Source organism: Kineothrix sp. MSJ-39 (assembly GCF_018917935.1).
Taxonomy (GTDB): domain Bacteria; phylum Bacillota; class Clostridia; order Lachnospirales; family Lachnospiraceae; genus CAG-194.
Genome location: NZ_JAHLPN010000017.1, coordinates 1 through 57671, shown reverse-complemented (window position 1 = coordinate 57671; position 57671 = coordinate 1). Strand labels below are relative to the sequence as shown.

Below are 57671 nucleotides of genomic sequence, written 5' to 3'. Positions count from 1 at the left end.
CAGTATTCCAAAGTGCCTGTCTGGAACGGACTGACAAATGAATTCCATCCGACCCAGATGCTGGCAGATATTCTGACGATCCGTGAAAAACTGGGCAGGATCAAAGGCGTAAAACTTGCATATATGGGAGATGCCCGTTATAATATGGGAAATTCCTGGATGGTAACCTGCGCAAAGCTTGGTATGGATTTCAGAGCCTGCGCACCAAAGGCTTACTTCCCGGATCAGGAACTGATCAAAACCTGTGAAGAGATCGCAAAAGAAACAGGTGCAAAGCTGACCTTTACGGAAGATCCGATGGAAGGTACAAAGGACGCAGATGTTATTTACACAGATGTATGGGTTTCCATGGGAGAACCTGATGCAGTCTGGGCAGAAAGGATCAGAGATCTTTCCCCTTATCAGGTCAACAAAAAGCTGATGGACAATGCGGCTGAAGGAGCCATTTTTATGCATTGTCTGCCTGCATTCCATGACCTGAAGACGAAGATCGGAAAAGAAAAAGGCGAGCAGTTCGGCGTAACTGAAATGGAAGTAACGGATGAAGTGTTTGAATCAGAGCAGTCTGTTGTATTTGACGAAGCAGAAAACCGTATGCATACGATCAAGGCCGTGATGGCAGCAACACTTGGCGCATAAGGACAGGATAATGAAAACGGAAATATTAAAATTACTCAGAGAACAGGACGGATATCTGTCCGGACAGCAGATCTGTGAAACACTTGGTGTTTCCCGGACAGCAGTCTGGAAGGTGATGAACCAGTTGAAGGAGGAAGGCTATCAGATCGAAGCGGTTCCGAATAAAGGCTATCATCTTCTGCAGACACCGGATATCCTTTCTGTCAGTGAAATAGAGAGCAGACTGACCACAGACTATATGGCAAGAAAGCTTTATTACTATGATGTGACGGATTCGACCAATACGGACTGCAAGCGGTATATGGAAGAAGAGGGTGTGCAGGGTACACTTGTGGTGGCGGATATGCAGCGTGCAGGCAAAGGACGCAGAGGCAGAAGCTGGGAATCTCCAAGCGGACATGCCATTTTTATGTCTCTTGGCCTAAAACCGGAGATCTCACCGAATAAGGCTTCCATGCTGACACTTGTCATGGCACTTGCGGTCTGTGACGGTATTGCAGAGGTGACAGGACAGGAAACAGGGATCAAGTGGCCGAACGATGTTGTATTGCATCAGAAAAAGATCTGTGGCATTCTGACGGAAATGAGTGCGGAGCTGGATTACATCAATCATGTGATCATTGGTGTCGGTATTAATGTCAATCAGACAGAGTTCCCGGAGGAGATTGCAAAAACAGCAACCTCTCTCTGTATTGAAATGGGACATCCTGTGCAGAGGGCATCTGTGATCGCTGCGGTGATGTCATATTTTGAAAACTATTATGAGAAGTTTATACAGGCTGGCGATCTTTCCGCCATTCTGGAAGAATACAATGACAGACTGGTGAACCGGAATGCGCAGGTACGTGTTCTGGATCCGAAGGGTGAGTTTTCGGGAACAGCGCTTGGTATCAACAAGAGCGGTGAGCTTTTAGTAAAAAAGGAAGACGGAAGCGTGACGGAGGTATATGCCGGTGAAGTTTCCGTAAGAGGAATATATGGCTATGTCTGATCTGCAAATGAAAGACCGTATGGCAGACGGCAGAATTGTTCTGTGCGGTTCCAATGCATACGAAAAAAAATACTATTTCAATCCACTGTTTGATTCCGTACCGGAATCGGTTAAGGAAGAATTGCATATCATCTGTGTGTTGTTTACAGAAGAAGCAGGTGGCGTTTTCCTGATCGTGTTTGAACCGGATGGCAGCATTTCCATGGAGACAGAGGCTGCGGAAGAGGATATTTTATATGATGATATCACAGCAGGACTGCTGGTGAGTGAGATCCGCAGGCACAGACAGACGCTGTTTGAGGAGCTGCAGCTTTTCTACAGAGTATTTGTACTGAAAGAAGATATTACACTGGAGGATGAAACGTAAGATGATATTAGTACTGGATGTGGGAAACACAAATATTACGTTTGGCGCATATGAAGAAGAAAAACTTGTGACAACATTCCGTATGACGACAAAGGTACAGCGTACCTCGGATGAATACGGGATCGTGATCCGTGATCTGCTGCATATGAACGGGGTAAAGCGGACTGATATTGAAGGCAGCATTGTGGCAAGTGTTGTACCAAACGTGATGCATTCGCTGACAAGTGCCATGATCCGTTATATCGGAACGAATCCGATCGTAGTCGGACCGGGGACAAAATCAGGGATCCAGGTAAAGACGAAGAATCCGCGGGAGCTTGGTGCAGACCGTGTGGTAGATGCGGTCGCTGCCTATGAGAAATACGGCGGACCGATCCTGGTGCTGGATTTCGGTACGGCGACAACTTACGATTATGTATCGGAGGATGGCTGTTTGATGGCAGGGGTAACTGCGCCCGGAATCCGTATTTCCGCTGCGGCACTTTCTGAAAATGCAGCAAAACTGCCGGCATTTGAGATCAAAAAACCGGACAGTATTTTAGCGGGCGATACGGTAACGAGCATGCAGGCAGGTATCATGTACGGACAGATCGGACAGACGGAATATATCATCCGCCAGATGAAAAAGGAAACGGGCTGTGATAATATGAAGGTTGTTGCAACAGGCGGTCTGGGAAGAGCGATTTCCAAAGAAACTGCGCTGATTGATTATTATGATTCGACGCTGACACTGGACGGACTGCGGATCATTTACCAGAAAAACAGACAGGAAAAGAAGCATGAATAAAAAGCTGAAAATAGGAAATGTCAGCCTTGAAAATCCGGTTGTACTGGCTCCGATGGCAGGTGTAACAGACCTGCCATTTCGTTTGCTCTGCAAAGAGTACGGGGCAGGACTTCTCTGTATGGAGATGGTATCGGCAAAGGCGATCTATTATAACAATAAAAATACAGAGCTGCTGATGGAGATCCATCCGGAGGAAAAGCCGGTTTCGCTGCAGTTGTTTGGCTCAGATCCTGATATTATCAGTGAAATGGCGAAAAAGATCGAGGAAAAGCCGTTTGATATTCTGGACATCAATATGGGCTGTCCGGTGCCAAAGGTAGTCAATAACGGAGAAGGCTCCGCACTGATGAAAAATCCGAAGCTGGTGGAAGAGATCCTGACCAAAACCGTAAAGGCGATTCAAAAGCCGGTAACGGTCAAGATCCGCAAGGGCTTTGATGATGCACATGTCAACGCGGTAGAGATCGCAAAGATCGCAGAAGCCAGCGGCGTTTCCGCGATCGCTGTGCATGGACGGACCAGAGAGCAGTATTATGCGGGCAAGGCAGACTGGGAGATCATCAGACAGGTCAAAGAGGCAGTTTCTGTTCCGGTCATCGGAAACGGTGATATCACAGACTGCGCTTCGGCGGCTACGATGTTGAAACAGACAGGCTGTGACGGTATTATGATCGGGCGTGCGGCGCGGGGAAATCCGTTTATTTTCGGACAGATCGCGTCTTTTCTGGAAACAGGGAAACAGCCGGATAAGCCGTCGCTAACACTGATCAGAGATACAATACTCAGACATGCGGACCTGCAGGTCAAGTACAAAGGAGAATATACCGCAGTGCGTGAAATGCGTAAGCATATCGCATGGTATTCGGCGGGACTCAAAAATTCTGCCAGACTGCGGGGCGAGATCAACGAGATCGAAAGCATGGAAGAACTGCGTGAAAGAGTCATACAGCTTTTCTCTCCGGCATAAGCTGTGATATGGACGACTATTTTTATTACCTGACGGGGGAAAAACCGGAGAAAGCACCTTCTTATGTGGATATCGAAGACTACCGCATCTGGGGCGTGTGGATAAAGGAAGAAAAATTGCTGCAGCATCTGACGGACAGGACGATCAGGCATAAAAAAGCGGAGAAGAAAAGCAACCGGATCCTGCATACATTGCTGCGCCATCTGTGGAAAAGAAAATTTGAAAAAAATAAAAAAGAAGAAATACCGCAAGCGGCGTGTGTGGATTTTCTGGATCCCATGCACAAAGTAGCCAGTGAAGCACTGGAAAAGAGATTGCCGGGAGAAGACCTGCTTAAGTGGGATTTTCCCGGCAAACTTTATCTTGCCTTTGGCAGGGCGATGCTGCGAAAACTGTTTGAGGAGCAGGGACAGATCACACTTTTCTGCCTGCTTTCGGAGGAAACGGATCATGAACTGCCGCAGTTTCTGGCGGAGCATGCACTCTGTCTGCGAGAACTTGTCTTTTTTGCTCCTGCATACGGAACGGACAGGGCAGAAGACATGCTGGAGGAGATCTATGAGGAAACGGGACTTGTGGGAAGCTGCAGCGGCTATGGGAAGCTGCCTCTGTATCTGGCAGCCATACAACAGTATGAGTCTGGTGATGCAGGAAGAGGGGAACAACTGGTCATTCTGGACGAAAACGGCGAGATTCCGGTGGCATTTTCCGGAGCAGTATATATTGCCGCACATTCTTCCTGTGCAAAAAGGAAAATCCGAGGGATGCAGGAGTGCGGAATGCACTGTAAAACCTTGCGAAAGTACCTTGACAGTACCTTTTTGAGTGGGCTATAATGTCTAAGTTAAAGTGGCGGCAGATGCCCGCTGTATCAAAGCAAAGAAAGGATGAAAGTCGTGGAAGCAAAGAAAAATATCTTAACCTATGAAGGTCTCAAGAAATACGAAGATGAATTGGAAAATTTAAAGGTCGTTAAGCGTCAGGAAGTTGCGCAGAAGATCAAAGAAGCAAGAGCACAGGGTGACTTATCCGAAAATGCTGAGTATGATGCAGCAAAAGATGAGCAGCGTGACATCGAAGCACGAATTGATGAGCTGGAAAAAATCTTAAAAAATGCCGAAGTTATCGTAGAAGATGAAGTAGATCTCGACAAGATTAACGTTGGCTGTCAGGTCAAGATTTTAGATATCGAAATGAATCAGGAGCTTGATTACAAGATCGTAGGTTCTACAGAGGCAAACAGCTTAAAGGGAAAGATCTCCAATGAATCTCCTGTAGGACGTGCACTGATCGGTGCCAAAACAGGCGATATCGTAAAGGTAGAAACACCTGGTGGAGAATTGGAATATCAGGTACTTGAAATTCAGAGAGCAGGAGTATAAGAACGTGGGAGATAAGAATCAGAATCAGACACAGGATGTCAACCAGCTGCTGCAGGTTCGTCGTGAAAAGCTGGCGAACCTGCAGCAGGCAGGAAAGGATCCTTTTCAGATAACAAAGTTTAATCAGACACACCATTCCATGGAAGTAAAGAAGCTTTATGAAGCACATGAAGCAGAGCTTTTGAAGGACCATAAAGAGCCGGATGTATCCGGAATGGATGAAGAACAGGCAAAGGAAGCACTGAAGGCAGATTATGAAGCAAAACGTGCCATTATGGACGCTCATCCTCTGCATGTAGCGATTGCCGGCCGTATGATGTTCAAGCGTGTCATGGGAAAAGCATCTTTCTGTAACATTCAGGATTTACAGGGAAGCATTCAGGTTTATGTAGCAAGAGATTCCATCGGAGAAGACTCTTATGCAGACTTCAAGAAAGCAGATATCGGTGATATCTATGGACTGGAAGGCTTTGTATTCCGTACAAGAACAGGCGAGATCTCTATTCATGCAGAGAAGATGACACTTCTCTCCAAGAGCTTACAGATCCTGCCGGAGAAGTTCCACGGACTGACAGATACCGATACCCGTTATCGTCAGAGATATGTGGATCTGATCATGAATCAGGACAGCAAGGAAGTTTTCATCAAGCGCTCCCAGATCATCAAGGAGATCCGTAATTTCCTCGCAGGACGCGATTTCATGGAAGTGGAAACACCGATGCTGGTTGCCAACGCAGGTGGTGCAGCAGCAAGACCGTTCGAAACGCATTACAATGCACTGAATGAAGATGTAAAGCTTCGTATTTCTCTGGAGCTTTATCTGAAGAGGCTGATCGTAGGCGGTCTTGAGCGGGTTTACGAGATAGGTCGTGTATTCCGTAATGAAGGTGTGGACACAAGACACAATCCGGAATTTACACTGATGGAATTATATCAGGCATATACAGATTATGAAGGCATGATGGAACTGACAGAGAGCATGTTCCGTTATCTGGCAGAAAAGGTATGCGGCAGCACAAAGTTCACGTACAACGGAATCGAGCTTGACTTTGGTAAGCCGTTTGCACGCCTGACCATGAACGATGCCATCAAGAAATATGCAGGCATTGATTTTGATGCTGTAGAAAGCGATGAAGCTGCCAAGGCACTTGCCAAGGAGCACAACATCGAATTTGAAGAACGCCATACAAAGGGCGATATCATCAATCTCTTCTTTGAGGAATATTGTGAGAAAGAGCTGATCCGGCCAACGTTTATTATGGATCATCCGGTTGCTATTTCTCCGCTGACAAAGAAGAAACCTTCTGATCCAAGCAAGGTAGAGCGTTTCGAGCTTTTCATCAATACATGGGAAATGTGTAACGCTTATTCCGAGCTGAACGATCCGATCGATCAGAGAGAGCGCTTCGCAGCACAGGATGCAGCTTTTGAAGCCGGCGATGAAGAAGCCAACCATACAGATGAGGACTTCTTAAATGCACTGGAGATCGGTATGCCACCGACAGGCGGTATCGGATACGGTATCGACAGACTTGTCATGCTGCTGACCGATTCACCGGCGATCCGTGATGTCCTGCTGTTCCCGACCATGAAGTCACTGGACTCCGATAAGAAGTATGCAAAAGCCGGTGATGCACAGGCAGACGGCGAAGCTGTTGAAGGACAGGCAGCAGGCGCAAATGACAACAATGGTTTCTTTACACCGAATGACAAGATCGATTTCAGCAATGTCAAGGTAGAGCCGTTATTCGAAGATGCAGTAGATTTCGATACATTCAGCAAATCTGATTTCAGAGCTGTTAAGGTAAAAGAGTGTGTTGCAGTACCGAAGAGCAAAAAGCTGTTACAGTTTACGCTTGACGATGGTACAGGCACAGACAGAACGATCCTTTCCGGAATTCATGCATATTATGAGCCGGAAGAGCTGGTTGGCAAGACGCTGATCGCGATTACCAACCTGCCACCGAGAGCCATGATGGGCATTGAGTCCTGTGGTATGCTGCTTTCCGCAGTAAACAACCTCAAGGATTCAGAGGAAGAAGAACTCCATCTGATCATGGTAGACAACCATATCCCGGCGGGCGCAAAGTTATACTAGAATAGTAAATATTTTATTTTATGATAAAGTTACGACAATAGTGAGCCAGGATGTAATAAAAGACTACTTCTAAACATGAAAATAGGTTGATTATTCCAAAGATGCTGTATCTACTAATGATAGAAGTAAATGTTCCCCATCAGTGATTGCTGATGGGGAATTTTATCGCAAAAGAAAGATTGTCTATGGAGATATGACAGAGATATTCTTACCATATCAAAGATGAATTTTTTGACTTGGTTCAGGATAAATATCTGATGAGTAATAAGGAACAGGGAAATTATCGTCCTCATTATTATTGGATTTCAATACATTCTGCAAATCTAATGATAGAAGTATATAAATGAATAGAACGGAGGATGAGTGCGTATAATTATTGACAGTCAATCATAATAAAAGTATAATCGTATTAGTTCCTAAAAAGGGAAGAAATGGCATAAGGAGTGAAAGAAATGATTTTGATGAACTTAAAGCTAAATAATTACATGGCTTTTAATGATTTTGAAATTAATATGTCATATCCAAAGAAGATTGTTGGAAATCAGATGGTAGAAAATCTGCAGAACCATCCTAATTTTAGATATAGGAAACTTAATATATTGATGGGATCAAATGCATCTGGAAAAACATCTATTGGAAGAATGCTTATGTCTATTTTCAATTTTATTGATAGAAAAGAATTTACTAATCTTATAACATATATCAATGATACCCAAAAGGATGCTACATTCGAAATTCAGATTGTTGTCAGGGATAATTTTTACAGAATTACTTCTATTATAAAAGGAAAAAGAGAAGAATGTGATTATACTAGTGAAAATTTTTTGACGAAAGTTGAAAAGATTGAAATTAATAAGACTGAGACTTATGAGAGATGTTTGGAAAGATTGCAGGCGAAGTCAACAAGCGAATATAATCATGATTTTTTGCGGGAACTTGAAAAAGTTGAAAAATTATCGTGGGCGTTTGAGTTCCCAAGAGACAGTAGAAGAGTAACATCAAGATATATTCCTGAAAATGAGAAGAGGTATCTTAGTATCTTAAAAAATACACTTCAGGCTCTGGATCCATTAATTACGGAAGTAGAAAAGGTAAGTGAGGTAAAAGACACCTATGTTATACATTTAGGGAATGAACCAATTATGATTAAGAATGGAATAATTGTTGGAGACGATAAACTTTCCAGTGGCACAAAAGAAGGTATTAGTCTTGCCAATATGTTTGCTGCATTGGTATGTGGAGGATATAGTTTTTTTTACTGTGATGAAAAATTTTCATACATCCATTCAGATATAGAAAAAGCTTTTCTATCTCTTATGGTTCAAAAACTTGAGGGAGATAGTCAGTTGTTTTTTACAACGCATAATACAGATATTTTAGACATGGATTTTCCTAAACACAGTTATAATTTTTTGAGAAAAGAGATATTCGGTGACAACTGTTATATTTCAGTTGTAAATGCAGGAGAGTATGTAAAGAAAAATAGAGATTCAGTTAAGATCGCCGTTCAAAATGATCTTTTTTCTTCAGCACCTATGTTGGAAAAAGTGTTTGCTTTGGCAGACATTTAAGGAGGGTGTAAGGATGAAAGATATTTATCAGTATTTTGTAGAGGGTGACGATGAGAAGCGATTAATTGAGGTATTAAAAACGGATATGAGATTGATTCAGCCGGGTAAGATTCAAGTTTTGAATGTTGTTCAGGAAAAATTGACGGATTTAAAGCTGAGAGTGTTATCGGAAGGTACAATTCTTATTTTTGTTTTTGATACAGATGCTGGTAATATTGATATACTTAACGAAAATATCAGGAAGGCAAAGAAATCCTCAAGAGTAAAGAATGTATATTGCATTACTCAGGTAAAAAATATAGAGGATGAACTTATCAGAAGTACGGATATTAAGCACATTGAAGAACTTCTCGACTCAAAAAGCAAATCGGATTTTAAAAGGGATTTTATTAGAGAAAAGAAACTGAAGCAGAAATTGGCAGCTCATTCATTTGATTTGAATATGCTATGGTGTAGGGAACCACAGCCCCCATATGACAAGATTCGTAATGATTCAAGTATAGTGAAAAATAAAGAATAAATTACATATGTATCGTTAAGCTATAATTTAACCACAAGTTAATACCACATTTCCCCAATTATGTGTTATGATATTGCCATGCGGTATTTTTGTAGGACAAATCGATGAGTTTTCCAAAAGGAGGCGCGACATGGAACGACCACATTTCGATATTGTGGCCAGCGGTGAGCGGATGAGACAGATCCGCAGACAGAGAAATATTTCTGTGAAGCAGGTCATGGAGTACATGGGGTTTGAATCAACCCAGGCTGTGTATAAGTGGGAAGCAGGAAAGTGTTATCCTCAGGCCGATAATCTGGTAGCCTTAGCAATTTTGTATCATGTAAGCCCAATGGAGCTTTTAGTGGAAGAGGACCTTGTGTCCTCTTCTACTTGTTTAGGATGTTCTATAGCTGCGTAGCCTGAACCACCGGTTGCTCGACAACAACTACTCTGAAAGATATGATGCTTTTATGGAGGTTGTAGAAATGTTACATAAAAAGGTATCGGTTGAGAAACAAAATGAATTTGCACGTCAGGCGTTTAAGAGGTGGAATGAAATACCAAAGAAGCTGAAGCTATCAAAAAGATTTTTGGAAAAACTGCTTCGTCATTATTTCTGCGAATCTGCAGTTGAAAAATTTTATGACAGCGAGCCTGATTTTGATGATGAAGAGTACAATATGTATCTGGATTATCAAAATAAGTTCCGGATAACCGGAAGATCCTTTTGGGAGCTTGTCACGAATATGGATGAAAACGGTGAAATAGCCGATAAAAAGTTTTCAAAAGAAGAGCATACACCGGAGGAATGCAAGCGCGCATATGAAAAAGTGAAGCAGATGTATGAGGCGTATGAAGAGCGGCGGATGAGCTTTAATAACTGGCAGGAATTATACGAAGAAGGAAACTGGGGGATGACACAGAACTATGTGGATAAATTTGCCGGATCTGTTCTCAACAGGGTCAGAAAAAGCTCGTACAGTAAGGCAGGAAGGATCTATTATGCAGAAGATAAGCAGGAAGGGCTTATAACAATCTATGTCTGCCTCAGAGATATAAAAAGTGTAGATTATTTCTTTGATTTCAGGAAAAAACAACAAAATAAACGCAAAAAAAGGTGAGATTGATGGTTCATACAATTTTATTCCCCTCAAGCTTTTTTGATGGGAAAAAGATAGACGAAGATATACAAAATGAATACGAAGCGGCGATAGATACAGGGCTATGGGAGGTTGTTTTATTCAGTTATGAAAAGTGGTTTCACGATGGCGTACTTGTATTATCCAAAGAAATCCCATCCCCTGTCACTGCAGTATATCGCGGCTGGATGATGAAAGAAGAGCAGTATGCTTCTTTCTACCACAAACTGCAGGAGAAAGGAATCACACTGGTTACGGATCCCAAGGCGTATCAATATTTTCATTATTTTCCACAGGTGTATGAGGCGATCAAAGAAGATACGCCAAAGATGCTTGCGGTTCCGTCCGGTAACGCATACTCGTTGGCGGATATACAAAAGAAGTTTGATCGCTTTATGGTGAAGGATTATGTGAAATCGGTAAAAGGCACAAATTTCCCGACCTATTTTACGAAAGATACAACGGAGGAAGCCTTCCGGAATGCCATGGAGCTTTTCTATCAATACCGCGGGGAGCTGCTCTCCGGCGGGTTATGTTTTAAGGAATATGTGGATCTGGCAAGATACGGAAAAGCAACAAATGAGTACCGCGTGTTCTACATCGAAAATGAGATTGCGTCTGTATCGAGAAATTCCCTGCAGGGGAATTTCACGCCTCAGCCGCCGAAAAACTTACTGGAAAGATATCGATCCCTTCCTTCTCCGTTTTATACGCTGGATTATGCAGAGCTGGCGGATGGAAGCTGGAAAATCCTTGAGGCGGGTGACGGAAGTGTGTCAGGACCGTCGGAGGGGCAGAATTTGTATGCATTTTACAGAGCATTGTATCAATGTCTGAACCACCGGTTGCTCGACAACTGACACCGTGAAATATAAGATAGTTTTATCAATGATACAGACACTTACAGCAGATGATTTGATTAGGTAAATGATGAGAATATACAAGCAGCGGGACCTGACGTCCTGTTTTCTATGTGTCTGGTGTTTCACGGAAAAGGAGGAACCTATGAAAAGAGCATTTTGGTTTGATGGCGCATATATGGATCAGCAGATTGCGGAAACGGATATCACCGGATCCCGTGCGGTTCAGTTTGTCAAAGGCTATCATAACAGATCAGTAACCGAAAACGGTGCTGTCGGATACAGAACAACCACAAAACCGTTACTGGATCTGAATTTTCAGGTTTCTTCCCTCAGAGCAAGAGAGGAAGCATATATCGTACAGGAATTTACGAAAGTTTTTCATGATTCTCCGGGGTATGCAGTAAAGTGGCTTTTCTTTGTGCGGGATATTCTGGAAGGATTGGGAGAAAGAAGAACCTTTCGGGTGTGTCTGAAATATCTTGCAATTTCCCGATCGGAGATAGCACGGGCTGTCCTTAATTATGTACCCCAATACGGCAGATATGATGATGCGCTTATCCTTCTGGATACGCCGCTGGCGGGCGATGTGGCGGGAATGTACAAAAAGCAGCTTGATCGGGATCTGGCAGCCATGGAAGCGGGAAAACAGGTATCTCTTCTTGGGAAATGGCTCCCCAGCTGTAATACATCTTCTAAAAAGACAAGAGCGTATGCGGGAAAGCTTTGCAGGTACTTTAAGATGTCGCAGAAAGAATATCGTAAGACACTGGCAAAGCTGCGGGCATATGCAAATGTTATAGAAACAAAAATGTCTGCTGGAGCATGGGCAGATATTGCATATGAAACGGTTCCGGCAAAAGCCAATATACTGTACGACAAAGCATTTGAAAGACATGACCGGGACAGAAGGATCGAGTATCTGGAAAAGGTATTGTTAGGCGAAGGTAACCTGAATACCAAGGGGCTGATGCCCTATGAGATCGTACACCGGATCACAGGCAAAAGCAGCTATTACCGAGTTTTGCAGGGAGATCTTCTTTCAGAACTCATGTGGAAGAAGATTGTGCGGGAAGGTTTTCAGAATGATTGGGGCTTTGAAGATGCCATTGTGGTGGCGGATGGTTCAGGCAGCATGTTTCAGATGGCATCCGGAAGCAGCTCTGTTATGGCAATCGAGATCTGTAATTCACTGGCAATTTATTTTGCCGAGCAGCTTCGTGGTGTCTTTCATAACAAAGCCATTACGTTCAGCGATCATCCGCAGTTTATTGATCTGAAAGAACATACAAGTCTTAAGGATAAGCTGGAGATCATGTTTGCACATAATGAAATGTCAAATACGAATATTGAGGCTGTATTTGACCTGCTTCTTGCAATGGCAGAGTGCGAGAATGTGCCACGGGAGGAGCTCCCCAAGCAGGTGCTCATTATTTCGGATATGGAATTTGATGAGGCAACTGCATCTTATTTTTTGGGAAAAAAGAGAAAACCTGTCAATGATACGCTGTTTGCCCGGATCGCAGGAAAGTATAAAGCTGCGGGATATCGGATGCCACGGCTGATCTTTTGGAACGTGTGTGGAAGAACGGATACCATTCCTATGGTAGATAACGAGGAAGGACTGTGCCTGCTTTCCGGTTTTTCACAAAATGCAATGAAGGTTGCCGCTGATCAAACCCAAAAAGATCCTTACAAGGCTTTGCTGCAGGTGTTGGATTCGCCACGGTATCAGGCGATCGAGGATGCGATCCTGCCATGGATCGCGTAGGGCTGCTGGAGAAGCCATGCAGATTGCACAGAACTGCTGGAGGAAGCATGCTGATCGCACGGAATTGCAGAAGACGATCTGAATTGGCTGGCATAAATGGCAGGTCTAGTCATGGGTTTCCATAAAAATATTTGCATAATAAGAAAAATGTGGTAAAATAGCGCTGGTTAGAAAGGACTAACCCGTGCTGTTTCTTTTTACAGAAAGTAAATAGGGACAGGAGAATAAGAAAAGGAAGGTATTAAAAATGCTGCTGTTATTACAAAACATATTATATTGTATTCTGTTTATCTTGCCGGTAAAATTAGCGGTAAAAAACGATGGAATGAATTGTCTGTATTTTTATCCGAAGGCATACATAGAGGAAGCCCAGAGACGGGGACTTGCGGATAAAGATGCAACAATGAAAAGAGGAAAACGTTTTATGGTACCGTTTTGCATCTTCATCTTTGTTGCCTTGATCCTGATCATCGCGCTGTGGAATCAGGTAACTGATTTCAAGACAGCTTTCTGGCAGGCATATCTGTTCCTGGTGGTTATGAACTGGTTTGATGGCATCCTGCTTGACAGAGTATGGGTGGCACACAGCAAGATCTGGGTCATCGAGGGTATGGAAGGAATTCCTTACATCAAGCCGTGGAAGGATGTTCTGGTAAAACGTGGTCTGGCTACCATCCTGTATCTTGTTATTGCACTGATCGTGGCAGGGATCGTGGTATTGATCGGCAAAATTTAATTGAAAGGTTTTGATGATTTTGATGTTGAATGGAGCACTTCTTGGGAAATCTGAGAAGTGCTTTTTTATGCAGAGTATGTTATACTGAGTAGCAGAAAAATAAAAATACAGGCAATGACGAAAGAGAAGAAAACGAAGGAGGCGGACATGAAAACGGAAATTGAGTCAGAACAGACAAATCTCCGGCTGGAGATCCCGGAAGCATATGAGCTTTCGGAAAATGAGGATGGCGACCGGACTTTTGCATGCTTTGAACGATCTGGCAGCAGTGACATGGTATTCAGCTTCCTTTTAGAAGCGGAGGAAGAAGATTTTCAGGATGCGGAGGACTATATCAGACGGGAATTTGCAGATGACTGCGCTGAAAATAAATGCAAAACAAAGATCTGCGAGCAGGCATACCTGCAGGGCAGAATGTATTACTATTATATTGTAAGCTTTAAAGATATGCATGCACGCTTCCAGAAGCTGGTAGCGGCGTGTGATATCAGACCGGGAGAAATTTATACTGTCGATACGGACTGGGTGGATAAAAAGGAAGTATTGACGATCGATGCAGTCAGTCCGTTTCTGGAGATTGCTGTTTCAGATAAAGAGTAGAAGCGACACTTTATGGGGGATGAAGCGGTTGCCAAGAAGGTACAGGGTATGGAAAATTTACAAAAGCACATAATGAACATAACGGATAAACTGGAAAACAGCTGTGTGGTCGGTGCAATCAGACAGGGCATGATTATGATGATCCCCCTTCTGGTGGTTGGTTATATGGCAGCTATGCTGATCAATCTTCCCATTCCGGCATTTCAGAAATTTCTGTCAGAGCTGTGGGGCGGATGTGTCAGAACTTTTTTAGAGAGTATTTATATCAGTGTGAATGATTTTTTTGCTGTCTATCTGACCATTGCGACAAGCGTCAGTTATTCGATGATGAAGCGCAGGAAAAAGGGTATTTACGAAAGTACCGGAAATGTTGTTATTCTGGTAATCATTACACTGGCAGCTTTCGCAGCCTATGCAGGCATCCAGTATGAGACGTTTTCCATTGCAAGGTTCAGCAATATGTACGCATTCAGTGCACTGGTGGTATCACTGATCTCGGGCAGTATTTATTATGCCCTGAAAGAAAGCCATTTCCTGCAGGCAAAGCGGCAGAGGACCAATACGGACAATGTGTATATCGGTGCGGTAGAGGGAATTCTGCCTGCAGTTATTATTATTGGTTTTTTTGTGCTGCTCAGACAGATATTATATGTGGCATTTGGTGTAAACGGGTTACAGGAACTTTTGGAAATGTTGTTTAATTTCCTGTTAAAACCACTGAAAAACGGGCTGGGAGCAGGTCTGATCGTAATCCTGCTGACACATGGTCTGTGGTTTTTCGGAATCCACGGACATAATATGCTGGACGCTGTGATCAAACAGAACTTTACGGATGTCACAGCAGGTATTTTCAGCAAGACAATGCAGGATGTATTTGTACTTTTGGGCGGTGCGGGTGCTATGTTGTGTCTGCTCATTGCCATTCTGCTGTTTGCAAAGAAAAAGGGCGTCCGCCATCTGGCGGGCATGGCAGCACCGAGCGTGCTGTTTAATATTAGTGAGATCGCACTCTTTGGTATTCCTGTCATTTTGAATCCAATCTTTCTGATCCCGTTTTTACTAGTACCGGTTTCCAATTTCCTGCTCTCATATGCAGCCATTTATTTTGGACTGGTACCTCATGTGATCCGGGAGATAGACTGGACAACGCCGATCTTTCTGAGCGGTTATAAAGCAACCGGTTCGTGGGCGGGTGTGATCCTGCAGGTTGTCTGTCTGGTGGTCGGTGTGCTGATCTATAAGCCGTTTGTCCGTTTATATGAAGAGCAGAATGAACGGCGTATGCGCCGGGATGTGAAACGTCTGGTTGAGGAAATGCAGCGGGAAGAAGAAAACAATGCGATTTCCTATCTGACGAAACGGGAAGATGATCTCGGACATACAGCACGTATTCTGGCAGCAGATCTGGTCGATGCAGTACAGAAAAAAGAACTGTTTCTGGTATACCAGCCACAGGTAAACTGTGAGGAAGTCTGTGTCGGTGTGGAAGCACTGATCCGCTGGAAGCATCCGGAGCTCGGCTTTATCTATCCGCCGCTGATCATTCAGCTTGCCAAGGAGAAAAAGGTACTGCACAAGCTGGAAGAATATATCATTGATGAGGCCGCAAATGTACTTTCCGGACTGGAACCGCTGACATCGGCAGAATTTAAAGTATCCGTAAATATTACCAATGAATCTCTGGCATGGGAGGATCTGGAAAAACATATTGCGGAAGCTGTGGAAAAATATAAAATTCCAAGTAAATATCTGTGTCTGGAGATCACAGAACAGGATGCGCTTTCTTCTTCAGTGGATGTAGCGGATAAGATCAGAAAACTGAAGGCGAGAGGACATCGTTTCCTGATCGATGACTTTGGAATGGGACATACCTCTCTTATGTATCTGCAGACCAATTATTTTGATGTGGTGAAGCTGGACGGCGCACTGACGAGAGATGTACTGACCAATGAGAGAAACAGTGATATCATTGCATCCATTGTATACCTGGGAAAATCGCTCCACTTTAAGATTATTGCGGAATATGTAGAGACAGAGGAGCAGAGAGATAAATTGAAAGAGCTGGGTTGTGATGCGTTCCAGGGATATCTGTACAGTAAACCGTTGGAACTGGATGAACTGATCGGCTGGCTGAAGCAATATAAATAGCAGTAAAACAAACTGGTATGGTAAAAATAACATAAATTGGCTGTTTTGACAGAACCACGTGCGTGTATAATAGCCTTCAAAGAATATATTGTTTATGAGGAGGACTATTATGAATAAGAAACTTACGCTCAGTGTAACAGCAGCGATGCTTGCAGCCCTTACCTGTATTGCCACAATGGTGATCAAGGTTCCGACGATCGGAACGAATGGGTATGTCAATATCGGTGATTCTGTGGTATTATTGTCAATGTGGATTTTAGGAAATCCTTATGGTGCACTTGCAGCAGGTATCGGTTCCGGTCTCGCGGATCTGATCTCAGGCTATGGCAGCTATGTACCGGGAACGGCAGTGATCAAATTTGCGATGGCATTTGTAGGCTATCTGGTATATAAGGCAATGACAAGCGGTAAGATCCCGAAAACAGCAGCTTATATTGTCAGCAGTCTTGTAGCGGAAGCAATCATGGTAGTCGGCTACTTCTTATATGAAGCAACATTCCTGGGATACGGCGTAGCAGCCGCAGCATCTATTCCAAGTAATATGGTACAGGGCATTACCTGTCTGGTACTTGGTAATCTGCTGATTCAGGCACTGTCAAGGGTTCCTTACATAAAAGGATTGATGGTTGAAAAGAGGTAATTATCATGTATGAGGAAATTACAGCACAGGCTGAAAAGGTAACGGAGGAGATCATTGAGATATCCGGGATCAAAAAGGGTCAGATCCTCGTGGTCGGATGCTCAACAAGTGAGATCTGTGGAGATAAGATAGGAACAAACTCCAATCTGGATGTTGCAAAAGCCGCATTTAAGGGCATTTATGAGGTAGCCTGTAAAAAGGGCATTTACGTTGCAACGCAGTGCTGTGAACACCTGAACAGAGCGATCATTGTAGAACGGGAAGCAGTTCCGTTTGCGGAGATTGTCAATGTCGTACCGCAGCCCAAGGCGGGTGGTTCGCTTTCGACAACTGCTTATGAGACATTTCAGGATCCTGTGGCAGTGGAAGAGATCAAGGCGGATGCAGGGATTGATATCGGCGGAACGCTGATCGGTATGCATCTGAAAAAGGTGGCGGTTCCGGTAAGACTGGTCAACAATCATATCGGACAGGCTTATGTCTCCGCAGCGCGGACAAGACCGAAATTTATTGGTGGACAAAGAGCCCATTATGATGATACATTAAAATAAGCAATTCAGAAGACGGTGGCTTCCTGCGAAGCCACCGTTTCGTTTATGGAGAAGGGAAATCGGAGGATAATTTTTATGAAATTTTTACATACATCCGACTGGCATTTGGGGATAACCTGGAGAGGCGGTATTTCTTATCGGAAGGATCAGGAATTTATGATCCGGCAGATCTGCAGGATCGCAGCAGAGGAGCAGGTTGACGGGATTCTTCTGGCAGGAGATATTTTTGACAAAAGCATAGCATCACAGGAAGCGCTGGAATTATATGACGAGGCGATGACTGAGATCTGCAACGGGCTTCAGATCCCTGTTTATCTGATCGCGGGGAACCATGACGGCGCCCAGCGGATCGCGCAGTGCAGCGCCCTGCTTGAAAGAAGCGGGCTTTATATTGCTGGTGTACTCACCGAAGAACCGCAGAAGGTGCGAAAGGGTGATGTCGATATTTATCTGCTTCCCTGGATTTCTACGGACAAGGTGCGGTCTGTTTTTCCGGAGCAGGCAGAACAGGTGCAGTCCATGGAGGATGCCTATAAGGTTGTGCTGGACAGATATCGTGCTGATTTTACACCCGGACAGAAAAATATATTGGTTGCGCATGCATTTATTGTGAATGCACAGACCTCGGAAAGTGACAGAGCTGCGGAGGTCGGGCGTGCAACCATGGTAAGCGCGGCGGTCTTTGACGATTTTGACTATGTGGCACTGGGACATCTGCATGGGCCGCAGCAGATCGGTGAACGGATCCGTTACAGCGGAACGCCGATGGCATATTCCTTTGGCAAAGAAGAAAAGCAGGAGAAGAGTGTGACGATCCTGGATACGGATACGATGCAGCAGAAAACAGTCAGTATGCCGCAGCTGCATAAAAGAGTGACACTGACAGGAACCTTTGACGAACTGGCGAATGGTGCTTATGCAGAAGAAATCCTGCAGGGCTATGTGCGGCTGGATGTGACAGACCGTTATGTGGGGCTGGAGTCTGTGGCACTACTGCGCGAGCGTTACAGCAATCTGCTTGAGGTAACGGGCAGGGATTTTGAGCGGGAAGATGCCAGAATTACTATGTCGGTCGATGAGCTGGAAAAGGCGGATAAAGATCCGGATACAATCTTTGCAAGATACTGCGAAGATATTTTGGAGCAGGAGCCGGATGCCCACTTGAAAGCACTGTTTGACAAGGCATGCAGGACTTATGAAAAGGAGGCGGAGAGCAGATGAAACCATGTAAAGTGGAATTTCAGGCATTTGGCCCTTATGCGGGCTATGAGCTGGTGGATTTTGAAAAACTCGCCGCCAAAGGTCTGTTTCTGATCTGCGGAAAAACAGGAACGGGCAAAACAATGATACTGGATGCCATCACCCTTGCATTGTACGGAAAGAGCAGCGGCCATGGCAGGGACGATTTTGAAGCGATGCGCTGCACCAATGCGGCTTTTGATGCGACGACCTTTGTCCGGTTTGAATTTGAAAATAACGGAAATTATTACCGGTTTGAGCGCAGGCTGGAACGCAAACGGAAAAATCTGTCCGCTTCCTATATGGTCTGGCAGAAGGACGATAACGGAACGTGGACTGCACTGTTTGAAAATGCGAAGGAAAAGATGCTCAATGAGAAAGCGGAGGAGATCATCGGGCTTTCTTACGAGCAGTTTCGTCAGGTCATCGTATTGCCGCAGGGACAGTTTGAAAAGCTGCTCACTTCCGATTCGGCGGATAAGGAAAAGATCCTGACCAGTATTTTCGGGGAAGAAAAATGGCAGGCAATCGCGCAGCTTATGTTCGAGGAAGCAACGGAGCGCAGACAGCAGCTGAAAAACCTGCAGGAGCAGATCAGGAACAGTCTGCAGGAGGAAGCCTGTGAAACGCTGGAGGAACTGGAAGGCAGGATCAAAGAGAAAAGGGAAAGTCTTGCCGCGATGGAAACAGCGTATCAGGAAAGTGCCTACGAGAAGCAGAGCAAAGAGCTTCGAGACAAACTGGCACTTGTCAGCAGATTTCAGGATCTGCAAAAGGAAAAAGCCCGTGTCAGAGCATACGAAGAAAAACTGCCGGAGCGGGCAGCGCAGGAAAAACGGAGCAGCGATGCACGCCGGGCAGAAAAAGTGAGGGCATTGCTTGCCGAGCTGCATACAGCAGAGACTGCATGGACACAACGAAAGACGGCGGCACAGGCGGCAGAGCAGGAAGCCATGCTTGCAAAGCAGAATGCGGAGCAGGTACTTGCTCAGGTAACAGCGCAGCAGGAGAAAAACGCTGAGATCGAGGAAAAGAAAGCCCGGAAAATACAGTATGAGGCAAAAACGGCGGATTATGAAAGTATCGCAGTCTTAGAGCAGGCATATCAGAAGCAGCAGAAAGAGGCTGAAATGGCTTTACAGGAGGCGAAGCGTGCAGAGCAGAGTTACGAAAGCTATGCACCGAAGCTGGTCGCACTCCATAAAGCGTATGAAACCGATATGAAAGAACATCAGAATCTGCTTGCAGCATACCTGGCAGGTATTACCGGGGAACTCGCAGCTTCTCTTGTCGAAGGACAGCCATGCCCGGTCTGTGGCAGCAGACAGCATCCACAGAAGGCAGTGCGGACAGAGGCAGATACGTCCAAAGAGCGCGTAGAAGAAAAAAGAGCCGAAGCGGATGCGGTCTATCAGAAACTGCAGCAGACGATGCAAAAGCAGGAGCAGGCAAAAAAGCAGTATGAAGAAAAACAGCGGCTGGCACAGGAACTGCAGCTTGCAAAAGAAACCGCCTATACAAGACTGGCGGAAATGAAAAACAATCTGATCCCGGAGATCGGATCGCTTGCAGAGCTGCAAAAGAAATTGCAGCAGCTGACCGATGAGATCAGCAAGGACACGGAGAAGCTGCAAAGCCTGACAAAGAAGCTGGAACAGGCAAACAATACAGTTGCGGAAACAGAGGCAAAAGCGGAGCTTGCGCGTCAGGAGGAGGAGCTTGCGAAGAAGAAGCAGGAAGCAGCTATGCAGGCAGTGACAAAGGGGCTTTCGGAACATGGCTTTTCTGACGCGAAAGAAGCGGAGCGGCTGCTGCTTTCAGAAAAAGAACTGGAGGAGCTGCAACAGCAGATCGCGGATTTTGATGCGGGCAAAAAGGCGGCAGAGGAACAGGTAAAACACTTGCAGGAGGAGCTTGGCAGGCAGCAGGAGCCGGATGCGGAAGCCTGTAAAACAGAGCTGGCACGGCTGGAGAAGCAGCAGGAAACTTATGCCAAGGAAACGGCGGTTCTTGCCGAGACGATCAGGAGACTGTCGCAGAAGGCGGAAAAACTTGCGCTGGCAGGCGAAGGGCTTGAAGAAAAGCTGTTAGAGGCGGAGCAGGATCTGGCATTTGCCAAAAAACTGCGCGGAGACGCCGGAACGGGGCTGCAGAGATATGTGCTTGGCGTTTTGTTCTCCTCTGTGATAGCAGCGGCTAACCGAATGCTCTCCATGGTGCACGGCGGCAGATACCGGTTGTTCCGGTCGGATGAAAAGGCGCAGGGCAGCAATAAGAGAGGCCTCGAACTGAAAGTATACGATAAGAACAGCGAGGAGCATGAAGGGCGGTTTGTCAGTACATTATCCGGCGGAGAGAAATTTCTGGCATCGCTTGCTTTGTCGATCGGGATGTCAACGATTGCACAAAAGAGCGGGATCCGGATAGAAGCCCTGTTCATCGATGAGGGCTTTGGATCGCTCGATGAGGATTCCATTACGGATGCCATGCAGATCCTTGACAGCATCCAGCAGGCAAACGGGCTTGTGGGGATCATCTCCCATGTGCAGCTTTTGCAGGAGCGTATTCCGACAAAGCTGTGTGTGGAAGAGACGGAAAAAGGCAGTCATATCATACAGACGATTGGATAGAAACAATAGTGGCTATAGGTTGTACCTATAAGCCACTATAATTTATTTTGATTATACAAACAGGACGTAAGTATGGTAGTATTGGTTCATGATAAGAAAGTCTATTAAGATAATAGGAATTATAGGAAAGAAAAACAGAGAGAAAAGGAGAACAGCAATGATCCAGTACATACCAAGAGTTTTTAAACAATTTACAGATGAGGATTATTTAAGAGGAGCGATTGAAACCGCAAACTGGCTGAAGACGCTGGAAATTAAAACAGAGCATGGAAAGATCTGGAAGAATTTCCCGGACGGACAGAACGGCTTCGGCAGAGATATCATGTTGTTCGGACCGACCAATATTTACTCCGGTTCAGCCGGTATCGGTATTTTCTATCTGCGTTTATATGAAGCAACCGGGGACGAACAGTATCTGGAGGAAGCAAAGGCAGCAGCCAATCATATCATTTCCGTTGAGACGGATGCGGGCTGGTATGAAAAGACACTGACCTCCGATATCGGGGGTGTCATTCCGGTACCGGGCTGGGCAATCGGCTATTCTAACGGTCCGATGGGACAGGCACTGTTTTTAGATGATATTTATCAGGTGACAAAAGAAGAAAAATATAAAGCCTATGTACTGAAGGTAGCGGATGATCTGCTGGAAGCAGGCAAGTATACAGAGGACGGGCTGCACTGGAGTAATGAAGAAGATGTTGTGGCAGATGGCGGTTTTGTATTCTTCCTGGTGCAGGTATATGAGCATTTCGGCGGTCAGAAATATCTGGATGCAGCGTCCAAAGCGGCAGATTATATTGCAAAGGACGCACTGGATGCGCCAAACGGCGGTAAGTTCTGGAAACTGCTGGACCTGACGCTGATTGGCTTTGAAAAAGACACGACATTCCCGGGCTTTTCACATGGAACAGCCGGAACTGCATGGATGTTTGCAGTCATCTATAAAGCAACGAAAAATGAAAAATATCTGGAGCTGGCAAAAGAGGGTGCCAAGTATCTGCAGGGCATTGCAGTCGGGGACGAAAATGCAGTCCTGATCCCTTATCAGGATCATCCTGTTACAGGCCCGACCAATGATAAATTCTATTTAAGCAGCTGCCATGGTCCGGCGGGACATACACTTTTGTTCCGTATCCTGTATGAAATCACGGGAGAACAGGAATACCTTGACTGGTTCAAACGGATCTCCAGAGGTACGATCCGGGCAGGTGCGCCGGAAAGATTTTCCTGGGGCTTCTGGAACGCGCAGTGCCAGTGCTGCGGAACAGCCGGCATCTTGGAGCATTTTGTACATGCATATGAATTTACAAAAGATGAAGAATTTTTAGAATATGCGAAACGGACAGCCAAGGTGCTGCTTTCCGATTCCTCCGTCAGCGATGAGGCACCGGATCAGAGAAAATGGTTTGGCGCATGGACAAGAACAATTCCGGATAAGGTTGTCAGCTATGCAGGACTGTATGTCGGATCCGCAGGCTGCGCATCCGCACTGCTGAGCTTATATGCAGTAGATCACAGGATCAAGCTGACACAGTTGTTTGAATATGCACACTTCAATGATTAAGTACGGAAAGAAGGCAGAAAAATGAGTGAACGTAAAATATACAGCTCCATTGCAGAGCTGGTCGGCAATACACCGCTCGTAGAGCTTGGAAATTATGAAAAGCAGCATGACCTGCATGCCAGAGTGCTGGCAAAGCTGGAATATTTTAATCCATCCGGTTCCGTTAAGGATCGTGCAGCACTTTCCATGATCCTGGATGCGGAGAAGAAGGGGAAGATCAAGCCGGGCGATACAATCATTGATTTTACAAGTGGAAATACGGGAATCGCGCTGGCTGCTTATGCCAATGCACTCGGCTACAAATTTGCCGTTGTCCTGCAGCCCGGCGTTTCTGCAGAACGGACACAGATCCTGAAGGCATATGGCTGCACGTTTTTGGAATTTAAGGATATTCCGGGTGTTGTGGAGCTGATCAAAGAAGAGGGGCTTGTATTTGAGAAGTTTTATAACCTGATCCAGCAGTATGCGGATGCCCATGGCTATTACTATATCAACCAGGGCAGAAATCCGGAAAATCCGCTGGCACATTACCGTACGACAGGGCCTGAGATCTGGGAGGCAACAGAAGGAAAAGTGGATTATCTGGTACTTCTGGCAGGAACCGGTGGATCAATCGTCGGTATCGGCAAATATCTGAAAGAGAAAAATCCGGATCTGAAGATCATTGGCGTACAGCCTGCAAAGGATTCCTTAAAGGATCCGAATTTTCCGGAACGCAATACGATCGATGGCGTTTTAGTATTTGACAACGTACCGAAGGAAAAAGAAATCCTTTATTTCAAAGAATTCGGTGTCAGCTATGATGAGTGTCTGGAAGTCAGTGCAGATGATGCTTACGAAACGGGCAGACAGCTTGTAAAATCCGACGGTATCTTTTTAGGACAGTCCGCTGCAGCAGCTGTTTATGCTTCTTCTCTGGTGGCAAAACGACCGGAGGCAGAAGGCAAAACGATCGTAGCGATCTGTGCGGATAATGCATTCAAATATTTATCCACCAATATATATCGATAAAACAGCCAACTTAAAAAAAGATTGTGAAAACAGAAAGGAGCGCTATCTATCATGAGCAAGACAGCAAAGACACAGGTCATTGATGAAAACAGCAGAGACTATGACCTGAAAGACATTGAAAATGATCCGCGGATCACACAGACAACGAAAGAATTCTGGATCACGATGGTCTGTTACATTTGTTTTGCAGCACTGATGATAGCCAACCTGCTTCTGCTTTCGGGCAGCAGCGCTACCGTGCTTGGGTTTCCACTTTGGATCTTTCTGGAGATTCTGATCATCATTGGTTTTGTGGTCATGGTTATCATTCTGGCAACATTTGTTTATCAGGATATGGACATCACACCGGATGGTAAACTTCATAAAAAACAGGATCGGTAGGAGGAAAGCAAAATGGATCTGAGTACAAAACAAAGAACGATCATTATCGTGGTATTTGCCCTGTATACAGCAGCACTTCTTTTATACAGCATTGTGACCAGGAAGGCAATGCAGAAAGGAAAGGGCGATTACTTGTCTAAATTTTATACAGGCGGCAGAAGCGGCGGTATTATCATTACTGCGATGATGGTGTCCGCGGGTGTCGCAGGCGCAGGTGTATTCATGGGTGTTCCGGGCTTTACCTATACATATGGTGCAACCTGGATGGTCTGCTGCTTTTTCTCCATCGGATCCAATCTGATGGTACTCGGCCTTCTGGGAAAACGTGTCGGTATCGTAGCCAGAAGGACAAATTCCCAGACCTTTATCGAGCTGTTCATGAACCGCTATAATAACAGTAAGGTGGTTGGCATTTTATGCGGCGTTTCGACGCTATTCTTTCTGGGCGGTTTTGCTGTTTCCACGATCACAGGCGGCGGGCGGATCTTCCAGATCCTGACTGGTCAGGACTATCGGATCGGACTTGCGATCTTTACCGCACTGGTCATCATTGCAGCATTGACAGGCGGTATCAAAGGTGTGGCAAGTGCTATGGTCATTCAGGGAATCGTCATGACGATATCTGTCCTGCTGTTATTCATCATGGGTGTAAACAGCACAGGACTGTCCTATACACAGACAATCCAGTCGCTGATGCAGACAAATCCGGACTGGTTCAAGCCGGACGCCAATGCCCTGCAGACGACGATATCCTATGCAATCCTCTGGGGCATCACAACCTTTACACTGCCGCATGTGACAATGACAGCGCTGACCTATAAGGATACCAAAACACTGCACAGAGCACTGAAGATCGGAACCGCTGTTGTGGCGATCTGGCTGCTTGGCTTAAACGGGCTCTGCTTTATCACGAAATACAGTTTCGCAGAAGGCACACTTGCAACCGCAGACCTCGCGATCCCGACACTGGCTGTCAAGGTCATGCCTGCATGGGCAGCGGGACTGGTGCTGGCGGGCGTGAGCGGCGCAGTACAGTCCTCTATGGGTGGTATGGTCGTATCGCTTGCGGGAACAGTTGTCAGTGATCTTTATAAAAATATTTTTGATAAAGATGCAAAGCCGGAAACGATCAAGAAATTGAATGTGGCGGCAATCCTTGTCGTATCCATTGTGATCTTCCTCTTGGCAAGTAATCCGCCACAGCTTCTGGCACAGCTTATTACCTACGCCACGGGCGGTCTGACTGTCGTATTCTTCCATGTCGTCCTTCTTGGGCTTTTCTGGAAGCGGGCAAATGAATATGGCGCGGTTGCGGGAATCGTGAGTGGTATATTGTTATATTTCCTGATCGATAAAGGAATTCTGGCGATCTCGTTTGGTTTTAATGCCTGCATTATGGCAACACTGCTTTCAACGCTGATTGCAGTGATCGTAAGCTTACTGACACCGAAGACACCGTACGGTATTATCCGGACATGGTTTGGACGTGCAACAGAATAGATAATAGTTGATTTTGCGATTTCCCACATGGAATTTACCAAAACTATCCTTTTGGTTAGTTCCATGTGGGAATATTTTTTGTTACAATGAATAAAATTATGTATCGGTGAGGACAGTCGTACATAGTTTTATTGTGTGAAAGGGGTTGAGACTGCGTATGTCAGAAGAACGAGATGGGTTTTATGTCTTTCCCGAACGGGCAAAGGCAAAGCTGCGAAAAGCATATACGGAAAAACAGCCGGTTTACATTTACGGAATGGTCGGCTACGGGAAAACTGCACTTGTGGAGCAGTTTCTCGGGAAAAAGAAATACATATACTTTGATGCGGCAACATCACCCCTAGCCTGTCTGGAAGCTCTGCATACGCAGTCGATACTGGTGGTGGACAATCTGCAGTTTCTGGAGGATGAGTTTGTCAAAGACCGTCTGCTGGAGCTGATCAGACAGCCTGATCTGTGGCTTATCTTTATTTCCAGATCCAAATGTCCGAGCTGGCTGATCAGTGCTTATCTGAAATATCGGAGCTTCTGCACGATCACCGAGACAGATCTGGAGCTTTCCGAAGAAGAAATACGAAATTACATAAAAGGAAGAGGAATAGAAGTTAGCGGTGCAAACGATATCCGGTTTGTACAGTCTTATTGCAGAGGGCATGGACTTGCCATCCGTCTTCTGTGCGATCAGGCACTGATCGAAGGAAGACCGGAAGCGGGACAGGATGTATTTGATCTCGATCTGTTTGAACGTTCCAGACTGGTATTCTGGGACTATGTGGACAGAGAGGTCTATCAGAAATGGGATGACGAGCTGATCGATTTTATTATGAAGGTCAGTATTGTACAGGAGTTTACACTGGAACTTGCCACAGCGATCTCCGGCAGTGCAAGAGCACGCTATTATCTGGAGGCGGCAGTCGGTGTTGGCAATTTTGTGAAAGTGGAAAAAGGAATATACCGTTTTGAAGAAAATGTAGTACAGAGTATGGAACGCAGACGTTATCTAAAGCTAACACAGGAGCAGGTCTATGAGCTGTATTATAATGCCGGTCTGTACTATCGAAAGCACGGGCAGGTCATGCAGGCACTGGAGATGTTTCAAAAGTGCCACCATGTCGGGCAGATCAGCGAGATACTGATTGAGAATGCAAAATATAATCCATCGATCACGTACATATACGAACTCAGGAAATACTATCTGGAAATGGATGAGAAGGCTGTGCAAGACAAGGTGGAGCTGATCGCGGGACTGTGCATGATTCAGTCATTACGTCTGAATGTAGAACAGAGTGAATACTGGTACAGCGTTTTGCGGGAAAAGGAACGACAGTCAGAAGGAAAGACAAAGAGGCTTGCCAAAAGCTATCTGGCATATCTGGATATTGCGCTTCCGCATCGCGGAAGCAGTAATATTGCAGAGCTGATCAAAAAGTCAGCGACTCTGCTTATGAACCGTGAAATTTCACTGCCTGAGTTTTCCGTTACGTCCAATGCTCCAACGATGATGAATGGCGGTAAAGATTTCTGCGAATGGAGCAGACGTGATAAAGAGCTGGCAATTACACTTGGGAAGATCGTTCCGTTTGTACTTGGAAAAGCCGGAGAGGGTCTGGTGGAACTGGCACTGGCAGAAAGCAGCTTTGAAAAGGGATTGGACGATTATGAGGTTATGCGGCTGATCGCAAAAGGACAAATGAAAGCAGATGCAGCAGGCAGACTGGAGCAGAGTTATGTAGGAGCGGGGCTGATGGCAAGGCTGCATTTATATAACGGACATCCGGAAGATGCAAGAGAATTGCTGGTGTCCTTTCGGGAACGGGCGATCGCAGAGGAAAAACAAAAGATTGTATGGAATATTGAAAATATGCTCTGTCAGATTGCTATGTATACAGAGCAGAAAACAGAGGTAGATAACTGGCTTTTGCAGGCTCCGGATGAGAATCAGGAATTTTATTGCATGGAGCGGTACCGTTATCTGACAAAGGTACATATTTATCTGGCGATGAAACGATATGATGCGGCAAATGCACTGCTGCAGAAACTGCTGTATTATGCCCAGATGTATGGCAGGACATATATTCAGATGGAATGTGAGCTCCTGGATGTGCTCCTGCAAAAGGAACTGGGACTGCCGTGGGAAGATCATTTTCAGAAACTGCTCAGTCAGGCAGAAAGCTATGGATTTACCAGAGTCATTTCACAGGAAGCAGGTATGGTATACAGGCTGTTGAAGGTTAAAAACTGGACATTCCGGGATAACAGCTATAAAAAGCGGCTGTTTATGGAGTCGGAGAAGATGGCAAAGCAGTATCCCGGCTATATGAGTTTTCAGGGAAAGCTGGAGGAGCCGATTGAGGATAAGGCGCTTCAAATCCTGAAACTGCAGGCACTGGGATGTTCCAATGAAATGATTGCGGAAGAACTGCATATCAGCGTCAGCACAGTCAAATATCATTGCAGGGAGAATTACAGGAAACTTGGTGTCAACGGAAAGGCAGCGGCGATTGCCGAAGCAAGAAAGCGGCGGCTTATATAAAAGGGTAAAAAAATTCAGATAGAAAAAGTGTAAAGGAGAAAAAGAATGAAAGGAAATGGGAGAATCAGGAAACAACTGCAGGCATATTTATGTATGCTGGTTTTGTCGGTTCAGTCACTGACACCGGTCATGCAGGTATCCGCAGAAGAAGTGACAACAGTGGATGTGTCTGCACAGACAGCACAAGCAGACGAGACGGAACCGAAAAATGGAGGGGATGCTGCGACTGTATCAGAGCCGGGAATCACGCAGGGGATACCAACTTGTGATATCACAACGGGAACGCCGGATGAAGCAGACGGATGGTCTTTCAGCAATGCTGCGGATCAAGGTTATCAGCAGGTAACCATTCACAAGAATGGTACATATCGTCTGACAGGAAGCAATGCAGAAACAGGATATAATTTTTATATCAAAGTAGAAAGTGGGCTGGATGATGTAAAACTTATTTTTGATGATGTAGTGATCTGTAATACATATAATGGATCCCCTGCTCCGGCGCAGACAACGGAAGCGCCGGCGGTAACATCGGCAGCACCAGTACGGACAACAGAGGCACCGTCGCAGACAACAGAAGCGCCGGTAGGGACAACAGAAGCGCCGGTAGAGACAACGGAAGCACCGGCATCGGTAGAGACAACAGAGGCACCGGCATCGGTAGAGACAACAGAGGCACCATCGCCGGTACAGACAACAGAGAATCCGCCGCCGGTACAGGCAGAAGAAGTACAGACACAGGCAGATGCTGCCGGTATGGTACCAAGCGTACAGGCGTCAGGAACATCGCAAGCGACGCCTGTGTATGGCCCTGACTATGTAAATATACAGGCTGAGCAAACCCCTCTGATCATTGGCAGTGATACAAAGGTAATTCTGCAGGGAAAAGCAACATTACAGGGAAAAAAATATACTTTGCATTCGGTCTGGGGGGATGAAGGCAGCTGTATTACATTTGAAGAAGGAATTTTCAATATATCGTGGGTATCCACAACAGTTATAAAATTTGAGAATGCGCTTGTATTTAATTGTACTTTGTTGCAACAGGACTATTCGGAAAAAGAATGGGAACAGATGGGCTTTACAATGTTTTCAGAGAATCTGGATCTGGAAAGTGTATGGATCAGTGGGCAAAAATATGATGTAAGCGGACTGGGTATACAGGGAAGACCTGGCTGGATATCTGTGGCGATGAATCTCCAAAAGGCAAAAACGATCGAGTTTTTGTTTGATGGCGGAATTTTATACAGTTATCGTTATTCCATAGCAAAGCTGCAATATCAGCAGGTTGCCCCTATGCAGGAGCATTGTACGGTTATTTATGAGGAGGAAGGCTATGAAGTGGGCAGGTGCTATTGTGTGCCGGGCGGAAACGTGGAACTTTGGCCTTCCAATCGGGAAGCGCAGATGCAGTATATGGTAAAAGAAACCGGAGAGAACTTTGATGGCAGAAATGTGACACAGGATATGACAGTACAGCTTCTGCCGGATACTGCATATGGGATTGATGTGACGATCAATGGGGAGGTAAAACAATTTCCGAAGGGATCTTCTCTGCCGGAAGGTTATTGCTATATTGAGACAGATAATGATGGCAAGTATAAAGATACCTATGACTGCAGAGTGGGAAAAGAAAAGGTTGTGATTAACGAGCCTATGACTTTGTTGGCTTTGCAGTATGGAGACAATGCAGATCATCCGGAATATCTGATTGATTCGGCAGAAAGTCTGAAGACCTATGTATTCTTATCAAAATATGGTCACATAGAGGGAGAGAATGTACGTGCAGCAGACCTGAAGCTGACACAGGATATCACAGTAGACTTTATGCTGGAGTATTTTGAGGGAAGTCTGGATGGGCAAAACCACACGATCACACTTGCACTGACAGAGGATAAAACGCATGAGGATTCTATAGTCGGTCTGTTTCAGAATCTGAACGGAACAGTCAAAAATCTGACTGTCGATGGCAGTATGGAGGTAGAAGATGAAAGTATCACGGTCGGTGGTCTTGCCGGTTATGTAGGAGAACAGCTCTTGATCAGCAACTGCAGATCTGATGTGAATATCCGTGTGTCAGGAAAAAATATATATGCAGGTGGATTAGTTGGACGGACTGATGGAAGTGTGCAGATCAGTGATAGTAGTATGAATGGTACAGTGACTGCAGAGGGCGGCGGCTCTCAAATGAGTTATATAGGAGGTATGATTGGATGTATAGATTGGGGCAGAGGTGTGATTGAACGCAGTCATGTAACAGGTTTTATAGATGTAGGATCGATATATACGATTGCATCTTCAATAGCCAATGAATCACATAATGCGGATGGGATGGAGATACGTAACAGTTATGCCAGTGGAGAGATCAGACGCGGTAGAACCGGCGATAGTAGAATTCTGATATATGGCCTTGCCTTTGCGGAGGTGCGGGAAGCAGGTGCAGGCGGAACAGGAAATAAAAAAGGAACATTGACCAACTGTTATGATTACAGCGTAGTGAGAGATTCAACCGATGGAACTCTTGATGATCATATAACAGCCGGAGGTCCATTACAGACGGATAACTGCTATTATGCGACAGAGCAGTGTGCAGAACAGACGGGAATGACGGGCGTGACAGAAGAACAGATTAAAAATGGCGCGTTATGTTATATGTTAAATCAGGGTAAGACGAAGGAGTCGGTCTGGTATCAGACAATCGGTGCAGATCTATATCCTGTAACGGAATCGGAAGGGCACGCAGTTGTATATGGGAAAACGGACAGCGAAACGGAAGAGATGCATTATGGAAATGCAGAAGGAACGGTTGTCCCTGCGGAACAACACAAATATCAATATGTTAAAATGTACTGGGAGCGGGAAGAAGAACCTGTAAAAGCTTGTGGCATTTTCCGCTGTGAAAACTGCAAGAAGCAGGATGAAAAAGATGCAGAGGTAACAGTGGAAAATATCGAACCTGACTGTGAAAATACCGGAAAGATCATTTATACGGCAACGGTGATCAGGGATGGTAAAACCTATACAGACAAAACAGAAGAAGTTGTTCCTGCAACCGGCCACAAGTATGGAAAATGGGAACTGAATATATCCGGAAAAGGAGTGAGAGTTTGTCAAAATCCGGGCTGTGGTAAGAAGGAATTATGCGATCATGGGATCACCATAACGGCGCTGGATGGTACACCCGCTAATGCTTCAGCAGAGAACGCTAAAGAAAATTATAATAATCTGTTTGATCATAATATGACCACAAAATGGTGTCTGCATGATTGTAAAGATGCTTATGTGATCTTTGAAACATCGGTAAGCATTGCACCGGAAGAATATATTCTGACTACAGCAAATGATAATAGTAATAATCCGGGCAGAAATCCGAAATCATGGAAATTATATGCTATGAATGCAGATACCGCACCTTCCAGATATGCAGCCGGATGGACGGAACTTGCTTCTGTTGAAAACGATGCGAAGATGGAGGATAGGAACTACACAGAATATAGGTTTTATATGACAAAACCTGCAGAAAAATACCGCTATTTTAAACTGGAAATCGAGGGACCGCATGAGAACGGTGATGGTATCATGCAGTTATCCGAGATCAGGTTATTGCCGGAAGTTGATACGCGCAAAGAGTCCGTATCAGCAAATGACTGTATTTTGACAGATTATGAAGCAACCATTTGTAATATATGCGGATGTAATCTTTCAGATAAGCAGGAAACGGAAAAGCATGATTATGTAAATGATGTGATCGTACCGGATATTCAGCTGGAAAGTGAAGCAACCTGTACGAAAAAAGCAGCTTATTATGCAATCTGTTCAAAATGTCATAAACTGAACCTGAATACTGTATTTGAATACGGAGAAACGAAGGCACACAGCATCGGCAGTGTGGAAGGATATCGCTGGAATACAGATAACAGCTGCGATCTGCGGTATACGTGTGAGGAATGTGGTAAGTTATTCTCCGAGAAAATGGACGTTACAAAAGAAGTATTGCAGGAGCGTACCTGTATGCAGAATGGAAAATTGATTTACAGGGCTGTTTTGGAAGAAAACGGAAAAGAAATCGGAAAAACCGAAAAGTCGGTTAAAATTCCCGCATATGGTCATGCGCTTGCAGGCGATAAAATAGAATTTGCCGAAACAACAGGAACAGATGGTAAGCGGACAGTAACTGCTAAGCTGCCAATCCATTGCAGCAATGATAACTGTACTTATGAGCAGCTTATTCCTGCTACGGTAGAGGAGGGTAAGAATACAGCAACCTGCACAGCAGACGGTGTGATTCCATATACGGCAAAGGTAATCTGGAATGCACAGACTTATACGGATATTTATCAGGTAAAGACGACAAAGCAGGGACATAAGCTGAAGAATCATGTGCCACAGAAGGAGGCAACACAGACTGCTGAAGGTGTGAAGGAATACTATACCTGTGTCGGCTGTGATCAGAAATTTGCAGACAGGACACTGACAAAGCCTGTAACAGATGCAGAGCTTGTTATCCCGAAGCTGACACCTGCGCCAAGCAAAAAACCGGTGCCAAGCCCGCAGCCGAGCTCCCAGCCGAGTCAGAAGCCAAGCCCGCAGCCGAGCAAGTCTCCACAGCCGGAAGTGATCAGGCAGAAGGACGGTTCCGGTATTACGATTATCAATAAGAAGAAAAAAGAAGTCAGTTATACAGGGGCAAAGAAAACAAAAACATCACTGACAGTCCCTTCAAAAGTAAAGATCGGTAAGAAGACTTATCAAGTAACAAAGATTGTCGACGGTGCATTCAAAGGAAACAAGAAACTGAAAAAGCTTACTATTCCGAAAAACTGCAGCTATATCGGAGCAGAAGCATTTGCCGGCTGTACGAAACTTAAAACATTGACGATCAAGTCTAAAAAGCTGACAGAGAAAACAGTGGCTGACCATGCATTTAAAGGAATCAGTAAAAAAACAGTTATTAAAGTGCCAAAGAGTAAGGTGGATACATACAGAAAACTGTTCAGAGAAAAAGGATTAAACAAAAAGGTTAAGATCAAGGCAATCTGATAATGCCCTTTACCACATAATGCAGGAAAGACCGGGTCATAGGATGATCCGGTCTTTTCTGATGACTGATTTTAACTTCTCTTTAAGTAGCTGTTTTAAAGTAAAAAAGAATGTGCTAACATAAAGCCTTGGGAGGCGGAAAATGAGATTATTACTTGCAGAAGACGAAAAGGAACTGGCAAGGGCACTTGTGACGGTTCTGACATATAATCATTACTCTGTAGATGAAGTGTATGATGGTGAGCAGGCGCTGGCTTTTCTGGAAAATGGCAGCTATGATGGTGTGATTTTGGATATTATGATGCCAAAACTGGATGGGATCTCTGTCCTGAAAAAGATCAGGGCACAGGGAAATCAGGTTCCTGTTTTGATCCTGTCTGCCAGATCTGCACTGGAGGATAAGGTAAATGGCTTGGATTGCGGCGCAGATGATTATCTGACAAAGCCTTTTGCAACAAAGGAACTTCTTGCACGCGTACGGGCGATGACAAGGCGCAGAGGAGATACACTGGAGCCTAATTTATCGTTTGGGGATCTGGAGCTTTCCGCAACTTCCTTTCAGCTTGGCCGCAAGGGGAAATGGGTATATCTTGCCAACAAAGAATATCAGATGATGGAGATGCTGTTGAAAAACCCAAAATGTGTGCTTTCCGCAGAACAGTTTATAGAAGCAATCTGGGGTTATGAAAGCAATGTGGAATATAATGTGGTCTGGACGTATATTTCCAGATTGCGCAGGATCTTAAAGCAGCTTGATTCCCATACGGTTATCCGAACTGCAAAGGGAATCGGGTTTGCATTGGAGAAAGATGATGATTAAGCAGTTACAGAGACGGTTTATTAATATTGCAATGCTCTCCTTCTGTATTGTGGTTTTTTTGATCGTAGGTCTTACGAATGTGTTGAATTACGTGCGGGCGAAAAAAGAAATTGAGGAAAATCTGTCAGTTGTACTCGAAAATCTGGATGTGATCCAGCAGACGGAAAAGAACTGGAAATGGAGCTACGGACGAAAGGATACAGAGGATAATTATATCTATGCGGAGGATGCGGATACAAAGGAAGATATCGATGCCATTTTAAGCGGTGTCCGTTTTTTTACAGTAACACTGGATGCGGATGGAAATGTAATCAAAACGAACACGCGAAATACCAATACGGTAGATGCTGAGCGTGCCTCGGAGATTGCACTTGATCTTTATCAGAAGGGGAAAAAAGACGGGTACGGAAAGTATAGCCGGTATAAGGCAATTTCATCGGGAGACAATCTGATCTATGTTTTTGTAAATTGTAAGCGGAAACTGCGGGAATGCAATAATTTCCTGAAAACCAGTCTGATCAGCGCGATCATAGAGCTGATCGCGGTATTTTTTCCGGTATATTTTTTCTCCAGGTCTGTCGTCAGACCACTGCAGGAAAGTGTGGATAAACAAAAAGCATTTATTACAAATGCGGGGCATGAGCTGAAAACGCCGTTGACGATCATAGATGCAAATACGGATGTGATCGAATTGACAAGTGGGGAGACAGAATGGACGAAAAGCATCAGGAATCAGGTATTGCGGCTGACAAAGCTGACGGAGGAAATGGTCAGCCTGACAAAGCTGCAGGAAGTAGATCAACTTACCAGTCCACAGAAAATACAGCTGTCCGCTCTTTTGCAGGAAGCCTGTGAACAGTTTGAAACAGTTGCCAAAACACATGGAAAAGAACTGGTGTGGGAGCAGCAGGAAACTCTCTGGGTGTATGGAGATGAGGCAATGCTGGAACGACTTTTTTCCATACTGCTGGATAATGCCATCAAATATGCAGATGAAAAATCTGTGATCCGTGTTACTGTAAGGAAAAACGGCAAATATACACTGGTGGAAGTCAGAAACCAGGCAGAAAATATGAAAAAGGGTAAACATATGGATCTGTTTGAACGGTTCTACAGAGCAGATATTTCCCATAATTCCGCAACCGGCGGGCACGGGATCGGATTATCCAATGCACAGGCTATCGTAGAACTGCATAGAGGGAAAATAACTGCCTACAGCCCGTCTGACGGTGAGATCTGTTTTCAGATTCGTCTGTAAGCAGGTTGAAAGCAGAAAATGTACCGGGATTTAAGTTGTGTTTAAGTTAGATATTTATACTTGTTTAAGTTTAAACATGTATATGTAAGGGATATCATAAATTACGAGTTGGAGGAAAGATACAGATGTCTGTTGTATCGTATTCATTTTTACTGTTTTTATTGATTGTATGTCTGGTCTATTATATCATACCGAAAAAATGGCAGTGGGTCGTTCTGCTGGCTGCGGGTATTGTATTTTATGCGGCTGCGGGTGTATCCTATCTGGCGGTAGTGGGGCTGACAGCACTGGTTGTGTACGGTTGTTCGCTTCTGATGCAGAAAAATCTGGATCAGCAGGCGCTTTTGCTGCAGGATGTTGATCGTAAAGCTGCCAGAAAGATCAAAAATGAAATGAAACAAAAGAGAAAGAGAGTGCTTGTATGCGGACTGATTGTCGTCATCGGTATTCTGGTGCTTTTCAAGGGCAGCGATTTCCTGATCGAGAATGTGAATGTTCTGCTTTCTCATACCGTACATAGACAGATCAGTGCATGGAAGCTGATTGCACCTCTCGGTATTTCTTTTTACTCTTTTATGATGATCGCCTATCTGGTTGATTTGTATCATGGCAAGATCAATGCACAAAAGAATTTTCTGAAATATCTGACCTATGTATTGTATTTTCCGCATATCACACAGGGACCGATCGGCAGATATGATCCGCTCGGGACAGAAATGTTTGCAGAGCACCGGTTTGATTATGATATGTTTCGGAAAGGCATATGGCTGATGATCTGGGGCTATTTCAAAAAACTCGTGATCGCAGACCGCATTGCGCCTTTTGTATCAACGGTGATCAAAAATGCGCCGGACTATTCCGGTCCGATCTTTCTGGTTATCGGTATTGTCTATTCCATCCAGATCTACTGTGATTTTTCCGGTTGTATGGATATTGTGCGCGGCTCTTCCGAATGTCTGGGAATCCGTTTAAAGGAAAACTTCCGCCGTCCGTATTTTTCACGCAATATGCCTGAGTTCTGGCGCCGTTGGCATATTTCACTCGGTGAATTTTTCCGGGAAAATGTATTTTATCCGGTTTCAACTTCTGCGTTGTTTCTGAAATTGAATACGGCAGGCAGAAAACGGTTTGGAAATGAATGGGGCAGAAACATTGCTTCCTGCCTGCCTATTTTGTGTGTCTGGATCTTGACCGGTGTCTGGCATGGGGCAAACTGGAATTATATCGGATGGGGTGTTTATCATGGTATTTTAATCTGTTTATCTGCCATGTTTGAACAACCGATCAAAAAGCTGATGGAGAAGGCAAAGATCAATACGGATCATATGGCATTTCAGGTATTCCAGATGCTCAGAACTTTTTTCCTGTGTCTGATCGGAAGACTGATCTTCCTCGGAAACGGACTTTCCGATTCCTTTTATATGATTGGTTCTGCTTTCAGCAGACCGCAGGCTGCTTATACAATGAAATTGTTTGTGCTGCGCAGGAAGGAGTGGGCCTTTGCGCTTGTCTGTATGCTGCTCCTGCTTGCAGTTTCGATCGCGCAGGAAATATTGGAACGCCGCGGGATCAATATGACGATCCGTGACTGGCTGGGAAACAGGAATGTGATCTTCAGAGGTGCTGTGCTTCTTGCAGGTATTCTGCTGATCCTCTGCTTTGGTATTTACGGAGCAGGCGCAGGTGCGACATTTATTTATGAACAGTTTTAAATGAGCTGACAGGATTTTTGAGTATAGATAGAGAGGAACAAAATGAGTACGACAAGAAAAAAAGTGCTGAAGACAGTGGCAGGTATTCTGATTTTTCTGTTTCTGCTGACAACGATCATCAATCTGCTTGGACCGCTTTTAAGACCGGAAGGACAGGATTTTGATGGCTGGCATTATTTTTATGCAGAAGATAATAATACGATCAATGCGGCAATGATCGGGTCGAGTGCTATGTACAGATACTGGATTCCGGCGCAGGCATATGAAGAGCAGGGCTTTACATCGGTGATGCTTTCACAGTCCTGTCAGAATATCAGAGCGGTTCCTTATATTATGGAGGAAACACTGAAAAGTCAGGATGTGGATCTGTTTGTGGTAGAGGTCAGACAGGTAGTGGTAGATCTGGCATATGACGATGAAATGACAGAGGAAGAAAAGGAAAAAGAAAATTATTATCTGAGTATTCTGGCTTCCGGTATGAAACAATCTCCGACCAGAATCAGGATGATCCATAATCTGTTACTGAAAACTGAAACCGACAATGAACTGGAATGGCAGATCCCGCTTTTGAAATATCATGAGAATTTTTTTGAAATCGCAAGAGAGGACTGGATCAACAGATTATCTGAGGGAAAGAGCCTGTATAAGGGACTGCGTGTCAGGACGACGGTAGATCCACAGGTAAAACCGTCGAGATTTCCGGACGTGGAAAATGCCACCTTTGAACTGCCGGATAAAGGAAAGCAGTACATAGAGGATATTGTAAAGACTGCTGAAAAGTATGGGAAACAGGTACTTTTTGTAGCAACACCATATATGTATTCCGAGGCACGTTTCCCTTATCAGTGTGCGCTTAATGCTTATATGGAGGAAAAGGGATATCCATATCTGAATCTGGATGATAAGCAGACAAGACAGATCATCAATCTGGATTACGGTGTTGATTTTTATAATCCGCGCCATGTCAATTATGTCGGTGCGGAAAAGATCACCTCTTATCTGGCAGCTTATATGAAAGAGCATTATCAGTTTTCGGATAAATTGAATGAAAAACAGAAAAAGGAATGGGATCATGCAGTGTCTGCATGGGATAAGAAGGAACTCCAGTACAGGCAGGAATGGGAAGAAAACTGTAAGCAGGCATCTGCAGTCGGTACTTCTGAAGAATAGGAGAGGATATATTGAAAGCAAAACGTGATTTATCGATTATAAACAGAATCATCGGTCCGGTTCTGTTCGGACTCTGCATCTGGCTATTGCCGGAAAGTATCTTTGATACTTTCCAGTCACGGGCGGCAATCGGAACAGTGCTCTGGATGGCATACTGGTGGATTACTGAGGCGCTGGATTATGCAGTGACGGCATTTCTGCCGATTGCAGTGAATGCATTGTTTAATCTGGTTGATATGAAGGATGTCATTGCAAATTATGCATCGGAGACGATCCTGCTGCTGCTTGGTGCTTCCATCCTGACTGTATCGTGGGAGATCGTGGGGCTGGATAAACGAGTGGCATGTGCCTTCTTAAGCATTGTAGGAACTTCGCTGACTACGCAGATCCTGTTCTGGTTTCTGCTTTCCACAGCACTTTCCACAATCCTGCCAAATGCGGTTGTGACAGCAACGATCACGCCGATCGCAGTTTCCATGCTGCGTTATCTGGGAATCAATAAGGTTTCGGAGAGTGAGCCTGCATCGATCATCCTGATGTCGATCGCCTGGGGTGCGGGCATCGGCGGACTGGCTTCTCCGTTGGGCGGCGCTATGAATCTGGTTGTAGTAAATTATATCCAGGAGCTGACCGGACAGGAATATATGTATATGGACTGGGTCATTAAGTTTGCACCGATCATGCTGGTACTGATCGTGTCAAACTGTCTGTATCTGATCTGGATCAAGCCAAAGCATGAAGGACTCGAAGGCAGTAAGGAATATTTTGTAAAGGTACGCAAAGAGATGGGAAAGATGAGCAAAGAAGAGATCGCCTGTCTGACAAACTTTGTGGTCGCAACGGTGCTTGCTTTTACAAGAAATTTGTATGCCTCTGTTTTGCCGGGACTGAAGCCGGCGTATGTTTTCATCATTGCTGCAGTGCTTTCGTTCCTGCTCAAGGACAGTAAGGGAGAACGGATTCTGCGATGGAAACCGGTTCAGGGGAAGGTATACTGGTCACTGATGTATATCTTTGCAGGAGGTCTGGCGGTTGGGACGCTGTTGACCAAGTCAGGCGCAGATGTCTGTATCGGCAATTATGTATCCCAAATGGGGCTGACAGGCGGATTTGTGACGGTGCTTGTGATCATTACCGTTACGATCCTGCTTTCGGATGTGACGTCCAATACAGCGACAGCGGCGGTGGCAATTCCCATTGTCATTTCTGTTATGAACGGAATCGGTATTGATCCGATCCCTTATGTATTTATCGCAACGATCGGCGTGAATCTGTCCTATATCCTGCCGACCTCTGTCCGAAGCGTTCCGGTCGGATATGGATTGAAGCCTTCCTATATGTTCAAAAAGGGACTGCTTCTGACTGTGATTGTGATCGCACTGATGAGCGTCAGCGCATGGCTTTTACTGCAGAATGGCTGGTTTGCAGTCTGATTCCGATAGAAAGCATGGAAAAATGATTTAGTCTGAAAGAGAAGGATAACAATGAGAAAAGACAGTATTTTACAATACATCAGCGAATATGCAAAAACGCAGCCGGATACGCTGGCTGTCTGTGAGCTGCGAAAGACAGTTACCTATGAACAATATTTTACAAACATCCGGAAAATGGCAGCAGTCCTGATGGCAGCAGGCATTCAGAAGGACGAACATGTTATTTTGAAATGTACCCAGAACATCAATTATCTGACGATTTTTTCTGCCTTGCAGTATATGGGAGCACTTCCCATTCCGGTAGAAAAAGCAACCATGCCCGAGCGTATGACGGAAATCGCGGCACAGGTAGAGGCGGAAACGCTGATCTCTGACGCAGAGGCGGAAGGCATGCGGTTTTTCTCTGCAAAAGAGCTGGAAAAGCAGATGGCAGATGCAGAACCTGCAGATTGCGAATTGCCAAAAGCCCGGAGCCGTTCGATGATCTTATTTACAACAGGTACAACCGGAAAATCAAAGGGCGTTGTGGTCAAACATATTAACGATGTGGCAGTTGCGGAAAATGTCATTGGCGGAACGCATATGCGGCCGCATAATGTGGAGATCATTCCGATGCCGCTCAATCATGCTTACGGGCTCAGAAGATACCAGTCCGATATGGTAAACGGCGGAACCGTCTGCCTGATGGACGGTATGGTATTTGTGGGAGTGCTCTGGAAACTGATGGAGAAGTATCACGCAACATCCATGGCACTTTCGCCGGCTTCGCTGGGCATGATCTTCAAGTTGTCCGGGGACAGGCTTGCAGAGTACGAAAGTCAGCTGGATTATATCCAGATCGGTTCTGCGCCGCTGGTAGAGGCAGATAAACAGCATCTGCTTTCCATGATGCCAAATACAAGATTATATAATTTTTATGGGGCTTCCGAGGCAGGCTGTTCCTGTATTCTGGATTTTAACAGTGCAGATGACAAACCGGGCTGTATCGGAAAGCCGACGGTCAACTCCGTGATCCGTTTCACAGATGAAAACGGAGATACAGTAAGACCGGAAGATGTGAGCGAAGCAAGGCCTGCCCTGTTATCCTGGGGCGGAGATATTGTCATGGAAGGCTATTACAATGATCCGGAAATGACAAGAGAAACGTTGGATAACGGATATGTCAGAACAAAAGATCTGGCTTATCTGGATGCGGAAGGCAGATGTATTCTGGTCGGACGGATGGATGATATTATCAATTACGGTGGAAGTAAGATATCTCCTGCGGAGGTAGAAGACTGCGCAAGAGGTTATGAAGGAATCGTTGATTGTGCTTACAGCTCCAAGCCGGATGCTATTACCGGCGAGGTTCCGGTGATGCTTGTTGTAAAGGCAGAAGCTTATGATAAGCAGGCATTTATGGCATATCTGACTGAAAAACTGGAATCCTATAAGCTGCCAAAACACATATATGAAGTAGCGGACTTGCCCAAAACCTTTAAAGGCACTATACTGAGAAAAGAAGTAAAGAAAATGCTGGAGCAGTTATAGCAGTTCCTGTCAACTATATTTTCGAACAAAAAGAAGGCGAGGAAAAAGAAATGAATGAATTTATTGAAATGCTCAAGAGAGTAAAACCAGGAATTGATTTTGAACATGAAACAGCCCTTGTAGACGATGGGCTGTTGGAGTCACTGGATATTATTTCAATTATCTCCGAGGTCTCTGAAGTATACGGAGTATGGATCCCAAGTGATGAGATCATTCCGGATAACTTCAATTCCGCAGAGGCAATGTACGAACTGGTACAGGATCTGAAAGAGGAGTAATCTTGTACCATGGATCTTAGCTGTGCGCCAGATCGTACAGCTTCTGGATATCGGCAGGTAAATGATCAGGCAGCATCTGATGGATCCTGTCCTCGTTGCCGTCTTTCATTGCCTGCTCGTAATACCAGCATTTAAACTGGATCATTGCCATATTTTTCTGAAGCTTGAGCATATCCTGCTCCAGCATTTTTCTGCGGTTTTCAAACAGCTCTTTCCGTTGGGCGTAGGTAGAAGGACCCTGGGCACACCAGGCCATGAACTGCTTGATCTCTTTGATCTCCATGCCTGATTTTTTCAGACATTCGATCATATGCAGGGATTCGATCTCCGTATCGGAAAACTTGCGGATTCCGGAGACTCTCGTTATATGTGGGAACAATCCCTCTTTATCATAGTACCGGAGTGTGGAGACCGGCAGCTGGAACATTTCAGATACTTGTCCGATTGTATACATAGAATAGACCCTCGATTCAGTCATACATTTTTATATCAACATAAAGCTAGCTTCAGCATAGCAGAAAACAACGAAAATTACAAGAAAACATACGAAAAGAAACATGAGACTTGCTATCTCTCCTATAGTGGTGTTAAAATAAGTTATATGCAGGATTAGTCTATCGGTAGGGCGCCAGCTTCCCAAGCTGGATAGGCGGGTTCGACTCCCGTATCCTGCTTTTTATAATAAGGGGACAATTCTGAAAAAGGGAGAGAAAGAAAATGTATAAGGGAAATCTGGAAGACAGGCTGGGGGCTTTTTCAGATGCATTATTTCAAAGCCCGGACAGCATAGAGAGTTGTGACAGAAACGCAGGACAGGCAATTGCGCTTCTGGCTGAGGAACTGGAGATCTGCAGGATGCAGATCAATCTAAACATACCTGAAACGAAACTGCGCCAAAATGCCATTGGAGAGCATACTGCGGTGATCTACGACAGCGGAGCGAAAGCAGGTACACCGGCTTATGAGACGACATATAAGCTGGCAGATGGCGGAAGTATACAGGTACATATCGATCCATATGACGGCAGATCTTTTTCACAGCAGAAAGAGAAGATGCTTCTTTTTTTATCAAGGGAGCTGTATTTTGTATATAACTGGCTGCTGATGCATGAGCTTTTTGATCAGATTGCCACCACAGATCTGGAGACGGGTGTCAGAAATCCGGCGGCGATGATGCAGTTTGCCGGCAGACTGCTTGCGGAAGGCAGCTTGCAGAATTACAATATTATTTTCTACAATGTGCATAATTTCAAATATGTCAATAAAATATTCAGCTATGCAGAGGGCGATGTGATCCTGCATAAATATGCCATGCTGGTACAGTCCTATCTGGGGGAGACAGAGATGCTGGCAAGGCTTGGCGGCGATAATTTTCTGGTGCTTGTAAAAGCCGAGCATACGGATGAGTTCCTTGCCCGGATACAGGATATCAGATTGTCGTACAAAAACGAGCAGAGAGAAAAATGCTTTATATTAGGTGCTACGGTCGGATACAGCGATCTGACAGGTATCACACATACACGGGATCTCATGGCACGTTCCAGTATTGCTTATCAGCAGGCACGGAAACGCGGTGCAGGCAGTGTGGTATGCTTTACGGAAGAAGTCAGACAGGCGCTTATGGCAGATCAGAGTGTTTTGTCGGACTTTTTACCGGCGATGGAAGCAGAAGAGTTTGTTGTGTATTACCAGCCCAAGGTAAATCTCAGGGATAAGAGTCTGTATGGTGCAGAAGCCCTTGTCAGATGGATGCGCGGCGGACGGCTGATACCGCCCGGTCAGTTTATTCCGGTTTTGGAGCGCGATGGCAGTATCTGTCAGCTGGATTATTATGTGCTCCGTAAGGTCTGTCAGTTTATCAGACAGCGGAAGGAGCAGGGAAAAGAAACCGTATGTATTTCTGTCAATTTTTCCCGCAAACACCTGGAAACAGAGGATATGGCAGAGCGGATCGCTGCTGTTTTGGAAGAGTATAAGATTGATCCGTCAGCGATCGAGATTGAGCTGACAGAGAGTGAGGATTATCAGAATTATGAGATCATGACACATGTTGTCAACGAGCTCCGTGCAAAGGGAATCAATACGTCCATGGATGATTTCGGAACGGGATTTTCTTCTCTGAGCATGATCAAAAATCTGGATCTGAGCGTGATCAAGATTGATAAATCACTGATCCCGTTAGACACTGACTGTGCAGACAGAGAAAAAGACAGGATCTTGTTTAATCATATCGTGTCACTGATCCGCCAGCTCGGCAAAAAGACGATCGCCGAGGGCGTGGAAACAGAAGAACAGCTCGCTTATTTGAAAGAAGCGGGGTGTGATATTGTGCAGGGTTATATCTTTGATAAGCCGCTGCCACAGGACGAATTTGAAAAACGCTGCGAAAGCGGTTATGAAGCATAGGGAGGACAAAAGAATGAGTATGAATATTGTATGTTTGGATCTGGAAGGCGTTTTAGTACCGGAGATCTGGATCGCATTTGCAAAAGAAAGCGGTATCCCGGAGCTGACCCGTACAACGAGAGACGAACCGGATTATGATAAACTGATGAACTGGAGACTGGGCATTTTAAAAGAGCATGGTCTTGGGTTAAAGGAGATTCAGGATACGATCGCAAAGATCGATCCGATCCCGGGCGCAAAAGAGTTTCTGGATGAGCTCAGAAGCCTCACACAGGTGATCATCATCAGTGATACCTTTACACAGTTTGCAGGCCCGCTGATGAAGAAGCTGGGATATCCGACCATTTTCTGCAACACACTGGAAGTAGCAGAGGACGGAGAGATCACAGGCTTCAAGATGCGTATTGAAAATTCCAAGCTGACAACAGTCAAGGCACTGCAGTCAATCGGTTATGAAACGATCGCCAGCGGTGACAGCCACAACGATCTTGGTATGATCCGTGCCAGCAAGGCAGGCTTCTTATTCAAGAGCACAGAACAGATCAAGAAAGACAACCCGGATCTGCCTGCTTTTGAAACCTATGATGAGTTGCTTGCAGCAATTAAGAAAGCTTTATAAGATGTATCGGATTTTTTTAGTGGAAGATGACGAAACGATCGCCCGTCTGATCAGAAAGCATTTGGAGAAGTGGGAATATGAGGTCAGCACCGTGCAGGATTTTGGCAATGTGCTGGGTGAATTTGCTGCCTGCGATCCACAGCTTGTACTTCTGGACATCAGACTGCCCTTTTATAATGGCTATCACTGGTGTACACAGATCAGGCAGGTGTCAAAGGTTCCGATCATCTTTCTGTCATCCGTATCCGACAATATGAATATCGTGATGGCAATGAATATGGGGGCAGATGATTTTATTCCGAAGCCGTTCGATCTGGAGGTACTGACCGCCAAAGTGCAGGCACTGCTGCGCAGAAGCTATGATTTTGCGGGAAGCAGCAGTATGCTGGAGCATAAAGGGATGCTGCTGAATCTGTCAGATGCGACGCTTCTGTATCAGGAGCAGAAGGTGGAATTGACAAAGAACGAGCTGAAGATTCTGCAGACTCTCATAGAAAACAAAACGCAGGTCGTGACGCGGGAAACGCTGATGACAAGGCTCTGGGAAAGCGATATGTATGTGGATGAGAATACGCTTTCCGTCAATGTGAACAGACTGCGTAAAAAGCTGACTTCCATAGGACTTGAGGATAGTATCCTGACAAAGAAAGGAATCGGGTATCAGATCGGATGAAGATATGGAAAGGATTTATCAGGCGAAATAAAGGCTGGCTGGGACTCTTTACAGGGATGACCGCCAGTCATCTTTTTTATCTGTATTTAATGCGGACGCCGGTGGCGGATATGGTGTACAGTACCTGCATAGATGTGGGTATCTTCCTTGTGGTTTCCATCGCCATGTGGATAACTTATCAAAAGAAAGTACAAAGGCTCAGGCAGTTCCTCACCTGCCCGCTGGAAAACAATATGCAGCTTCCCGAGGCGGAAGAGCCTTTGGAGGAGCTTTATACGGAGCTGTTTTCCCGCGCGAATGAAGAGCGTGCGGAAAATATGCGCAAAGCGGGGCGTGAAAAGCAGGAGCAGCAGGAATACTATGCCAGATGGGTGCATCAGATCAAAACACCGATCGCTGCCATGCAGCTTTTATTGCAGACGCAAAGAGAAGAAGAACCGGAAAGGCAACAGGAGCAGGAAGAAATAGAGGAACAGCTTTTCAGGATCGAGCAGTATGTCAGCATGGCACTGCAGTACCAGAGGAAGGACAGTCATGATTATGTCCTGCATTCCGTTGCGCTGGATGGGATCATCAGGGACGGTATCCATAAGTATGCGAAAACGATGATCCGCAAAAAGATCGGCATACGGTACGAAGGCTGTGATCTGGTCGTGACCAGTGATGAAAAATGGCTCTCCTTTGTGGTGGAGCAGCTTCTCTCCAATGCGGTCAAATATATGCAGGAGGGCGTCATCACGATACAGGCAGGGCAAAATGAAACAGAGGCATTCCTCTGCATAGAAGATCAGGGGATCGGGATCAGACAGGAAGACATTCCACGTGTTTTTGAACAGGGCTACACGGGATTTAACGGCCATACGGATAAGCATTCCACCGGGATCGGACTGTATTTGTGTAAGCAGGTGCTAACTAAGCTGGGACATACGATCAGGATCACATCCGAGCCGGGAAAAGGCACGCAGGTATGGATCGGCTTTTCCCTGCAAAAGATAGATATACGGGACTGACAGCTTCCGCCTTACAAAAATGTAAGAAATCAGGCTGAAATGTAAGCTGAATCGATGGCTGGCATTTCAGCCTTTTGTTATGCTGATGGAAAGTGAAAGACAGGAAAGGAAGGAATCATATGTCTATATTAGAAGTCAGTAACTTAAAGAAAATTTACACGACCAGATTTGGAGCCAATCAGGTACAGGCACTTTCCAATATCAGCTTTTCCGTAGAAGAAGGAGAGTATGTTGCGATCATGGGAGAATCCGGTTCCGGTAAGACAACGCTGCTCAATATTCTGGCAGCACTGGATCAGCCGACGGACGGCGAAGTGATCCTGAACGGGAAAAAGCTCCAGTCCGTCCGGGAAAAGGAGATCGCCGCATTCAGACGGAAGCATCTTGGGTTTGTATTTCAGGATTTTAACCTGCTTGATAATTTTAATCTCCGCGACAATATTTATCTGCCGCTTGTCCTTTCGGATACAAAGCATGCGGAAATGGAGGCGCGGCTGGAGCCTCTTGCAAAGAAGCTTGGTATCAGCCAGCTTCTGGATAAGTTTCCGTATGAAGTATCGGGCGGACAGAAGCAGCGTGTGGCAGTGGCAAGAGCCCTCATTACAAGACCGGAGCTGATCCTGGCGGATGAACCGACGGGCGCGCTGGATTCCAAAGCAACAGACAGTCTGTTAAATCTGTTCGGCCAGATCAATCAGGAAGGACAGACCATTTTAATGGTGACCCACAGTACGAAAGCAGCCAGTCATGCGGGACGTGTTCTGTTCATCAAGGACGGCGAGGTGTTCCATCAGCTTTACAGAGGCAATATGACCAATGAGCAGCTCTATGCGAGGATCGCAGATACGCTGACAGTATTACAGGCAGGTGGTGAGCAGCATGAATAAATTATATGGGAGACTGGCACGGACCAATCTGAAAAACAATAAGCCTCTGTATATTCCCTATATTCTGGCGGGCGTGATGACAGTTGCACTGTTTTATCTGATGGTGTTTCTGAATAACAATCCGGGGCTGGATCAGATGCGGGGGAGCTATTATATCGAGACGATCATGGGAATGGGCGTCTATATCATCGCCTTTTTTTCCCTTATTTTTCTGTTTTACACAAACAGCTTTATCATCAAGCGGCGCAAAAGAGAGATCGGCGTTTATAATATCCTGGGCATGGAAAAACGTCATATCGCAAAGGTACTTTTTATCGAAACGGTCTATGTGGCGGTGCTTGCCATTGCAGGTGGTCTGCTCGTGGGGATCGGTTCTTCCAAGCTGATCCTGATGATACTGTACCGGCTTTTGGATGTGGAAGGCAATGTGGTATTTGTGGTGACAAAAGCAGGGATCACCTATGCGGTTCCGTACTTTTGCATCCTGTATCTGCTGACATTCTGCTACAACCTTTTGCAGATCCGGCTTTCCAATCCGATCGCACTTCTGCATGGCAGCAATGTCGGGGAAAAGGAGCCAAAGACCAAGATCGTGATGACGGTGCTTGGTCTGATCTGTATCGGATATGCCTACTATATTTCTTTTACGACAGAAAATCCGCTGAAAGTGCTGTCGCTGTTTTTAGTAGCGGTCATTCTGGTCATTGTCGGAACGTATTTTCTGTTTACGGCGGGCAGCATCGCACTGCTGAAGCTGCTACGCAGGGATAAACATTTTTACTATAACAAAAAGCACTTCAGTGCGGTTTCCGGTCTGTTATACCGTATGAAGCAAAATGCGGCGGGACTTGCCAGTATCTGCGTGCTTGCTACGATGGTGCTTGTTATGGTATCGGTCACAGTCAGTCTGTATGCAGGTGTTGATGATGAGCTGCAGACCCGTTATCCACAGGACCTTTGTATTTATTTAAACTATGATACACCGGGCATGAGCAAAGATAGTATCGCACAGGAGATCAGACAGGAGGTGGAAAAACAGGGCAGGACGATCACAAAAAGCAGTATTTATGAGAAAGTTACGGCATTTACAACAGATGATGGGACGGCATTTTCAGCAGTAACGCAGAAGGAGTACAATGGAAGCCAGACGGTCTTATACCTTGTGACAAGGGAAGATCTGCTGCAGATGGATGACAGCCTGCAGGCAGAAGCCGTGCAGCCGGTAAAACCGGGCAGCGTGCGGATCTACGGAGGCCCGACGGCTTATAAGGCGGATACAATCAGCCTCTGGGGAAATGCTTTCTCGGTGGAATCTTCAGAAGTTTATCAGAATGATGATGATCTGCATAAAACCAGTATGCTGAAAGGCTGCTATTATGTGATGTTTGACAGTGAGGAAACGATCAAAAGCGTTTATGGCGCATGCGGAGAGGGACCGATCGATGTGGAAGGTGTGATCGGTTTTGATTATGATGGCAGCAAAGAAGAAAAAATTGCCTGCTATCAGGCAGTCGATTCCCTGCTTGACCGGATCAGGGCATCCTTTGGCGAAGAACACAGGATCGATCTGTATGCGGAAAGCAGGGCATGGAATGAAACAGAGGTCTATGCGCTGTATGGCGGACTGTTCTTCCTGGGTGCTTTTCTGGGGATCATGTTCCTGATCGTGACGGTAATGATCATTTTCTACAAACAGATTTCAGAAGGCTATGAGGATAAGGAAAGATATGTTATTATGGAAAAAGTGGGAATGAGCAGTGAAGAGGTAAAAGCGTCGATAACGTCCCAGATCAGGATCGTATTTTTCCTGCCGCTTATTGTAGCAGCGATCCATGAGCTGGCAGCATTTCCGATCATCAGAAGACTTCTGGCGATGCTGAATCTGACCAATGTCAGGTTGTATGCGATCTGTATGGTAGTTACCTTCCTTCTCTTTTCCGCAATATATTATATTGTTTTCCGCATGACATCCCAGGCGTATTACAGGATCATAGACGGAAGAGCAAGATAGAGGGTAACATGATTTTACTGAAACAGTTATTGATCTTTCTGTTTATGATGGTGCTTGGATATGGCATGGCAAAAAAGGGTATCATGGAAGAAAAGGCATGCAGCGCGATCAACTGGCTGCTTGTCAATATTGCGAATCCTGCCCTTGTCATATCCAGCAGCATTGGAAATGCAATAGAGAAAAAGGAGTTATTGTTTACTCTGCTTCTGGCAGCAGGACTGTATCTGGTCGTGCTGCTTTTGGCATGGCTGGTGATCCCGCTCTTTCATGCCTCGAAAAAGGAAGCGGGCGTTTACAAATGTCTGATCGTATTTGGTAATATCGGATTTATGGGGTTCCCGATGATCTCCGCCGTTTATGGCGCGCAGGCGCTGATCTACGGCGCAGGCTTTCTGATTCTGTATAATATACTGATCTACAGCTATGGGGAGATCGTTATGGCAGGCAAACGTGTCAATGTGATCACTGCCTTGAAAAAATGCTGTAATATCGGAACGCTTTCCGCACTGATCGCGTTTGTGCTGGCTTACTTTCAGTGGCAGCTTCCGGATGCGGTCAATCAGGGGATCACAATGCTGGGCGACCTGACAGGCCCTTTGTGTATGATGGTGATCGGAGCTTCCTTTATAGACGTCACACCAAAAGAACTGTTTCTGGACTGGAAATTATTTGTGGTATCTGCCATCAGACTGCTGGTCATTCCGCTTGCCGCAATGCCTGTGATCCGGCTTGTCACAAGTAATGTGACCATGCAGGCGGTCTGCTTTGTGATGCTGGCAACGCCGTCCGGGACAATGGTTTCCATGATGGCACAGGAATGCGGCGGAGAATATATGACGGCGTCGAAAGGCGTTACCCTGACAATGGTACTGTCGATCCTGACGATGCCACTGTTATTTGCTTTACTGAAAATGTGATTTTGTGACTATGGATTTACATGGTGATGAATGGATCAAAAATAATAGAAAGAAGGATGCAGATATGTGCACAGCAGCAACTTATCAAACAAAAGATTTTTATTTCGGACGTACACTGGATTATGAATTTTCCTATGGAGATGAGATCGTACTAATGCCGCGGAAGTTTCCCATCTCTTTCCGGTATATGGGAAACAGAGAGACGCATTATGCGATTCTGGGCATGGCACATGTGGCAGGCGGCTATCCGCTTTACTACGATGCCATCAACGAAAAAGGCGTTGGCATGGCGGGTCTGAACTTTGTCGGCAATGCGGTTTATCAGGAAGTGGAAGAGGGCAGAGAAAATGTGGCACAGTATGAATTCCTGCCATGGGTCCTGTCACAGTGTGACAGTGTGGAGGCGGTGCGCAGCCTGCTTTCTAAAATGAATCTGGTCGGAACGCCGTTTTCGGAGCAGCTTCCAAGCGCGCAGCTCCACTGGCTGATCGCAGATGCGAAGGAAGCGATCACGGTAGAATGTACGGCGGACGGACTGCATATCTATGACAATCCTGCAGGTGTACTGACCAATAATCCGCCTTTCCCGCAGCAGATGTTTCTGCTGAACCAGTATATGGGACTTTCTTCGCGTCAGCCGGAAAATACATTTTCAGGTGAGCTTGCGCTTACGCCGTACAGCCGTGGCATGGGCGCGATCGGACTTCCGGGCGATCTGTCCTCTACTTCCCGTTTTGCAAAGGTGGCATTTACAAAGCTGCATGCGATTTCAGGCGATAGCGAAGAGGAAAGCGTCAGCCAGTTTTTCCATATTTTAGGAAGCGTGGATCAGCAGAGAGGCTGCTGCGAAGTCGCAGAGGGAAAATACGAGATCACGATCTATACAAGCTGCTGTAATGCAACAAAAGGAATCTACTATTATACCACCTACGATAACCATCAGATTTCCGCGGTAGATCTGCATAAGGAAGATCTGGATACAGACAGCCTGTATCGTTACCCGGTGCTTACCAAAGGACAAATCTGCTGGCAGAACTAATGACTATTCAGCGCCATGCAAATCTGTGATAAGCTGCCCATTTATGGGCAGGCTTTTACGGATTTATATGGCGGGGTAACCACATGAGCAAAAGGAAAGCATCGTAAGATGCGATTTTGTGAATGTGGTGCTGAATAGTCATAATAATAGTAATAAAATATCAAAAAAGGAGGAGCATGATGGGGAAAAAACAAAATATCAGCACAGAACAGGATTTTGACGTATTCAAGATCCTGTATACATCAAATTGCAAGGAAGCGGGCATTCCGCTCCAAAACAAGGCGGCAGCATTGCATGCATTTGTACAGAAACTGTCCAAAGACCCGGATGATGAAGCAATAAAAGACCTGTTTTTTAAGACACTGGCGGATCTGGAGCTGCTTTGCACGGACTTCTATGATTGCAGCAATTATGAAGTGGCAGAGGAATATGCAGAGCTTCTGGACCGTTATGGAGCGCTGGGAGCATTTTACAGACAGCAGGAGCAGTTTGAAGATGCGTTCTCGGATTACAAAGACCGGGCAGGCATTATGTTCATAATGGACGGTGAAGATGCAGCAGACAGAGCCTGCGACGGAACCTGCAAAGCGGAAAATGCCGGGCAGAGTACAGAGGTGGAACAGCTTTCCGCACTCTTCCGTAATATACTTGGCATGGAGGACTGCAACAGCAGCCTTTTGGAAGTGCACCTGCGCAGCTTTCTTGCACAGCTCGATGCAGATGAAATGCTGTCTGTCCTGAAACCGTTTCTGGTATGGCAGCTGATGATCCGCAGACAGGAAGAACTTGTGGAAAAACAGGAGCTGTCTGTGACACTCGGAGAGCTTCTGGCATATGAGACTTATCCGGTCGCAGAGGAGCAGAAAAAGGTGCGTAAGCGGCTGAAAACATATACGAAATTATTCCGGAAGATCTGCAAATGCTATAAGACAGATGAAAAAGCTGACAGAGCATTTTGCAGATATGCACTGGTACGGACGACCAATCTGGCTGTATTTGCAGCAGAGGAGCAGTTTGATAAGTTCGATAAGATCTGCCCGCCGTTTTTAAGTCTGATACAGGATATGGATCTGTCCTGTCTGGATTCGGAAGCGCCGGAGGACTGGCAGGCGGAAGAATTGTTTGGCGTTAAAGAAGAGGATGCAGACCGCTACGCAGAATATGAACCGGAAGAAAATAGGGAAAATACTTATGAAATGTGGGCGGTAGAGGAAAAAACAGAAGCATATCTGTCAGAGCATCCTGCGCTTCTTGATACATTCAGAGAGGCATTTTATCTGGACAAGGATACGTGCAGAAATGTGGCAGAGCAGATCTTTGCGGCGATATGCCCTGCGCCGGATAGCGTACATACCTGGCTGACAGACTGTGTCAAGGCACAGATCTTTGATACGATGACAGAAGAACTGGATCGGATAACAGAAAAAGAAGTCTTGGAACTTTGCTTAAAGTTGTAAGTATGGCATTTCGCAGAGAAACAGATTTTGGCAAAAGAGGACAGGATTAAATCCTGTCCTCATAATCTTTCTTGCGGATACGGTTCTTTCCGTTCGTAACCGTAAATTGATTGGAAAAATAAACATCGTTTCCATCGGAGGAACCGATCTCATTGGAATCCTTCCAAAAATCCGTTACAATGGCAAAGGCGACACTTGCGCCAAAGCATACAGCCAGTAATACACAAAGTATCATTTCTTTCGTCCCTCCCTCTTTCTGACAAGTGTTTTGATCGTTTCCGCGCGGGTCAGTTCCTGGCTCTTTCTCACACTTCTGTAATTTTTAAGCCCCACAGTAAATGGGGTAATGATCAACGCAAGAGGAACCCACATGGTAGATAAAATACTCTCACTGCTATGAAACAGGACAGGATCAAAGAAGAACTGCAGAATATAGTAAGTCGGTACGGAAACAAACAACGTGATCAGGGAAAACCACAAAGCGATCTTGTTTTTATCGGACGGTACGCCGCCGACAACTTTTCCTGTCTGTCCGTTTACAAGGATTGTGTAGGATTCTCCTTCATAGGTAAAGACCATAAACCAGACCGGCAGAAGCGCATAGGCTTCTTTTTCAAACGAGCAGGTGGGATTGCTTTTCAGTGTCAGGCATTCCTTTGCCATGATATCATCATACAGAAGCTTATTGAAACGGTCTCTGGCACGTCTTCGTGCTATATTATGCAACGTGTAATCACTGTCATCCTGCAGATCTGCGTAGAAACCGGAAAGATAGCCTGCCTGAAAATCGATCAGATCGGCAGTGTAAAATGGTTCCAGCTTTTCGGTGATCTCATTTGGTATTTTTTTGGAAGCGTCTACCGGTATCCCCTGAAAAGAAGCAACAGCTTCCCGGTAGAAATCATAGGTAACGGAAGATTTCTCGCCTTTACTGTTTTTTTCTTCAAATGTTCCGCGGATGATCTGCCTGTCCTTATAGAGCATGTCATACAGATAATAGGGAACATAAATGCCACGCAAAAGGTCTGCCTTAAAATATTTTAGTTCCTTTGGGATAAAATGTCCCTTGAAAAATTTTTCACGGATACTGGCGACCGCATATTCCTTTGTGATCTTAAAAGGAATGATATAATCAGGCTTCCGTGTTTTGGCCATCCGTTCAAAAACGATTGTTGGCTGGCCACAGTACGGACAGTAGCTGGCAACCTCGGTCTGATTCAGGTAAAGTTCGCCGCCGCAGCTACTGCAGTGATAGAGCGACATATCCATAGTTTCATTTTCCGGCGTAAAGACAGCCTGCCCGATTGCTTCGTCAGGATTCTTCCCGGCGGACATTGCCTGCATTTTCGCATATTCTTTTTCTTCTTCCGTATCTTCCACATCAAACATACTGGAGCAGTATTCACAGACCATACGTCTGATATCTGCATCGTATTTTAATGCACCCCCACAAAATTTACACTTTGTTATCATAAGAATTCCTCGCTTTTGTTATTGCATCCGCCATCCGGCGGAATAACCTCACAGCATATGTATAAATTCAGTATAGCAAATATACCAAACTGCCGCAATTTATATTTATCAAGCCGGTTAAGAACCGGTAAAGAAACAGAAATACCATATGCATGGAACCGGATAAAAGGAACGTGAAAACCGCCGTGCCTGTGCACTTTCACGGTTTTTTATAACCTGTAGTTATGGGAAAAATAGAAAAACGCTATATGCCATAACATTGACAATAAAAAAACAGAGTGCTAGGCTAGCGCTGTAAAAAACAGATACAGAAAGAAGGGAATCGCCAGAGGGCGAAAAGTATGAATGGATTAGTAATTGTTTTGATTGGTATTGTGGCACTTGCAGCCGGCTATCTGCTGTATGGACGCTGGCTTGCAAAGAAGTGGGGCATTGACCCGGATGCGAAAACACCGGCTTATACGCATGAGGATGGACAGGATTATGTACCGTCTTCCAAATTTACGGTATTTTCTCATCAGTTTTCTTCCATCGCAGGTGCAGGACCTGTAACTGGTCCGATCCTGGCATCTGTATTCGGATGGGTTCCGGTGCTTCTGTGGCTTGTGATCGGCGGACTGTTCTTCGGTGCTGTACAGGATTTCGGTGCGTTATACGCTTCTGTCAAGAACGAAGGTAAGTCAATGGGTATGATCATTGAGAAGTACATCGGAAAAACAGGCAGAAAGCTGTTTATGTTGTTCTGCTGGTTATTTACCCTGCTTGTTATTGCAGCCTTTACCGATATGGTAGCAGGCACCTTTGTAGCAAAGGGTGTTGCTGATATGGCAGCAGATACTGCTTATGCAAATGCGGCAGCAGCTTCTATTTCCATGTTGTTCATTGTAGTGGCTGTGATCTTCGGTCTGATCCAGAAAAAGGTCGGAACGATGAAAGAATGGGTACGTGCAGTTGTTGCGATTGCACTTTTAGTTGTGATGTTTGCGGTTGGTATGCATCTTCCGATCTATGCTACAAAATCTGCATGGATCTACATCGTCATGGCTTACCTGTTTTTGGCATCCGTTATGCCGATGTGGCTTCTGATGCAGCCAAGAGATTATATGACAACATTTATGCTGCTTGGCATGATCATTGGTGCGGTCTTAGGTGTTCTTGTCGCACATCCGAGCATGCAGCTCAATGCATTTAATGGATTTAATGTCGGTGGAAACTATCTGTTCCCGACCTTGTTTGTCACGATCGCTTGTGGTGCCGTTTCCGGATTCCACTCTCTGGTATCCTCCGGTACTTCTTCCAAGACGATCAGCAATGAAAAGGATATGCCAATGGTAGGATATGGTGCCATGGTAGTAGAATCTCTGCTTGGTATCATTTCACTGGTCGTTGTCGGTGCAGTTGCTGTCAACGGAACTAAGCCGGATGGTACACCATTTGCGATTTTCTCAAGCGGTGTTGCGGGATTTCTGGAAAAGATGGGACTTCCGGTACAGCTGGCAACTGTTTTCATGACAATGTGTGTTTCCGCACTTGCCCTGACATCCCTTGACTCCGTAGCAAGAATCGGACGTATGTCTTTCCAGGAACTGTTTTACGGTGATACAACAGATCCTGCCAAAATGCCGGGCTGGCAGAAACTTCTGACCAACAAATATTTTGCAACAGTCATTACCTTATTCTTTGGTTACCTGCTGACACTTGGCGGTTATAACAATGTATGGCCTCTGTTTGGTTCTGCGAACCAGCTTTTGGCTGCACTTGTTCTGATCGCACTTGCCGTATTCTTAAAGACAACGGGCAGAACAGGCTGGACATTATATATCCCGATGTTTACAATGCTGGCAGTTACCTTTACCGCACTTGTCCAGAAGACGATTGCGCTGATTAAAAACATGGCAGCAGGACAGGCAACCTTCCTGGTAGACGGCCTGCAGTTCATCGTTGCGATTCTTTTGATGGTACTTGGTGTCATGGTTGCACTGAGCTGTCTGAAGAAATTATTTACAGCGAAAAAAGAAGCGTAAATTTCCTCTTGCATTTTTAGAGGAATGGGACTATAACAGTGGTGGAACAAGAGAAACGAAACGCCATTTCGTATATGACATTCCGCAAACATCCCTATGTTCTCAATTTGTATGGATGGAGGAAAAGACAAATGAATACTTTTAAAGTGCAAAAAAGAGACATGGAAACAAAGGCAAAGAAGCTGAGAAGAGAAGGTTATGTAACAGGTAATCTTTTCGGAAAAGAGATCGAGGGTTCTGTTCTTTTGAAGATTGAAAGAAAGGAAGCCGAAAGAATGCAGCGTGAGTGCATGAAGGGCAGTCAGGTTATGCTGGATCTGGATGGTCAGAGCTATGATGTGCTGATCAAGGAAATGGATTATGACCCTGCAAAGAATATGCTGTTGGAAATCGATTTTCAGGCACTTGTCAGTGATGAAAAGGTACATTCCGTAGCAGAGATCATTCTGCACAACAAAGAAAAAGTCATTGGCGGTATAGTAGAAGAGCTTTTAACAGAAGTTGCTTATAAAGCACTTCCGAAGGATCTGGTTGAAAAGGTTGAGATCGACTGCAGCGAGCTTCATGTAGGAGATACCTTAAAAGTTTCTGATCTTGCGATCGCAAAGAACCAGAATATTGATATTACCACACATCTGGATACCCCTGTTTTGAACGTTATCGTAGCACGTTCTGCAGAAGGCGACGAAGAAGCGGCAGAGGAAGATGCTGCAGAAGAAGCAAAATAAAGCGTTTCTTCTTATTATAGAAGAAAGAAGTATGAGAGTGAGGATGTCCGATACGGATATCCTCACTTTTGTATAATTTTATTGCCAGAAGCAGCAGATTCTCTTATAATAAGGAAGACAATGATACAGAAGGTAGCAGGGTAATGAATAAAGTATATGACATCACCAAAAAAAGATTATTACATAACAATGTCAGAACGATCCTGATCGTGTTTCTGGTTCTTCTGATGGCGTTGCTTGGTCTGTATGGCACATACAGCCTGCTGCTCTCCAATGCACGTAAGATGGGGCATGAGCTGGTAAAGAGTTATACAGCGGATGAGGAACGTAATATTGCCGTATATCGGGCTTTCATAGAAATGAGCGAGTATTATCTCGAAGAGTTACAACAGGAAAATGATAAGCAGGCTTCTTTGCAGGAAAAGATGGAGGCTTTTTTAACGACCACAGCAGGCAGGGTAGAGTAAAATATACCCAATAAAGTGGACGCAATAAGAAGAAGGGTTCCTTAAAAATGGACATAAGAAAAAGGGATAAAAACCTGGATTATGGACAGTAAAAGAAGGGGATTTCTTCTGGTAG

49 protein-coding genes and 1 tRNA gene (1 of these 50 running past the window's edge) are annotated in these 57671 nt (G+C 45.2%); 47 read left to right on the top strand and 3 right to left on the bottom strand.

Going from position 1 to position 57671, the window contains the following annotated elements; translation table 11 throughout:
• The 34 genes from argF to KQI22_RS10670 form a co-directional block, all read left to right on the top strand.
• Nucleotides 1–639: the 3' portion of an ornithine carbamoyltransferase gene (gene argF / locus KQI22_RS10835; RefSeq protein WP_216552233.1), read on the top strand. The gene continues 351 nt to the left of window position 1, outside the view; only the last 639 of its 990 coding nucleotides appear in the window; its start codon lies beyond the left edge, outside the window; the stop codon is at nt 637–639.
• Nucleotides 640–649: 10 nt separating this feature from the next.
• Nucleotides 650–1630, top strand: coding sequence for a biotin--[acetyl-CoA-carboxylase] ligase (locus KQI22_RS10830; protein ID WP_216552217.1), 981 nt, complete (start codon nt 650–652; stop codon nt 1628–1630).
• Nucleotides 1617–1997, top strand: coding sequence for a DUF6145 family protein (locus KQI22_RS10825; protein ID WP_022003980.1), 381 nt, complete (start codon nt 1617–1619; stop codon nt 1995–1997). Before KQI22_RS10830 ends, KQI22_RS10825 begins: the two co-directional genes overlap by 14 nt.
• 1 nt (nt 1998) lies before the next feature.
• Entirely contained in the window at nt 1999–2784 is a 786-nt protein-coding gene (locus KQI22_RS10820; RefSeq protein WP_216552215.1) for a type III pantothenate kinase, read from the top strand.
• Nucleotides 2777–3751 carry a tRNA dihydrouridine synthase DusB gene (gene dusB, locus KQI22_RS10815; RefSeq protein WP_216552213.1) on the top strand — a complete coding sequence of 325 codons (975 nt, stop codon included), beginning with the start codon at nt 2777–2779 and terminating at the stop codon, nt 3749–3751. The genes KQI22_RS10820 and dusB overlap by 8 nt, the downstream gene beginning before the upstream one ends.
• 8 nt (nt 3752–3759) lie before the next feature.
• A complete protein-coding gene (locus tag KQI22_RS10810) occupies nt 3760–4587 on the top strand; it encodes a hypothetical protein (protein WP_216552211.1) in 828 nt (275 codons plus the stop codon).
• A 60-nt stretch (nt 4588–4647) separates the two neighbouring features.
• Nucleotides 4648–5133 (top strand): transcription elongation factor GreA, encoded by a 486-nt coding sequence (gene greA / locus KQI22_RS10805; protein ID WP_442905256.1) that lies wholly within the window; start codon nt 4648–4650, stop codon nt 5131–5133.
• Nucleotides 5134–5347: 214 nt separating this feature from the next.
• Nucleotides 5348–7231 (top strand): lysine--tRNA ligase, encoded by a 1884-nt coding sequence (lysS, locus tag KQI22_RS10800; RefSeq protein WP_253293608.1) that lies wholly within the window; start codon nt 5348–5350, stop codon nt 7229–7231.
• A gap of 443 nt (nt 7232–7674) precedes the next feature.
• The gene (locus tag KQI22_RS10795; RefSeq protein ID WP_216552205.1) at nt 7675–8802 is read left to right on the top strand and encodes an AAA family ATPase; all 1128 of its coding nucleotides are present in this window, start codon (nt 7675–7677) and stop codon (nt 8800–8802) included.
• A 13-nt stretch (nt 8803–8815) separates the two neighbouring features.
• Nucleotides 8816–9322: a hypothetical protein gene (locus KQI22_RS10790; RefSeq protein ID WP_216552203.1), complete on the top strand. Its 507-nt coding sequence runs from the start codon at nt 8816–8818 to the stop codon at nt 9320–9322.
• Between the two features lie 130 nt (nt 9323–9452).
• Complete coding sequence (locus tag KQI22_RS10785) at nt 9453–9722, top strand: helix-turn-helix domain-containing protein (RefSeq protein ID WP_216552201.1); 270 nt, start codon at nt 9453–9455, stop codon at nt 9720–9722.
• A 67-nt stretch (nt 9723–9789) separates the two neighbouring features.
• Entirely contained in the window at nt 9790–10425 is a 636-nt protein-coding gene (locus KQI22_RS10780) for a hypothetical protein (RefSeq protein WP_216552199.1), read from the top strand.
• Nucleotides 10426–10430: 5 nt separating this feature from the next.
• Entirely contained in the window at nt 10431–11303 is an 873-nt protein-coding gene (locus tag KQI22_RS10775; protein ID WP_216552197.1) for an ATP-grasp domain-containing protein, read from the top strand.
• Between the two features lie 145 nt (nt 11304–11448).
• Nucleotides 11449–13074, top strand: a complete 1626-nt coding sequence (locus KQI22_RS10770) for a DUF2828 family protein (protein ID WP_216552195.1) — start codon at nt 11449–11451, stop codon at nt 13072–13074.
• A gap of 247 nt (nt 13075–13321) precedes the next feature.
• Complete coding sequence (locus KQI22_RS10765; RefSeq protein WP_216552193.1) at nt 13322–13810, top strand: hypothetical protein; 489 nt, start codon at nt 13322–13324, stop codon at nt 13808–13810.
• Nucleotides 13811–13957: 147 nt separating this feature from the next.
• Nucleotides 13958–14410, top strand: a complete 453-nt coding sequence (locus KQI22_RS10760; protein WP_216552191.1) for a hypothetical protein — start codon at nt 13958–13960, stop codon at nt 14408–14410.
• 12 nt (nt 14411–14422) lie between these two features.
• Nucleotides 14423–16558, top strand: a complete 2136-nt coding sequence (locus KQI22_RS10755; protein ID WP_216552189.1) for a PTS sugar transporter subunit IIC/EAL domain-containing protein — start codon at nt 14423–14425, stop codon at nt 16556–16558.
• Between the two features lie 109 nt (nt 16559–16667).
• Nucleotides 16668–17198: an ECF transporter S component gene (locus KQI22_RS10750; protein WP_216552187.1), complete on the top strand. Its 531-nt coding sequence runs from the start codon at nt 16668–16670 to the stop codon at nt 17196–17198.
• A 5-nt stretch (nt 17199–17203) separates the two neighbouring features.
• Nucleotides 17204–17749, top strand: a complete 546-nt coding sequence (locus tag KQI22_RS10745; RefSeq protein ID WP_216552185.1) for a TIGR01440 family protein — start codon at nt 17204–17206, stop codon at nt 17747–17749.
• Between the two features lie 75 nt (nt 17750–17824).
• Complete coding sequence (locus KQI22_RS10740; RefSeq protein WP_216552183.1) at nt 17825–18970, top strand: exonuclease SbcCD subunit D; 1146 nt, start codon at nt 17825–17827, stop codon at nt 18968–18970.
• On the top strand, nt 18967–21618 hold the full coding sequence (locus KQI22_RS10735; RefSeq protein ID WP_216552181.1) for an AAA family ATPase: 2652 nt from the start codon (nt 18967–18969) through the stop codon (nt 21616–21618). Before KQI22_RS10740 ends, KQI22_RS10735 begins: the two co-directional genes overlap by 4 nt.
• Before the next feature lie 157 nt (nt 21619–21775).
• Nucleotides 21776–23182, top strand: a complete 1407-nt coding sequence (locus KQI22_RS10730) for a lanthionine synthetase LanC family protein (RefSeq protein WP_216552179.1) — start codon at nt 21776–21778, stop codon at nt 23180–23182.
• Between the two features lie 21 nt (nt 23183–23203).
• Complete coding sequence (locus KQI22_RS10725; RefSeq protein WP_216552177.1) at nt 23204–24193, top strand: PLP-dependent cysteine synthase family protein; 990 nt, start codon at nt 23204–23206, stop codon at nt 24191–24193.
• A 51-nt stretch (nt 24194–24244) separates the two neighbouring features.
• Nucleotides 24245–24574, top strand: a complete 330-nt coding sequence (locus KQI22_RS10720; RefSeq protein WP_216552175.1) for a YhdT family protein — start codon at nt 24245–24247, stop codon at nt 24572–24574.
• Between the two features lie 12 nt (nt 24575–24586).
• On the top strand, nt 24587–26074 hold the full coding sequence (locus KQI22_RS10715) for a sodium:solute symporter family transporter (RefSeq protein WP_216552173.1): 1488 nt from the start codon (nt 24587–24589) through the stop codon (nt 26072–26074).
• A 157-nt stretch (nt 26075–26231) separates the two neighbouring features.
• Entirely contained in the window at nt 26232–28607 is a 2376-nt protein-coding gene (locus KQI22_RS10710; protein ID WP_216552171.1) for a LuxR C-terminal-related transcriptional regulator, read from the top strand.
• 45 nt (nt 28608–28652) lie between these two features.
• Nucleotides 28653–33644 (top strand): leucine-rich repeat protein, encoded by a 4992-nt coding sequence (locus KQI22_RS10705; RefSeq protein WP_216552169.1) that lies wholly within the window; start codon nt 28653–28655, stop codon nt 33642–33644.
• 142 nt (nt 33645–33786) lie between these two features.
• Nucleotides 33787–34464 (top strand): response regulator transcription factor, encoded by a 678-nt coding sequence (locus KQI22_RS10700; protein WP_216552167.1) that lies wholly within the window; start codon nt 33787–33789, stop codon nt 34462–34464.
• A complete protein-coding gene (locus tag KQI22_RS10695; protein ID WP_216552165.1) occupies nt 34457–35722 on the top strand; it encodes a sensor histidine kinase in 1266 nt (421 codons plus the stop codon). Before KQI22_RS10700 ends, KQI22_RS10695 begins: the two co-directional genes overlap by 8 nt.
• A 125-nt stretch (nt 35723–35847) precedes the next feature.
• Nucleotides 35848–37434 (top strand): MBOAT family O-acyltransferase, encoded by a 1587-nt coding sequence (locus KQI22_RS10690; protein ID WP_216552163.1) that lies wholly within the window; start codon nt 35848–35850, stop codon nt 37432–37434.
• Between the two features lie 42 nt (nt 37435–37476).
• Nucleotides 37477–38604 carry a hypothetical protein gene (locus tag KQI22_RS10685; protein WP_216552161.1) on the top strand — a complete coding sequence of 376 codons (1128 nt, stop codon included), beginning with the start codon at nt 37477–37479 and terminating at the stop codon, nt 38602–38604.
• Nucleotides 38605–38615: 11 nt separating this feature from the next.
• On the top strand, nt 38616–40037 hold the full coding sequence (locus KQI22_RS10680) for an SLC13 family permease (RefSeq protein WP_216552159.1): 1422 nt from the start codon (nt 38616–38618) through the stop codon (nt 40035–40037).
• Nucleotides 40038–40088: 51 nt separating this feature from the next.
• Nucleotides 40089–41567, top strand: a complete 1479-nt coding sequence (locus tag KQI22_RS10675) for a class I adenylate-forming enzyme family protein (protein ID WP_216552157.1) — start codon at nt 40089–40091, stop codon at nt 41565–41567.
• A 50-nt stretch (nt 41568–41617) separates the two neighbouring features.
• The gene (locus KQI22_RS10670; protein WP_216552155.1) at nt 41618–41845 is read left to right on the top strand and encodes an acyl carrier protein; all 228 of its coding nucleotides are present in this window, start codon (nt 41618–41620) and stop codon (nt 41843–41845) included.
• Nucleotides 41846–41861: 16 nt separating this feature from the next.
• Here the strand turns inward: KQI22_RS10670 and KQI22_RS10665 are convergent, their stop codons facing one another.
• A complete protein-coding gene (locus KQI22_RS10665) occupies nt 41862–42299 on the bottom strand; it encodes a MerR family transcriptional regulator (protein ID WP_216552153.1) in 438 nt (145 codons plus the stop codon).
• 149 nt (nt 42300–42448) lie between these two features.
• On the opposite strand from KQI22_RS10665, the gene KQI22_RS10660 reads away from it, so the two are divergent.
• The 10 genes from KQI22_RS10660 (at nt 42449) to KQI22_RS10615 (ending at nt 52864) form a co-directional block, all read left to right on the top strand.
• Nucleotides 42449–42519 (top strand) — tRNA-Gly (locus KQI22_RS10660).
• Between the two features lie 43 nt (nt 42520–42562).
• Nucleotides 42563–44251 carry a putative bifunctional diguanylate cyclase/phosphodiesterase gene (locus KQI22_RS10655; RefSeq protein ID WP_216552151.1) on the top strand — a complete coding sequence of 563 codons (1689 nt, stop codon included), beginning with the start codon at nt 42563–42565 and terminating at the stop codon, nt 44249–44251.
• A 19-nt stretch (nt 44252–44270) separates the two neighbouring features.
• Nucleotides 44271–44870 carry a bifunctional phosphoserine phosphatase/homoserine phosphotransferase ThrH gene (gene thrH, locus KQI22_RS10650; protein WP_216552229.1) on the top strand — a complete coding sequence of 200 codons (600 nt, stop codon included), beginning with the start codon at nt 44271–44273 and terminating at the stop codon, nt 44868–44870.
• Between the two features lies 1 nt (nt 44871).
• On the top strand, nt 44872–45543 hold the full coding sequence (locus KQI22_RS10645; RefSeq protein WP_216552149.1) for a response regulator transcription factor: 672 nt from the start codon (nt 44872–44874) through the stop codon (nt 45541–45543).
• Nucleotides 45540–46553, top strand: coding sequence for a sensor histidine kinase (locus tag KQI22_RS10640; protein WP_216552148.1), 1014 nt, complete (start codon nt 45540–45542; stop codon nt 46551–46553). The genes KQI22_RS10645 and KQI22_RS10640 overlap by 4 nt, the downstream gene beginning before the upstream one ends.
• 119 nt (nt 46554–46672) lie before the next feature.
• Entirely contained in the window at nt 46673–47440 is a 768-nt protein-coding gene (locus KQI22_RS10635) for an ABC transporter ATP-binding protein (RefSeq protein WP_216552145.1), read from the top strand.
• Nucleotides 47433–49451, top strand: a complete 2019-nt coding sequence (locus KQI22_RS10630) for an ABC transporter permease (RefSeq protein WP_216552143.1) — start codon at nt 47433–47435, stop codon at nt 49449–49451. The genes KQI22_RS10635 and KQI22_RS10630 overlap by 8 nt, the downstream gene beginning before the upstream one ends.
• An 8-nt stretch (nt 49452–49459) precedes the next feature.
• Entirely contained in the window at nt 49460–50368 is a 909-nt protein-coding gene (locus tag KQI22_RS10625; protein WP_216552141.1) for an AEC family transporter, read from the top strand.
• A 64-nt stretch (nt 50369–50432) separates the two neighbouring features.
• Nucleotides 50433–51407, top strand: a complete 975-nt coding sequence (gene bsh, locus KQI22_RS10620; RefSeq protein WP_216552228.1) for a choloylglycine hydrolase — start codon at nt 50433–50435, stop codon at nt 51405–51407.
• A 179-nt stretch (nt 51408–51586) separates the two neighbouring features.
• Nucleotides 51587–52864, top strand: coding sequence for a hypothetical protein (locus KQI22_RS10615; protein WP_216552139.1), 1278 nt, complete (start codon nt 51587–51589; stop codon nt 52862–52864).
• 46 nt (nt 52865–52910) lie between these two features.
• Here KQI22_RS10615 and KQI22_RS10610 read toward each other — a convergent pair whose 3' ends face one another.
• Both KQI22_RS10610 and KQI22_RS10605 read right to left on the bottom strand, forming a co-directional pair.
• Nucleotides 52911–53099, bottom strand: coding sequence for a hypothetical protein (locus KQI22_RS10610; protein WP_216552137.1), 189 nt, complete (start codon nt 53097–53099; stop codon nt 52911–52913).
• Nucleotides 53096–54337 carry a hypothetical protein gene (locus KQI22_RS10605; protein ID WP_216552135.1) on the bottom strand — a complete coding sequence of 414 codons (1242 nt, stop codon included), beginning with the start codon at nt 54335–54337 and terminating at the stop codon, nt 53096–53098. The genes KQI22_RS10610 and KQI22_RS10605 overlap by 4 nt, the downstream gene beginning before the upstream one ends.
• A 341-nt stretch (nt 54338–54678) precedes the next feature.
• Here KQI22_RS10605 and KQI22_RS10600 point away from each other — a divergent pair, with 341 nt between their 5' ends.
• The 3 genes from KQI22_RS10600 (at nt 54679) to KQI22_RS10590 (ending at nt 57556) form a co-directional block, all read left to right on the top strand.
• Nucleotides 54679–56361 (top strand): carbon starvation CstA family protein, encoded by a 1683-nt coding sequence (locus tag KQI22_RS10600; RefSeq protein WP_216552133.1) that lies wholly within the window; start codon nt 54679–54681, stop codon nt 56359–56361.
• A 131-nt stretch (nt 56362–56492) separates the two neighbouring features.
• A complete protein-coding gene (locus tag KQI22_RS10595) occupies nt 56493–57089 on the top strand; it encodes a 50S ribosomal protein L25 (protein ID WP_216552131.1) in 597 nt (198 codons plus the stop codon).
• A gap of 143 nt (nt 57090–57232) precedes the next feature.
• The gene (locus KQI22_RS10590) at nt 57233–57556 is read left to right on the top strand and encodes a hypothetical protein (protein ID WP_216552129.1); all 324 of its coding nucleotides are present in this window, start codon (nt 57233–57235) and stop codon (nt 57554–57556) included.
• Nucleotides 57557–57671 lie beyond the last annotated feature (115 nt).

Coding starts and splice junctions, on each gene's coding strand:
- KQI22_RS10645 (WP_216552149.1), top strand. CDS start 44,872: ATGTATCGGATTTTTTTAGTGGAAGATGACGAAACGATCGCCCGTCTG.
- KQI22_RS10810 (WP_216552211.1), top strand. CDS start 3,760: ATGGACGACTATTTTTATTACCTGACGGGGGAAAAACCGGAGAAAGCA.
- bsh (WP_216552228.1), top strand. CDS start 50,433: ATGTGCACAGCAGCAACTTATCAAACAAAAGATTTTTATTTCGGACGT.
- KQI22_RS10625 (WP_216552141.1), top strand. CDS start 49,460: ATGATTTTACTGAAACAGTTATTGATCTTTCTGTTTATGATGGTGCTT.
- KQI22_RS10685 (WP_216552161.1), top strand. CDS start 37,477: ATGAGTACGACAAGAAAAAAAGTGCTGAAGACAGTGGCAGGTATTCTG.
- thrH (WP_216552229.1), top strand. CDS start 44,271: ATGAATATTGTATGTTTGGATCTGGAAGGCGTTTTAGTACCGGAGATC.
- lysS (WP_253293608.1), top strand. CDS start 5,348: ATGGATGAAGAACAGGCAAAGGAAGCACTGAAGGCAGATTATGAAGCA.
- KQI22_RS10700 (WP_216552167.1), top strand. CDS start 33,787: ATGAGATTATTACTTGCAGAAGACGAAAAGGAACTGGCAAGGGCACTT.
- KQI22_RS10640 (WP_216552148.1), top strand. CDS start 45,540: ATGAAGATATGGAAAGGATTTATCAGGCGAAATAAAGGCTGGCTGGGA.
- KQI22_RS10630 (WP_216552143.1), top strand. CDS start 47,433: ATGAATAAATTATATGGGAGACTGGCACGGACCAATCTGAAAAACAAT.
- KQI22_RS10670 (WP_216552155.1), top strand. CDS start 41,618: ATGAATGAATTTATTGAAATGCTCAAGAGAGTAAAACCAGGAATTGAT.
- dusB (WP_216552213.1), top strand. CDS start 2,777: ATGAATAAAAAGCTGAAAATAGGAAATGTCAGCCTTGAAAATCCGGTT.
- KQI22_RS10635 (WP_216552145.1), top strand. CDS start 46,673: ATGTCTATATTAGAAGTCAGTAACTTAAAGAAAATTTACACGACCAGA.
- KQI22_RS10655 (WP_216552151.1), top strand. CDS start 42,563: ATGTATAAGGGAAATCTGGAAGACAGGCTGGGGGCTTTTTCAGATGCA.
- KQI22_RS10790 (WP_216552203.1), top strand. CDS start 8,816: ATGAAAGATATTTATCAGTATTTTGTAGAGGGTGACGATGAGAAGCGA.
- KQI22_RS10785 (WP_216552201.1), top strand. CDS start 9,453: ATGGAACGACCACATTTCGATATTGTGGCCAGCGGTGAGCGGATGAGA.
- KQI22_RS10710 (WP_216552171.1), top strand. CDS start 26,232: ATGTCAGAAGAACGAGATGGGTTTTATGTCTTTCCCGAACGGGCAAAG.
- KQI22_RS10705 (WP_216552169.1), top strand. CDS start 28,653: ATGAAAGGAAATGGGAGAATCAGGAAACAACTGCAGGCATATTTATGT.
- KQI22_RS10770 (WP_216552195.1), top strand. CDS start 11,449: ATGAAAAGAGCATTTTGGTTTGATGGCGCATATATGGATCAGCAGATT.
- KQI22_RS10760 (WP_216552191.1), top strand. CDS start 13,958: ATGAAAACGGAAATTGAGTCAGAACAGACAAATCTCCGGCTGGAGATC.
- KQI22_RS10610 (WP_216552137.1), bottom strand. CDS start 53,099: ATGATACTTTGTGTATTACTGGCTGTATGCTTTGGCGCAAGTGTCGCC.
- KQI22_RS10765 (WP_216552193.1), top strand. CDS start 13,322: ATGCTGCTGTTATTACAAAACATATTATATTGTATTCTGTTTATCTTG.
- KQI22_RS10665 (WP_216552153.1), bottom strand. CDS start 42,299: ATGTATACAATCGGACAAGTATCTGAAATGTTCCAGCTGCCGGTCTCC.
- KQI22_RS10720 (WP_216552175.1), top strand. CDS start 24,245: ATGAGCAAGACAGCAAAGACACAGGTCATTGATGAAAACAGCAGAGAC.
- KQI22_RS10725 (WP_216552177.1), top strand. CDS start 23,204: ATGAGTGAACGTAAAATATACAGCTCCATTGCAGAGCTGGTCGGCAAT.
- KQI22_RS10590 (WP_216552129.1), top strand. CDS start 57,233: ATGAATAAAGTATATGACATCACCAAAAAAAGATTATTACATAACAAT.
- KQI22_RS10690 (WP_216552163.1), top strand. CDS start 35,848: ATGTCTGTTGTATCGTATTCATTTTTACTGTTTTTATTGATTGTATGT.
- KQI22_RS10735 (WP_216552181.1), top strand. CDS start 18,967: ATGAAACCATGTAAAGTGGAATTTCAGGCATTTGGCCCTTATGCGGGC.
- KQI22_RS10695 (WP_216552165.1), top strand. CDS start 34,457: ATGATTAAGCAGTTACAGAGACGGTTTATTAATATTGCAATGCTCTCC.
- KQI22_RS10830 (WP_216552217.1), top strand. CDS start 650: ATGAAAACGGAAATATTAAAATTACTCAGAGAACAGGACGGATATCTG.
- KQI22_RS10825 (WP_022003980.1), top strand. CDS start 1,617: ATGGCTATGTCTGATCTGCAAATGAAAGACCGTATGGCAGACGGCAGA.
- KQI22_RS10775 (WP_216552197.1), top strand. CDS start 10,431: ATGGTTCATACAATTTTATTCCCCTCAAGCTTTTTTGATGGGAAAAAG.
- KQI22_RS10750 (WP_216552187.1), top strand. CDS start 16,668: ATGAATAAGAAACTTACGCTCAGTGTAACAGCAGCGATGCTTGCAGCC.
- KQI22_RS10715 (WP_216552173.1), top strand. CDS start 24,587: ATGGATCTGAGTACAAAACAAAGAACGATCATTATCGTGGTATTTGCC.
- KQI22_RS10595 (WP_216552131.1), top strand. CDS start 56,493: ATGAATACTTTTAAAGTGCAAAAAAGAGACATGGAAACAAAGGCAAAG.
- KQI22_RS10780 (WP_216552199.1), top strand. CDS start 9,790: ATGTTACATAAAAAGGTATCGGTTGAGAAACAAAATGAATTTGCACGT.
- KQI22_RS10675 (WP_216552157.1), top strand. CDS start 40,089: ATGAGAAAAGACAGTATTTTACAATACATCAGCGAATATGCAAAAACG.
- KQI22_RS10745 (WP_216552185.1), top strand. CDS start 17,204: ATGTATGAGGAAATTACAGCACAGGCTGAAAAGGTAACGGAGGAGATC.
- KQI22_RS10820 (WP_216552215.1), top strand. CDS start 1,999: ATGATATTAGTACTGGATGTGGGAAACACAAATATTACGTTTGGCGCA.
- KQI22_RS10730 (WP_216552179.1), top strand. CDS start 21,776: ATGATCCAGTACATACCAAGAGTTTTTAAACAATTTACAGATGAGGAT.
- KQI22_RS10755 (WP_216552189.1), top strand. CDS start 14,423: ATGGGGGATGAAGCGGTTGCCAAGAAGGTACAGGGTATGGAAAATTTA.
- KQI22_RS10615 (WP_216552139.1), top strand. CDS start 51,587: ATGGGGAAAAAACAAAATATCAGCACAGAACAGGATTTTGACGTATTC.
- KQI22_RS10605 (WP_216552135.1), bottom strand. CDS start 54,337: ATGATAACAAAGTGTAAATTTTGTGGGGGTGCATTAAAATACGATGCA.
- KQI22_RS10740 (WP_216552183.1), top strand. CDS start 17,825: ATGAAATTTTTACATACATCCGACTGGCATTTGGGGATAACCTGGAGA.
- KQI22_RS10600 (WP_216552133.1), top strand. CDS start 54,679: ATGAATGGATTAGTAATTGTTTTGATTGGTATTGTGGCACTTGCAGCC.